Below are 56871 nucleotides of genomic sequence, written 5' to 3' on the forward strand. Positions count from 1 at the left end.
GCTGCACAACTCGCTGTTCCTGATCGCCCACTTCCACAACGTCATCATCGGCGGCGTCGTGTTCGGCCTGATGGCGGGTCTCGTCTACTGGTGGCCGAAAGCCTTCGGCTACAAGCTCGATCCGTTCTGGGGCAAAATGAGCTTCTGGTTCTGGCAGATCGGCTTCTTCTTCGCCTTCATGCCGCTCTACGTGCTCGGCCTGATGGGCGTTACCCGCCGCGTGTCGCAGTTCGAGGACCCGTCGCTGCAGATCTGGTTCGTCATCGCCGCCTTCGGCGCCGTGCTGATCGCGCTCGGCATCGCCTCCTTCGTCGTCCAGCTCGTCGTCAGCTATCTCAGGCGCGACCAGCTGCGCGACACGACGGGCGATCCGTGGAACGCCCGGACGATCGAGTGGTCGACCTCCTCGCCGCCGCCGGATTACAACTTCGCCTTCACGCCCGTCGTGCACGATCACGACAGCTGGTACGACATGAAGAACCGTGGCTACGAGCGTCCGCTCGGCGGCTTCAAGCCGATCCATATGCCACGGAACACCGGAACCGGCGTCATCCTCGCGGGTCTCAGCGTCGTGCTCGCCTTCGCGCTGATCTGGTACATCTGGTGGCTGGCGATCGTTGCGTTCGTTACCATGCTCGTCGTGTCGATCGGCCACACGTTCAACTACAAGCGGGATTTCTACATCCCTGCCGAGACCGTCACTGCAACCGAGGACGCCCGGTCCGAACTTCTGGCGGAGCGCACCTGAGATGGCGAACAAGACCCAAGTCGAAGCAACCGAAGCGCCGCAGTTCTATCTGGAGGAAGAGCACCATCCGGAAGGCAGCACCATGCTGGGCTTCTGGATCTACCTGATGAGCGACTGCCTCATCTTCGCCGTCCTCTTCGCCACCCATGGCGTGCTCGGGCGGAACTATGCGGCCGGTCCGTCGCCGGCCGATCTGTTCGATCTGCCGCTTGTTGCCATCAACACGGCAATGCTGCTGTTCTCCTCGATCACCTATGGTTTTGCCATGCTCCAGATGGAGCGCAACGCCAAGATGGAGACGATCTTCTGGCTTGGCGTGACCGCCGTGTTCGGCCTGGCGTTCCTCGGGCTGGAACTCTACGAGTTCTATCACCTGATCCTTGAGGGGGCAGGCCCGACACGCAGCGCGTTCCTGTCGTCGTTCTTCACGCTCGTCGGCACCCACGGCCTGCACGTCACCTTCGGCATCATCTGGATCGTGACGATGATGGTGCAGGTCAAGATGCATGGCCTGATCCCCGAGAACCGTCGCCGCCTGATGTGCCTGTCGATGTTCTGGCACTTCCTCGACGTCATCTGGATTGGCGTCTTCTCCTTCGTCTATCTGATCGGAGCCATCGGATGAGCTCACAGCCAAACAGCCTCACCCATGAAGATGCCGGCCAGGCCCATCACGGCCACAGCCACGGCCACCAAGCCGGCCACGGCTCGTTCAGAAGCTACATGATCGGCTTCGCGCTTTCCGTCGTCCTGACCGCCATTCCCTTCTGGTTGGTCATAGGCGGAGTGTTCGATAGCAAGCTGACGACGGCCGTCTTCGTCATGGGCCTCGGGGCCATCCAGATCGTCGTGCACATGATCTTTTTCCTGCACATGAACCCGCGTTCGGAAGGCGGCTGGACGATGATGGCGCTGATCTTCACGCTCATTATCGTCGGCATCGCGCTCGCCGGCTCGCTGTGGGTCATGCACCATCTGAACGTCAACATGATGCCGATGACGCACGAAATGATGAAGAACATGCCATGACGGCCCGTTGACGGCATGGCGATGAACGGGGGAGCGGCGAAGATCGAAGTGGGGGCAGAGCTTGTCCGCGCTCGCACCATTCTCACTGTCGCCCTGTCGGTGCTGATGGTGGCTTTCTTCGCCCTCGGCTCCTGGCAGGTGCAGAGGCTCTTCTGGAAGCTCGAGCTGATTGCCCGCGTCGATGCCCGGGTTCACGCCGAACCTGTTCCGGCTCCGCCCCCGGCCGAATGGCCCGGTATCAGTGCGGAAAAGGACGAATACCGTCGCGTGACCACGACCGGCGTCTTCGAGCACGAGAAGGAAGTGCTGGTCCAGGCGGTCACCGAGCGTGGCGCCGGCTTCTGGGTGATGACGCCGATCGTCCAGGACGACCGGTCGACCATCCTGATCAACCGTGGCTTTGTTCCGCTCGATCGGCGCGATGCTGCCGCCCGCTCCCAGAGCCGGACTTCCGGTGTTGTAGAGGTTATCGGCCTCTTGCGAATGCCGGAACCGGGTGGCGGCTTCCTGCGTTCCAACGACCCGACAGCCGATCGCTGGTATTCGCGTGACGTCGTTGCGATCGCCAAGGCCCAGGACCTGGCGAATATCGCGCCTTACTTCATCGATGCCGACGCCACGCCCCATCCGGGTGGTCTCCCTGTCGGCGGGCTGACGGTGGTCAGCTTCCGCAACAGTCATCTCGTTTATGCGGTAACTTGGTATGTGCTGGCACTGCTGAGTGCGGCGGGCATCTTTGTTGTTTATCGCTCGCGGGCGGGCTGAAGGCTTGGCGATTGTGCGTCGGCGCGGATAGGTTTCACGAAAGACGGACATCTCTCGGGTGCGATACCGCAGATGCATCCTCGCCCGAACAGCCGCGCCACCGATTAACGATAAGCACAAAGGCCTCCCATGCAGTCAGTCAGCATCGAACAGGGCATCGAGGCCGCCGGCGTCGGGCTGTTCCAGCGTCGCCTCTTCGTCATCTTCGGCCTTGTCTGGGCGGCAGATGCTATGCAGGTGCTGGCAATCGGTTTCAGCGCGCCGTCAATTGCTGCGACGTTCGGCGTCACCATCCCGCAGGCTCTGCAGTCGGGCACGTTCTTCTTTCTCGGCATGCTCGTCGGTGCCTTTGTTTTCGGGCGGCTCGCCGATCGCATCGGCAGGCGACCGGTGCTGTTCATCGCGATCATCATCGACGCAATTTTCGGCATCGCGTCGGCCTTTGCACCCGACCTTACCTGGCTATTCGTGGCCCGTTTCCTCACCGGGCTTGGGGTTGGCGGCACGCTGCCGGTCGATTACGCCATGATGGCTGAATTTCTGCCGGCCAACCGACGGGGGCGCTGGCTGGTGCTGTTGGAGGGGTTCTGGGCCATTGGGACCGTTGCACTGGCGATCCTGGCGCTTGTGGCTGGCAGTCATGGCAGCGAGGCTTGGCGGATCATCTTTTTCATCACCGGCATTCCGGCGTTGATCGGTGTCGTCCTGCGCTTCTACGTCCCGGAATCGCCCTTTTACCTGAACCGGCAGGGACATTCGACCGAGGCCCGCAGCGTCTTGCAGCGCATCGCTGATTTGAACGGACGGGATGTCGCCATCCCGCCGATCGTCCCTCAAGCTGCCGAGCGCAAATCGATCACAGCACTTCTATCGCCTGCGCTTCGCCGCCGGACGATCTTTCTGATGTCGGCGTGGCTGCTCATTTCCATATCCTACTACGGCATCTTCGTTTACTTGCCGGTCAAGCTTGCCGGCGAGGGCTTCGGTTTCATACGCGGCGAAGTCTTTCTCGTCGTTCTGGCACTGGCCCAGTTGCCCGGTTACGCGTTGGCTGCCTATGGCGTGGAACGCTGGGGGCGGAAGGCAACATTGATCGGCTTTCTCCTCCTCAGCGCGGCCGGCTCCCTGGCCTATGCTCTTGGGCAGAGCATAGGGCTTGTCGTTGCGGCCACGCTGTTGATGAATTTTGCCCTTTTGGGCACGTGGGGTGCGATCTATGCGTTGACGCCGGAAATCTATCCGACGAGCCTGCGCGCAAGCGGCATGGGCACGGCCGGCGCAATCGCCCGTGTCGGCGGGTTGCTTGCGCCGTCGATGGTTGCCCCGATCATGGCGACCAGTTTCACGACCGCGCTCGGCGTCATTTCGGGCCTGCTACTGCTTGCGGCGCTGAGCGTGTCGCTGATCGATGCCGAACCCCGCAACAAGGGTCTCGCGTGAGAGGTGAGATGCAGCACTGTTCCAGTGCTCGCCTTTGATGATTTCGACTACTTGAACTCAATCACGACGACGGTCGCGGCCCGCGCGATATTCTGCAAGGCATCCAACAGGGATACGCCACTACCGGTCTTGATGTGGCTGAGCGTTGCTGCATTTTTGAACGTCAGTTTGCATCGCCCGGGATAGCCCGGCCCGCCGCCCTCGACCGCGTCCCAGAACGCGTCGAGGTTGCAGCCAAAGTCTCGACCAGCCGCAGGATTCGTCACGGCAAGGTAGCGGCGCCAGAGATCCGCATCGGTCGCAATCCCCTGACAATCGATGACAAAGTGCTTCATTCATGCTGCTTTCGAGAAGCCGCCGTCGGCACCAATAGGGCACCGGCGTGCCCGGTTCAATCGGCCGTGGTGCACCCGATGGCAGATCATTCGCGATGAAGCGTACAACGCTCCTGCTTGCCGAAGTTGTGTCGAGGCAAGCCGTTCGAAAAGCCCGCCTGCGAGAAGCGGCAGGCACCTGTTAACCAATTGTTAACCATCCGTCGCCTAGATCACGGCAACGAAAAATTAACGAAGATGATCAAAGTGCTAACAGACGCTCGTTCGATCCGTATCAAGGGCCGCTCGTTCCTGAGCCTCGCGCTGTCGCCCGAGCTTCCACTCGATTCGTGGCTGACGCGGCTCGACGATCTGGCCGCTCGCTCGGCGGGTTTTTTTCTCGGCCGACCGGTAGTGCTTGATATCGTCGACCTCGAAATCGACCGGCCGCAGCTGAAGGGCCTGCTCGAAGAACTCGCCAGCAGGAACGTCCGCGTCCTGGGCATCGAGGGCGGACGTCCCTCGCTGTTCGAGCCGGGCATGCCACCCTCAATGAGAGGCGGGCGGCCGGCGCCGGAATTCGAGGCGGCAGCGGGCGAGTTGATCGCCGGTGAGCCGAAGGCACCTGAGGCTGTCTCCGTCATCGGCCAGGAAACGCCGGCGGCCAGAGCGAGCGCGTCGATCATCGTCAGGGAGCCGGTTCGTTCCGGACAATCGGTGATCTTTCCGGAAGGCGATGTCACCGTGATCGGGTCGGTCGCATCCGGCGCCGAAATCATCGCCGGCGGTTCGATCCATATTTACGGAGCGCTCCGGGGGCGGGCGCTGGCGGGTTCCGTAGGTAACACCTCGGCACGGATCTTCTGCCGCCGGCTGGAGGCAGAACTGCTGGCCATCGACGGTGTCTACAAGACCGCCGACGACATGGCGTCCGAGCTTCGTGGACAATCGGTGCAGCTTTGGCTCGAAGACGACTCGATCATGGCAGAGAGACTTAACTGAGCCGGTGCCGGCCAGGAAACAGGAGCGGAAGATGGCGAAAGTAGTTGTTGTTACATCGGGCAAAGGCGGCGTCGGCAAGACGACGTCGACCGCTGCTCTCGGCGCAGCGCTCGCGCAGCGCAACGAGAAGACCGTCGTCGTGGATTTCGATGTCGGCCTGCGCAATCTCGACCTCGTCATGGGTGCCGAGCGCCGTGTCGTCTATGACATGGTCAACGTCATTCAGGGTGACGCCAAGCTGCCGCAGGCGCTGATCCGCGACAAGCGCCTGGAGACGCTCTTCCTGCTGCCGGCATCGCAGACCCGTGACAAGGACAGCCTGACGCCGGAAGGCGTGGAACGTGTCATTAACGACCTGAAGAAGCATTTCGACTGGATCATCTGCGACAGCCCTGCCGGGATCGAGCGCGGTGCAACGCTTGCCATGCGCCATGCCGACATGGCCGTGATCGTGACCAATCCGGAAGTTTCCTCGGTTCGCGACTCCGACCGGATCATCGGCCTGCTCGACGCCAAGACAGAGAAGGCCGAGCGGGGAGAACGGGTCGAGAAGCACCTGCTCCTGACCCGCTACGATGCGCTGCGCGCCGAACGTGGCGACATGCTGAAGGTCGACGATGTCCTGGAGATCCTGTCGATTCCGCTGCTCGGCATCGTTCCCGAGAGCATGGACGTGCTCAGGGCATCCAACATCGGCGCCCCGGTGACGCTCGCCGACAGCAAGTCTGCGCCGGCGCTTGCCTATCTCGACGCCGCTCGCCGGCTTGCAGGCGAAACCGTGCCGATGACCATCCCGGGTGAAAAACGCGGTCTGTTTGGCAAGATCTTCGGACGGAGGGCAGCATGAGCATTTTCAGTTTCTTCAAAAAGCAGAGCTCGGCCCCGACGGCGCGTGAGCGCCTGCAGGTCCTGCTGGCACATGAGCGCGCCTCCGTCGGCCAATCGGATCTCGTTGCGCTGCTGCGGGAAGAGATTCTTGCGGTCATCTCCAAGCACGTTCAGATCGACGACGACAAGGTCACAGTCAAGATGGACCGCGGCGAACACGTGACGACGCTGGAAGTCGACATCGAGATCCCGCTCGCCGCCGGTGCACGGGCAGCCTGAAAGCGGGTCCGCAGCATATGACGTCAGGCAGCAGGGGATATCGATGGTTCAGATCATCCGTTCCTGTGCTGCCTGACGTATCCCGTCATGCTGTGCTACTGCATCGTCTTGCAGCGCCCTTGGCGTCCCATTTGACGCGCGACGCTGTTGAGGTCCGCTATGTCCCATGAGCAAGTGGAATGCATTGTCGCGGGAGCCGGCGTCATCGGGTTGGCCGTCGCTCGCGCGCTTGCTCAAGCCGGCCGTGAGGTGATCATCGTCGAAGCGGCCGATCGTATCGGCAGCGTAACGTCGTCGCGCAACAGCGAAGTGATCCACGCCGGGATCTACTATCCGGCGGGCAGCCTGATGGCGCGCTTGTGCGTCGAAGGCCGGGCCCTGCTCTATGCCTATTGCCGCGAACGCGGCATCCCCCATCGGCAATGCGGAAAGCTGATCGTGGCCACCTCGGCCTTGGAGCTTGAGCAGCTCCCCGATATCGCGGTGCGCGCGGCGCAAAATGGCGTGCCGGATCTCCGGCAAATCTCGGCCGCGGATGCGCGCGTCCTCGAACCGGCGCTTGCCACCACCGGCGCGCTGCTGTCGCCGGTAACCGGCATCATCGACAGCCACGCGTACATGATGTCGCTGCTTGGCGATGCCGAGAATGCCGGCGCGGTCTTGGCGCTCAACAGCCCCGTCGAGCGAGGCAAGGTGACCGATGGCGGTATCGTCATCGACGTCGGCGGCGCCGAACCCATGAGCCTTGCCTGCCGGCTGTTCGTCAACGCCGCCGGCCTCGGCGCACCGATGCTGGCGCGCCAGCTTGAGGGCATGCCTCTCGGGCTCGTGCCGAAAGAGTACTATGCCAAGGGCGACTATTTCTCCCATGTCGGCAGGGCGCCGTTCTCACGGTTAATCTATCCCGTGCCGGTCAAGGGTGGACTCGGCATCCATCTAACCATCGATATGGCCGGCCAGGCCCGTTTCGGCCCCGATATCGAGTGGGTCGATACATTGAGCTATGACGTCGATCCGGCGAAGGCCGCATCATTCTACGCCGGTGTTCGCCGCTATTTTCCTGGCCTGAAGGACGGCGCGCTCGTGTCGGCCTATTCCGGTATCCGGCCAAAGATCGTGCCGCCGGAGGTGGCAAGCCAGGACTTCGTCGTGCAAGGACCAAGCGTGCACGCCGTGCCCGGACTGATCAATCTGTTCGGCATCGAGTCGCCCGGCCTCACCGCATCCCTAGCGCTGGCGAAGCTGGTGGCAGAAATCTAGGCCTGTGGGCAACTCAACCGTCGTTTGGGCCGCAGGACAGCTCGCCTAATCCGTAAACGACGGATGCCAGCTTTTCCGTTCCCCGGCGCAATTCGTCCGGTGTCAGCGAGGCATAGCCGAGCACCATGCCGGCCCGGTCCGGTTTGCGTTCGAGATAGAGCGGCGACACGGGGTAGATGCCAATCCCGGCAGCCCCCGCGGTTTCGATCAGCCGCGTCTCATGCTGTGCGCTGATCTCACGGAACCAGACGACGACATGCAGCCCGGCCGATGTGCCGACGATCTCTAACTGTTCGCCAAAGCATGATGTCAGTGCCGAGATCAGGGCGGCGCGACGCTCGGCATTGGACCGGCGCATCCTACGGACATGCCGTTCGTATGAGCCTGCTTCCAGTAGGATTGCGAGCGCCTCCTGCTCAAGGCTCGGGCTATGCCGGTCGGCGATCTGCTTGCATCGCGTGAAGACCTCGATCAACGGCCGGGGAACCACGAGATAGCCCAGCCTGAGGGCCGGCGAGAGCGTCTTCGAGACTGTGCCGACATAAATGACCCGGTCACGATCCGCTTGAAACAGCGGCGGTATCGGCTTCACGTCATAGCGGTACTCGCCGTCGTAGTCGTCCTCGATGATATAGGCTCCGACCGCATAGGCCCATTGGAGCAACGCGTCCCGCCGGCTCTGCGGCAGGACGCCACCGAGCGGAAACTGGTGGCTCGGCGTCACGTAGGCGAGCGCTGATTTTCCACGGGACGGCAGGTGCTCCACGACAAGGCCGGCACGGTCGCAGGGAGCGGCAACGATTTCAGCGCCGGCGGCGACCATGACGTTGCGCGCCATGGCATAACACGGTTCCTCAACAATGACGCGGTCGCCGCGATCGACGAGAACGCGGGCGCAGAGATCCAGCGCCTGTTGCGAGCCGGAAACGACGACGATCTGATCGGCGTCGCAGCGGATGCCGCGCACACGCCAGAGATAGCCCTGAAGTTGTTGTTTCAGGGCGGCGGAGCCGGCCGGATGCTCGTAGGAAAGGCTATCACGGCGGCGCAGCAGCGCCGCATTCATCGCCCGCCGCCACAGCAGCGTCGGAAAGTCGGCGGCGGCAATATCGCCATAGCGAAAATCGAACTCCAGTGCCGGCCGCCTCTCAGCATAGTGGATCGGAAGCTCCATCAGCCGGGCAGCATAGTCCGACATCGGCCATTCCAGGCGATGCTCAGCCTGTCGGCTGTGTCGCGTTCCTGGCCCGGCCATATCCGAGACGATCGACGCCGAGCCCTGGTGGCTGATCACGTAGCCCTCGGAGACGAGCTGGTCGAAAGCGGCCGTGACCGTCGTGCGCGACACGCCCAGTTCCTCGGCGAGCGCACGGCTCGATGGCAGCCTGTCACCGGGCGCATAGACGCCAGCACCAATCTGCTCTTGCAGCTCAAGGTAAATGCGGCGGGCAGCGCCCGTGCGTTGTGATCTCCCACCGCTCAACTGGCCCAATGAAAAGCTCCGAAACTGGACGTTTATTTTGTGCCAGTTAACGCCGATGCTGCGCGAAGTTCAAGGAGAGTTCCATGTACACGCCGCCAGCTTTTGTGGTCGACGACACCAGCGAAATACACGCGATGATGCGGGCATGCCGCATCGCCAATTTTATCACCGCGACGGCGCAAGGTCCCTTGGCGACACCGCTGCCGATGTTGCTCGACGCTGAGGAGGGAGAAATGGGTACGCTTTATGCCCACCTCGCCCGCCCCAATCCGCAGTGGCAAACGCCCATGATTGGCGATGGCCTCGCTGTCTTCATGGGTCCCGACGCCTACATCACCCCGGCCTGGTATGCAGCGAAGGCCGAGCATGGAAAGGTGGTTCCGACATGGAACTACACTGCTGTTCAAGCAAAGGGCCCGGTCGAGTTCTTCGATGATCCGGCCCGGCTGCTCGATGTCGTCAAGCGGCTCACTGATCTCCACGAGGCGGCGGCCGCAAAGCCGTGGGCCGTCAGCGATGCGCCTGCGGCTTATATCGCAGCGCAATTGCGCGGCATCGTCGGTATTCGAATGCCGATCACGCATCTGACAGGCAAACGCAAGCTGAGCCAGAACCGTCCAGAGCCGGACAGGATGGGCGTCAGGAACGGCCTTTCGGAAAGTCATCGCGATTTCGACCGCGCAATTGCGGACATGATCCCCGTTCCATCATCATCATCATGAGACAAGAGCATGTTCAAGTCTGATTTCGATCCACAACCGGCATTGAGCGGCGAGGCCATCTTCCTCAGGCCGCTGCGGCCGGAAGACCTCGAGGGCCTTTACTCCGCAGCAAGCCATCCCGACGTCTGGGCAGGGCATCCAGCAACGGATCGCTACAAGCGGGAGAACTTCGAGCCCTACTTCGCGTTGTTGCTTGCAAGCGAAACGACGCTCGTGGCGATCGATCGGCAAAACGACAAGATCATCGGATGCTCCCGCTACTACGTCGCTCCTGACATGCCGGACAGCATTTCGATCGGTTTTACTTTCCTCAACAACGCCTATTGGGGCGGCGGCACCAACTTCGACCTGAAGCGGCTGATGCTCGGCCATGCCTTCGGTACCTATCCGGAAGTCTGGTTCCATATCGCGCCGACAAACATTCGTTCGCGAAAGGCGACTGCCAAGCTCGGTGCGGCGCATGTCTATGACGCGATATTGGACCTCTCGGGCACGCCGTCGCCGTGGATGTGCTTCCGGCTGCGGCAGGACGATTGGAACCGTGTCGTCGCCGGCAGGGCTGAGGTCGCTTGATCCGCTTCGTTGCCGCGGTCAGGCTTTTCCCGGCGTCGAAAGTCAGTGCAAACAAGCGCAAACCCCGAGGATTTCCACTCGTAGAAGGTTTTTCTGACGCTGGCCGGAAGGGCGTTTCGTCTGGAAGCGATCGGCGAGGTGACCATCTGCTGTGGCAACCGTCGCATCGCTGTTTGATCGTGCGCAGCTGGCGCTTCATAGCCTCGAACAAGTCGCAACGGCAGACGCAAGAAGAACGGGCTCTCCCTATCGGCGAGCCCGATTTTTAATTGTAAGGCATTGCTTACTATTATTCTTCCTTGAAATCCAATGACGTGCCGGGGAGATAAAGCGAAATCGGCCGGATCTCATAGGTGGCCGTCGGGTTGGCGCGGCGCAGATCACGGGCTGCCGCCACGGCTGCCTCAAGCGTTGGAAAATCCACGACGTAGAGACCGAGCAATTGTTCCTTGGTTTCGGCAAAGGGGCCGTCGATGACAATGCCCTCGCCTTTGCCTCGCAGCGTCACTGCATGCTGGGTGGGGCCAAGCCGTGCCGCCGGGCCCAAGGATTTTTCCCGCACGAGGCGGTCATTGACCTGGAGCAGGTCGGTCATCAGGGCCGCGTCCTCCTCCTCGGTCCAGGATTCGACCACTCCCTCTTCGTGATAGGCGAGGATGGCGTAATACATCAAAACATCTCCCTTGCGCGTTTTCGGTTTTCGCTCAGCCAGTAACCATCGGGACGTATTTGGGTGAGCGCCGCCGGGAATATATGGCCGGATCGGCGCGCAGACTATGGGCATGCACGTTTCAATTGAAGGAACGGTTCGAGGCGAAAGCGCTCACGCTTCAACAAACTGTCGCACAGGAGGGGTATCGGAGACCGCGAAGCAATCTTGACGTCCGCGCCCGCCCATGACGGCGCCGACGTTTGATGGGTATGACATGCGCACGTCTCGAATACTGGCCGGATTGATCGAACGACACGACGAGCTGGAGCTCAAGCTCGATTTTCTCGAGTGCACCAGCACCGCTCTCAGCGATGATGGCACTCTTGCCGAGTTGCGACACACGCTCAAGGAAATCAGGCGAGATATTGCCCGCAACCGAACCCGTTGTCGCTGACGTTCATCAGCGCGGACCTTGATGTTGGCGCAGGCGCCTCGCTGTCTCATCGCCAAACGGCGAGAGCACGCAGCACGTTGTCGGCGCTGCGTACTTTCGACCCATATTGTGCAGGCGGGATACTGCCTTCACCGAGAGCGCATCTGGTTTCGACGAGGTAGCAGAAACGCTCTATCTCTTTGTTTTTGCACATTTCCAGGAAAACCGCCTCGCACTTTTCCTGGCTTTAGTCCGTGTGTCTGACAATGGCCGGGATGATGATACCCCAATCGGCCCTGTGAAGTTCATGCCCGCCGCCGGCGATCGGAAGATATTCGGAGCCGGCCACAACTTCGGCAATGGCCATCCCATGCTCGACCGAGAAGATCGGGTCGGTGGTGCCATGGATTACCAGCAGCGGCGCTTCGAGCGATTTGAGCTTGCCTTTGACAGTGTCGCCGCCCTGAAGCATGAAGTGGTTCGTGGCGGAGAGTAGGCCGCCCGAGCGATCATGATCCCGCTCGATGAAGGCACGGATCCGGTTCGCGTCATGGGGGTGGGCTGTGCTCGCGACCATGCGGGCGTCCTTCGTCATGAAATCGATCACTTGTGTCCGATCCGACCAGTCAACGCTTTCGGCCGCAGCGACGTGTTCCATATAGTCAGCGTTTATCGGTGGAAGCTCAAGCTCGAGTCCCATTGGCGTAGTGCTGACAAGCGTCAGCGACGACACCCGTTCCGGAGCGGACAACGCCAGGATCTGAGCGATCATGCCGCCGAGCGACATGCCGACGAGGTGAGCCGATGCAATGCCATAGGCGTCGAGCACGGCAACTGCATCACCGGCCATGTCCTCCATCGAATAGGGAGGATTGCCGGGGGCATATTTGGTGGAAAGCCCCGTATCGCGGTTGTCGTAGCGGATGACATAGCGCCCGCTTGCCGCCAGCTTGCGGCAGAATTCGTCGGGCCACCACATCATCGAGGTCATCGCACCCATGATCAAAAGCACCGGCGGCGCTAAGGGATCGCCAAAGGTCCCCGTGGCGATGGTGACGCCGTTGCCGCCTACGACATTCTTGGACGTTTCCTCGGCCATGGCCCTGCTCCTCGCTGTTGCACCAGTGGCGGCCAGGGCTGCTGCCACGAGCAGAAACTGGCGTCGGCGATGTAGGTATCTACAGCGCCGCGCGGCATATTAGACGCGCAAAGGTCGCTGTAGCACTTTGAATTGCTGCATGCTTTCATCCTTAAATCGAATGGGATTTAAGGAAACAGCGTGCTTTTCATCGTCGGCTCCCTCGCGACATCTAACGTCGGCATGGGCAGACACTACGGCTCCCGACCTTCTCGCTCGAGAGAGGAACTGGCCAAAATAGGGGCGTTCGTGCCAGAGCGCTGTAAGTCGCGCAGCTTTTGTTAGGTCGCGTCTAGACCGGCGGGTCCACGAGGCTCTGATGGCGGAAGGCACGGGCGTCGCAGACGCCGCGTAACGGGGCGCTTGGCCGACAACCGGCTGGCGGCCACGTCGATCACTGCGTTGTTGAAACGGTCGGGCAGTTATCGTCGTAAAACGACCGGGTGGGGAACCCGGTCGTGTTTGGTCCGCGCCTTTTGATCGAGCAGGCTAGTCGACCAGGGCGCAGCCCAGCCGCTCGAGTTCCCGGTCCACCCAGGACCTGTCCATCGTTCCAGAAAGCGTCGCCGCCATCTGCTTGGCCTCGGCATCCTGTTTGGCCCGGGTTGCCTTGAGGACCGCTTCGGCATCCGCCTTCGGCACGCAGACGATACCATCGATGTCGCCGAGCATCAGGTCGCCCGGATTGATGACCATTCCGGCGATGGAAATCTGGAAGCCGATCTCGCCCGGTCCCGTACGATAAGGGCCGCGATGGGTGACGCCAAGCGCATAGAGCGGCAGCGGCTGGGCGCGGATGGCTTCGGCGTCGCGGATTGCGCCGTTGAGGACGAAGCCGGCAACGCCGCGCTTGACCGCATGCGCCAGCATCAGTTCGCCCATCAGCGCATTGGTCGTGTCGCCGCCGGCATCGACGACGACGATGTCGCCCGGTGCCGCCATGTCGATTGCCTTGTGCAGCATCAGGTTGTCGCCCGGGCAGGTCTTGACCGTCAGCGCCGGGCCGGCGAGCACGCCGCCGCTATGCATCGGGCGTAGCCGATCACCGCCGGCGACAAGCCGCGACATGCTGTCGGACACGTTGGCGACGGGCAGGACGCGGAAGGCCTCGACATAGGAAGCGTCGATACGCTTCATGCTGTTCTTTACTCTGAAACCGATGGGCATGTGGTCTTCCTTCTGGAACTCTCGAGCGTTTCCGGTTTAGGTGGGTCGTAGAAACGCTCTATCTCGTTGTTTTCATGCATTTCCCGGCGGAAATCCGCCTCGCGTTTCCCGGGAAAGCTTCAGGCGGTCGCCTTGCGCAGGCCGAGGCTCTGCGGAGCCGCAAGGCTGAAGGCATCTGGCGCTTGGCCGTTGAGGACGCTGATGATGTGGCGCGCGGCAATTTCGGCCATCGCTTTCGATGAGCCGTGGGTGACGCCACCGATGTGGGGCGTCGCCAGCACCAGCGGCGAGGCCCAGAGCGGGTTGTCGGCAGCCGGCGGTTCGGCTGCGAAGCTGTCGAGCGCGGCACCCGCTATACGCCTGTCGCGCAGGGCGACGGCGAGCGCCGCCTCGTCGATGATGCCGCCGCGGGCGGTGTTGACGATGAAGGACGTCGGCTTCATCAGCGCCAGGCGACGGGCATCGATCAGGTGGCGAGTCTCCGCCGTCAAAGGGCAATGCAGGCTGACGATGTCGGCGCGGGCGACAAGCTCGTCGACGTCGTCGATGGCGGTTATGTTCCCCTGAGCGAGTGCCGCTGCGGCATGCGGATCGTAGACGATGACGTCCATGCCGAGTGCGTGCGCCATGGCCGCTGTCTCGCGGCCGATCGAGCCATAGCCGATGAGGCCCATGAGGGTGCCGGCGATGTCGCGCCCCATGAAGGTCGGTTTCGGCCATTGGCCGCCTCTGACCGCCGCGGTCAGCGGTGCGATCTCCTTGATCAGCGCCAGCGAAAGCGCGATCGTGTGTTCGGCGACTGCGCGCGCGTTCGAGCCCATCGAGCGCAACACGGGTATGCCGCGATCGGCGGCGGCCTGGATATCGACATTGTCGACGCCGACGCCATGTTTGACGATGACCTTCAGCTTCGGCGACGCGGCAATGACAGCCTCGTTGATCTGGCCCTGCCGCACCATGATCGCGTCGACGCCGAGATCGGCGGCGCGTGCGGCGACGACATCCGAGGCGTCATAGGGTGGAGAAAAGAAGACATCGCAGTCATGGGCGTTGAGCAGCGCGACGGCGCTCTCGGCAATCCTGTTGTGGGTTACAAGGACGCGCCATTTGCGGTTTGTATGGTTCTCGGCAGCTGGAAAGTCGGACACTCTGTTCTCCAGGATAGATGCGGGGTCGCCGGGCGGTTGGATCAGCCCGTGGTGCGCGCCAGCAATCCGCGGGCGCGCGTGACGATCGGCAGGTCGACGAATTTGCCCTCGAAGGTGAAGGCACCGATCCCGGCCAGTGCGGCGGCATCGGCGGCGGCAATCAGCCGTCGGGCGCGGTCGAGCTCTTCCGCGGAAGGCGAGAAGCCGTCATTCAGCAGCGAGATCACGCTCGGGTGAATGCAGGTGGCGCCGTCGAAACCGAAGTCCTTGGCTTCCCTTATGGCTGCAGCCAATCCCTCCTTGTCGGCATAGTCGGCCGTGCTGCGCAGCAGCCCGAAGGAGAGGACGCCAGCGGCCTTCGCGGCGTAGTGGATCATCAGCTTCGGTATGCGCAAAACCTCAGGCGTCGGCTGGGCGCCCATGGATGTCGCAAGGTCCTCGCCACCAGCCGACAAGGCGAAGACCCGCGGGCCTGTGGCGATCGACGTGGCGTTGAGCAATCCCGCGGGATCTTCGATCAGCGGCGCAAACCGCATCGGCGGCCGGTTCGCGGCCGATTCCAGCGGCTCCAGGTGCCGATCGAGTTGATGCAGGACTTCAGGCGAAGACACCTTGGGAATGTAGAGCGCCAGTGCGCCGGCCTCGCAGGCCGCACTGGCGTCGGCCAGCATCGTCGTTTCGTCATGGGTGTTGATCCGCACGATCACCGCAGCGCCGCGCTGGCCAACCATCGGCACGGTTCGAGCAAGAGCGACCCTTGCCGCGTCCTTCTCGTTGGCGGCGACCGCGTCCTCGAGGTCGATGATAATGGCATCGGCGCCGCGTTCGTGGGCCTTTTCTAGAAAGCGGGGCGAACTGCCGGGAACATAAAGTAGCGAGCGCAGCATCATTCGGTTCTTCCCCCCATGATCAGGTCGATTTCGTCGGTCGACAGGCCGACTTCGTTGAGGACGTCGCGGGTGTTTTCGCCAAGCGCCGGTGCCGGGTTGCGCCAAACGCCGGGGGTCGCCGACATCCGCGGCAGGATGTTGTGCATGGGCAGCGACCCGTGCTCACGATCCTCCACTTCGGTAAAAACCTCGCGCTCGATGAAATGCGCGTCGCTAAAGGCATCGGCGATGTTGTAGACCGGCCCGACCGTTGCACCGGCCCGGCGCATGACGTCGAGTGCGTCGTCGCGCTCCCTCGTCGCAAACCAGGCACTGACGGCCTCGTCGACCAGCGGCCGGTTGCGGACCCGGTCGGTATTGGTGGCAAAGCGCGGATCGGTGATCATTTCGGGACGGCCGATGATCTCGAAGATACGTTTGGCAACCGCCTGGGTGGAGCCGGACAGCGCGACGTATTTGCCGTCGGCGCATCGATAGACGTTGCGTGGCGATGTCGTGTTGGAGCCACTGCCGACCCGTTCCTTGATCTTGCCGGTCGTCTTGTAGATCGCGGCCTCCGGTCCGAGCACCGAGAACATCGGCTCCAGCAGCGACAGGTCGATGACCTGCCCGCGCGCCGTGCCGCGCTGGCGCGCCAGCAGCGCCATGCTGACAGCCGAAGATCCGTAGATGCCGGCGATCATGTCGGCGAGTGCCAACGGCGGCAGTACCGGTTCCCGATCGGGAAAGCCGGTGCGGGCGGCAAATCCGCTCATCGCTTCCACCAGCGTGCCGAACCCCGGCAGGGTGGCGTAAGGACCGGTCTGACCGAAGCCGGAAATGCGCACGATGATCAGGTCGGGATTGCGGGCAAGCAGCGTCTCCGGCGCCATGCCCATCTCCTCGAGCGTGCCTGGGCGGAAGTTTTCGATGAAGACATCGGCCGTGTCGAGCAGCTTGAGCATGGCGTCCATCGCCGCCGGTTCGCGAAGGTTGAGCATGGCCGAGCGCTTGTTGCGGCCATAGGTCTTCCAGTAGAGCGAGCTGCCGCCGTCGCGCCAGTCGCGCAAGGGATCGCCGACCGGCGGCTCGACCTTGATGACGTCGGCGCCGAAATCGCCGAGTTGCAGCGACAGCATGTTGCCGGCGACCAGCCGCGACAGATCGACGACGCGAATGCCGTCAAGCGGGCCTTTGGCGGCGGCGTCGAAGCTTTTGGGTTCCTTGGTCATGAGGTGCTCCGCGTTTAAGGGCTCAGGCCTGCGGCCGGGATTGCGCGGCAAACAGCGTCGAGGCTTCCGGCGGCACATAGACGAAGACATGCTTGTCGGCGACCTCGCGCGCGGTCTGGACGCGGAAGGTGCTGCCGGCGCCTGTCAGCTCGTACTGATAGACGGAGCCGAGATAGGAGCCGCCCTGAACGGTTGCCTGTACGACGTTTTCACCGGCGCTGCCGACGATCTGCAGCCGCTCCGGACGCACGGCAATCACGACTTTTTCGTCAGCACCGTTCCGGCCGGTGTTCGCCTTGATCATCGTTCCGTCTTCGAGGCGAACATTGGCGATGCCGGCGGCGCGATCGACCACGGTACCTGTCAGGAAGTTCGAGGAGCCGATGAAGTCGGCGACGAAGGCATCGGCCGGCGTCTCGTAGATTTCCTTCGGGGTGCCAAGTTGGCGGATACGCCCCGTGTCCATCACCGCGATGCGGTCGGAAACCGCAAGCGCTTCCGCCTGATCGTGGGTCACGTAGACGGTCGTGACGCCGAGACGTTCCTGAAGCTCGCGCAACCAGACACGGGCGCGCTCGCGCAGCTTCGCATCGAGGTTGGACAGCGGTTCGTCAAGCAAAAGCAGGCCCGGTCGATAGACGAGTGCGCGCGCGAGCGCCACGCGCTGCTGCTGGCCGCCGGAAAGCTCGAAGGGGTAACGCTCGGCGAATTTGGCCATCTCGACCAGTTCAAGCGCTTCCTTTATGCGCTTGTCCTGCTCGGCGCGGCCGATCTTGCGCAGTTTCAGCGGGAAGGCGAGGTTTTCCGCCACCGACATATGCGGCCAAAGCGCGTAGCTTTGAAAGACGAGCCCGATGTTGCGCTGTTCCGGCGGCACCACCGTTTTGGTCTTGCCGTCGAAGAGCACGCGGTCGCCCATGCGGATTGCGCCCGATGTCGCGTGGTTCAGTCCGGAAATTGCAAAAAGCGTCGTCGACTTGCCGCAGCCGGAGGGGCCGAGCAGCGTCAGGAACTCGCCCTTCGGAATGGTCAGCGAGACTTCGCTGACGGCCTTGTAGGAGCCGTAGTTGATGGAGAGGTTGTCGAGGATGAGATCAGCCATAGATCTTGGCTCCCAGCAGACGGCGCGCCATGAAGACGAACAAGGCCGTGATGATGACTTGGATGGTGGCAAGGGCGGAGACGGGTCCGTTGTCGCCCTGGGCATAGAGCTGCAGCATGGTCGAGCCGATGATTTCGGACCCCGGCTGGTAGAGGAAGACTGCCGTCACATACTCCTTGAAGAAGTGGATGAAGAGCAGCGCGAAGCTTGAAAACAGCGCGGGCTTCAGCAGCGGCAGGACGATGCGTGTCACCGTCGTCCACCAGTCGGCGCCGGAAATGCGCGAGGCGCGGTCAAGCTCTTCGCCGATCTGCGACAGCGCCGGTGCGATCGCGCCGAAACCGATCGGAATGTAGCGTATGACAAAGGCGGCGATCAGGATCCAGATCGTGCCGCGGATCATGTCGAGGCCCGGGACCCAGACCACGGCATAGAAGAAGCCGAGGCCGGCGATGATGCCGGGCAGCGAGCGCGGGAACAGCGCGACATATTCGAGTGCGCGGCGGAAGCGGAACTCGGAACGCTTGGCGACAAGCGCGATGAGCACGACGCAGGCGGTGCCGATGATGCCGCCGAGGAAGGAGATGACGACGGAATTGAGGATCGCCCTGACATATCCCGGCTGATTGAAGATCAGCTCGAAGTTGGCAAGGGTCAGTAGCTTCCAGAACGGGACCAGCGGCGTCAGGAAGCTGACGCTGGCGCGCATGAAGATGCCCGCAAAGACGGTGACGATGGTGAAGAGCACATAGGCCGCGACGGCGGCGAATGCGACCCAGCGCCAGTTTCCGAGGTCGACGAGCGAGGGGCGGGAGGCCTTGCCGCGCACGGTGACGAAGCGGCCGCTGTCCTTCATCAACCGGCCCTGCAGCCAGACGAGCAGGCCGACGATCACAAGCAGCATGACCGCGCCGGCACCGACGATACCGTAGTCGGATTGCACGGCGGCATTGATGCCCTGGTCGTAGAGGAAGGTCGTGACCGTGTGGATGCCGCTCGGGCCGCCGAAAACCAACGGGATTGCCAGCATCTCGATGCCGATGACGAAATTGAGGACTGCGGAGTAGACCATTGCCGGCCGCATCATCGGTACGGTGATGCTGATCAGCGCCCGCATCGGGCTGGCGCCGGCCGAGCGGGCGGCATCTTCCAGCTGTGCGTCGGCCTTGGTGACGGCGCCGATGCACATGAGGTAAGCGAGCGGCGCCTGGCTCAAGCCCGCAACGATGCTCATGCCGGTCAGGCTGTAGAGGTTCCACGGGCTGAGTCCGGTGCTCGCCTTGAAGGCGAGAGTGATATAGCCCGACGGTCCGTACATGGTGAACCAGCCGAAGGCCATGACGAGGTTGCTGACGAAAAGCGGCCAGATCAGGATCTCGCCGATCCATTTGCGTCCGGGCAGATTGGTGCGGCCGACGATGACGGCCATAACCGAGCCGAACAGCTGGGCAACGACCATCGTGACGACGGCGAAGAACAGCGTGTTGAGCACGATCTTGCCCATGCCCGCCTCGGTGAACAGGCGAACGAAGTTGCCGGCGGTGACGACGGCGTCGGGCTTGTAGAGCGGCCGGTCGAGAAAGGCCTGGAGAATAATGGGCGCAATCGGCCCGATCACCAGGATCGTGGTCAAGATGCTTACGGCCCAGAAGGTGATGGTCGACCGGTCACGCGTGGCGCTCGGTGCCGACCCTGCTGTGAGCTCGGTCATGGCAATAGTCCTCGAAAGCCGTCCGCGAACGCGAAAGACGGTCGTCAGGCTTCGTAGAGTTGAAAATGAGGGCAGAGGAACCGCCGGCCGACCGTATCGCGGCCGACGGTTGCTGAGTCGAGGCCCGTTAGTTGCCGGCCATCGCGGCGGTCCACTTGGTGGCAAAGCCCGCAGCGTCATCGATGATCGCCTTGTCGAAGCCGACGGCGATCAGGTTTTCCATGCCTACCTTGGCAGCGATCGCCTGATAGGTGTAGCGAACCTCGGCTTCTTCGACGTCCTCGCGATAAGGCGTCAGTCCGCCCTTGCCGACCTGCGTCTGGCCCTTCTGGCTGAGCAGATAGTCGACGAACAGTTTTGCCGAGTTCGGGTTGGCCGCCTCGCTCGGGATGCCGAGGCCGCGAAGCATGACCGGCGTTCCGTCATCGGGGAAGGCAAAGCCGAGGATCTCGCCGCCGGGCTGCTCCAGGCGGGGGAAGATGGTGATGCCGGAGACGGCGATGCCGACGAGATATTCGCCGGTGGCGATCTTCTCGTTCATCGGGCCGCCTGAGACTTCACCGCGGATCATCGGGCCGATTTCGCGCAAGCCCTTCCAGCCGTCGTCGCCCTTGACCTGCAGCGTCTTCCACCAGGCAGCAAGCCCGAAGGAGTTGCGGGCGGCGTCATAGGTGGTGATCTTGCCGTCGAACGTCGCCTTGTCGGCGGCTGCCGCCTTGACGAGCGAGGCGAAACCGGTCGGGCGCTGGCCCTCCGGCAGCAGCGCGGCATTGTAGGTGATGACGAGCGGGTCCGCCGACATCACGTAGATGCCGGGATAGGGATTGGCGAAGCCCGGCAGGCGTTCGGTTTCCGGGCTGGCATAATCGAGCATGCGGCTCTCGCTGCCATAACGTGCCCAGCGGTCGTTTGCGCCGGAGACCAGGATGTCGGCGGTGCGCGCACCGCTGCCAGCTTCTGCTTCCCAGCGGGTGTGCACGGTGCCGGAGCCGAGGTCGAGCGTCTCGATCTTGATCCAGGGATAGAGTTCGTTGAAGCCCTTGATGACAGGCTGCCAGTTGTTGTCGGCCATGTTGGAGTAGACGACGAGGCCAGCTTCCTTGCGCGAGGCTTCGACGATCTGGCCGTAATCGGCCGGATAGTACTCAGGCAGCTTCGGCTCCTGGGCAAAGGCGCTGGTCGAGACCATCGCCGATGCGGCCAGCAGCCAACCGGCGAGCTCTCTCTTCAAATAGGACATCAATTCCTCCCGTGGGTTTTCCCATTTTTGAAAATGCGTCGCGAGAGCTCCTCACTTGCGCGACGCGCGGCTTCGACCGTCGCCTCGGTGACGCGATCGAGATTGTTGGCGATCCGCTCGCGCGGACCGGAAATGTTGACGACGGCGACGATGCGGCCGTCGGGATCGCGAATGGGCGCCGCGACGCCGGCGGCACCCTCGACCCGGCCGTAGAGATTGGCGACATAGCCTTCCCGACGCCCGGCGCTGACGCGCTCGGCGATGGCATCGGGGTCGTCTTCGGCTGGCACGGAGTGACCGAGATAGGTTTCGAGCTCCTGGTCCGTCAGGCCGGACAACAGCATCAGTCCGCTTGCGACGTAGTGGGCGACACGCTGTGTGGCGATATCGCGGTCATAGCGGATCTCGCGCATGGGCAGGATCTTGTTGAGATAGCGGACCTGCCGCTCGTCCGTCAGCACGGCGATGAAGCCGGTCTCCTCGATCGCCGCCACCGTTTCGCGAAGGATCGGCTCGGCCACCCGCAGGATCGTGCCCCAGCCGCTGTTTGCTTCCGACGGCTCACCCGGCAGCCGGATCAACAGGTAGCGTCCGTCGGTCTGGCGGGCGACGTACCGGGCTTCAACAAGGGTGCGCAGCAGAAGCAGCGTGCTGCTCTTCGGCAGGGAAAGGGCCTGGACGACCTCGGCGAGCGAGACTGCTTCGCTGCGCGACGCCAGCCACTCGATCAGGTCCAAAATTCTTTCCGCGCCCCGGCCGCTCATCGTGATTTTTTCCTTGTTCAATATATTGAACATGTGCTATATAATGAACTTACCGAGCGTGGCCGCCCTTGTCAAGGTGCGGCCAGTGCTGCCGTTTCCTGTGCGCCTTGTCGTTCGCCAACGAGTGTCAGCAGGCAAAGGATAAGTTCAGGCTCCTCGACGCGATTGGGGGGTTGGGAGGTTCCGGTTCATCCGATCGAACCCGAAACGTCATTTCAGACCGCAACAAATCTTGAATCGTCTGATCAAACGCTCGCCTCCATTGGCGGGCACGCTCCCATCGTGTCCGGTCTCAGATCGCGCCTCGTCAAGGTGCATGAACGACCTGGGCAGTGTTCGACTGAGGAGTGAACTATGCGTAAGCCAAAGCTTAATTCCACGGCCCATCCCGTAATCGAGCCCGGCTACAAGCCGGTGGCGCTGCCGGCGGTGCGTGCCGCCCATCTGATGCTGAAGAGCAAGCGCGATGCCGACGTGCGCCACGCACAGCGCAAGACCGCCATGCGCATCGTCAACCAGTTCGATCGTGACACCGACTGACGAACAGGCGCCCGCTTCGCACGGACGTTTCCCGAAGGGGGGGTGCGCATCGTCGCAGGAGCGGTAAGTTATCCGGCGATATCTGAGCGTGGGGGCCGACGGCCGTCGAGCGACGGCAGTCGCTCAGTTCGCGGATACGGGCGAAACCACCTGCCAGTTTCCAAACAGCGTCAAGCCAGCGGCCTTGGCAAGAGCCACGGAGGCTCATTGTCGAGCTGGCATCTGCGGGGGAATGGACACCTGGAAAGCGCTTTGCGCCGCGTAGGGCGGGCCGTCTTGCAGCGTCTTTGCTGCGACGGTGATCAAACCTGCCGGACGCACCGTCGCGCCCGGCAGGGCCTTGGGAGGCTATCTCGTAGCTGAACCGTCGTACGCTTGGCGTGCAACCGCTTCGACGATCCGGCGGCTGGCCGAAACGATGTCCGTGTCCTGAAGCAGCGCGCCGCCGATCAGATACATCACGTCTTGGCCGTAGGCTTCGCGCATCTCCGGCACACGGCTAAGATTCATGCCGCCACCTGGCGCCGGCACGATCGCCTTCGGGCCACCCATGTCGACGGCGCAGGCCTTGGCGATCGACTGGCACTCCTCGCGGGTGAAGCCGAACCGCCCGCCGAAATTCGGGTAGATGGCGGCATCGGCACCCATCAGGCGGTGCAAGGCGCCGTAGAAGCAGCGATGCGAAAAGCCTGTATCCGGCGAGACGACATTGGCACCGGAAAACGCCGGATGCGAAACGATCGGCAGGGTGAAGCCCGGGTCGGACGCCAGCGTGTGGATGACGTCATAGCCGGCGAGGGCCGGTGATATCATCACCGCGCCGGCGCCGGCTTCTTCCGCCATCATCGCCCGCTCGAACAGCTCTTTTGACGAGGCTGTGATGTTCGGCACGAAACTGGCTCGCCCGCCGCCCTTCGCATTGGCTTCACCGACAGCTTCGACACAGGCCGCCAGCCGTTCGGCAAACGGCGACGTCCTCTGATCCACCAGCCCATGGTCGTCCTTGACGAAATGCATGCCGCCGAGCGCGAAGTCGTGTGCGCGGCCCGCCAGTTCGGACGTGGACAATCCAACCGGCTTGATGGCGGACATCAACAGCGGTTGCGCGCCGATGCCGGCTCGTTGCCGGAGCCCGGCAATGCCGTGTCGTGGACCCGGGCAGAGAGCGAGGATAGCCGGGGAAAGGCCGATGTCCTCGACTTTCAACCCCGGTTTGATCGAGCTGTTGCCGAAAACGATATTGAGGAATTGCAGGAAGTCGCCGCCGATATCGTCTTCACTGTAGGAGATATCAGCGAGATAGCCGGGACGGCCGTCCGGGTCCTGCGCGAGGGCTTCGAGCTTGCCGAGGATTTCGTCCTCGACATAACCTTTGGGCACGACATCGCGCGGGATCTCGACCGTCTGTTCGAGGGCGATGTCGAGCGCCCGTGCGCGCGCCTCGGCTTCGTCGGCCGCCCTGACGTAATAGCTGACGGTAAACCGGGGCGCCATCAGAGCGCCTCCGCCTTCTGTGCCGAATGCACGTGATCGAGACGAACCTCGGTCAGTTCGTCCTCGCCGATTTCGAGCGATCTGCCGGTAAGCTCCTCGATTGCCGACACCAGCGCGCCGGCATCAAGGCCGTACTTCTTCATCAGGTAAGGCTTCGAGGCGCCATGGGCAAAAGTGTCCTTCAGGCCGAGGCGCTTCAGACGGACGCCAAGCCCCTCTTCGGCGAGGATCTCGGCCACCAACGATCCGAGCCCGCCGACGGTGGTGTGGTTCTCGAGCGTGACGATGCCCTTCTTGCCGCGCGCAGCCTTGATCAGCCCGTTGCGGTCGAACGGCTTGAGGGTCGAGGCGTGCAGGTGATGCAGCCCGATCCCGCGGGCTTCGATCGGCCGTGTCGCCCGCAGGACCTCCTCGGTGCAGACGCCCGAGCTGACGACGAGGATGTCGTCGCCTTCAGACAGGGTGCGCAGTTTGTTGAAGGCGAACGGCGTCGAGAACAGCCGGGGGACTTCGCCGCGAAGGACGCGGACATAAACAGGACCGTCGATCGCATCGGCGACCTCGAGCACGGTCTCGACCTCGGTCGCGTCGCCGGTCTCGAGGATCGTCATGTTCGGCACGGCGCGCAGGACGGCGATGTCCTCGATCGCCTGGTGGGTGATGCCGCCCGGCGTGGTGATCCCCGGCAGAAAGCCCATCAGCCGCACCTTGCGATTGGAATAGGCGATCGAATTGATCAGCTGATCGTAGGGACGCCGATAGAGGAAGACCGAGAAGGTGTGGATGAACGGCCGATAACCCTGCATGGCAAGCCCGCCGGCGAAGGAGAGCATGTTCTGCTCAGCCATCCCCAGCGACAGAAACTGCTCCGGATGCCGATCGCGAAAACCATCGACCTCGCAGGAAGAGGTGAGGTCAGCCGAAAGGCACATAACCTCAGGACGGGCTGTGGCGAAAGCCTCGAAAGCCCTCGCGTAAGGGCGGTTGACGATTTCGACCATGGTCAGGCCCCTTCCATTTCGTTCGGGCTCACGCCCAGTTCGACAGCCAATGCCGCCTGCATCTCAAGCCTCTCCTCGGCGCTCTTGAAGCGCACGTAATGAAGGCGCGGGAAGCGCTTCTGCAAGAAGTTCATTCCCTGGAACGGCGACGTATTGGCGAGGATGATGAGCGGTTTGCCGGGTTCTGCGCTGTTGGCAGCAATGCGCATGGCCTGCAGATCGTGACCGTCGATCGAGCGGCAGGTCGCCCCGAAGGCTTCGACCCGACGGGCGAGGTCGCCCAGATCGAGAACCGAGGACATGGCGCCGTCGCATTGCTGGCGGTTGACGTCGACGATGACGCGGATGTTGTCGATCCCGTGATGCGCCATGGCGGCAAGGCATTCCCAGGTTTGTCCCTCCTGGAACTCCCCGTCGGACATGTAGACCCAGACCTTGCCCGGTTCGTTACGTTTCTTTCGGGCAAAGGCGACGCCTGCGGCCATGGAAAGACCTTGCGCCAGCGAGCCCGTCGTCACCTCCATGCCCGGGCTGTGCTCGGCGCCGATCATCTCGACGGAGCCGCCGTCCTTGTTGAAATGGTCGAGAGCACTGTCGTCCATCCGGCCGACCTCGATCAGCGCGCTATAGATCACCAGCGCATAATGCGCCGGCGAGATGAAGAAGCGGTCGTATTCGGGTGCCGCAGGGCCGTGGTAGCCCGCGCCGGTAAAGGCTTCGGGATTATCGGCAGAGGGCACGCCGCGAAACGGCAGCGGCACCTTTGGCAAGGTCGGCTCGCCGAGCGTCAGGATCTCGTTGTAGAGCAAGGCAAGGCTTTCGGCCGCCGAACATGCCTGGCTCAGATAGCCGCCATTATTCTTCATCGTATGGAAGAAGACGCGGCGGCGGATGCCGAGCGCGATCTCTTCGGTCGTCTTCTGGTTCGTGAGGCTCATCGGTCAGCTCCTTTCCGGAAACAGCGCTTTGAGGCCTCCGGGCGAGGGCACGGCGACGCCGCGCTCGGTGATGAGGCCGGTGATGAGGCGTGCCGGCGTCACGTCGAAGGCCGGGTTTGCCGAAGGGCTGCCTTCCGGCGAAACGCGAACCGAGATGATCGAGCCGTCGGGACCGCGGCCCTGGACAAAGCTCACCTCGTCGCCGGTGCGCTCCTCGATCGGAATCTCCTTCACGCCGTCCTTGACCGTCCAGTCGATGGTCGGCGAGGGCAGCGCGACATAGAAGGGGACGTCGTTGTCGCTGGCGGCAAGCGCCTTCAGATAGGTGCCGATCTTGTTGCAGACATCGCCATTGGCGGTGGTGCGGTCGGTGCCGACGATCACCATGTCGACTTCGCCGTGCTGCATCAGGTGCCCACCGGCGTTGTCGACGATCAGCGTGTGCGGCACGCCATGGCCGTTGAGTTCCCAGGCGGTGAGCTGCGCACCCTGGTTGCGCGGCCGGGTCTCGTCGACATAGACGTGGACGGGGATGCCCGCCTCCGTCGCCATGTAGATCGGCGCTGTCGCCGTTCCGTAGTCGACCGTTGCGAGCCAGCCGGCATTGCAGTGGGTGAGGATGTTGACCGGCTCGCCGGGCTTCTTGGTCGCCGCAATCTCGCGGATGATTTTCAGGCCGTTGGCGCCGATCGCCCGATTGAGTTCGACATCCTCCTCGGCGATCTCGCCAGCGCGGCGATAAGCGGCTTCGGCGCGCTCTTCGGCCGGCAGAGGGCGCAGGAACTGCCGCATGGCGTCGAGCGCCCAGCGCAGGTTGATCGCCGTCGGCCGGGTCTCGTTGAGCTCCTCCCAGACTGAATCGAGATGGCGGTCTGACGGATCGTCGGCCATGGCAATGGCGATGCCGTAGGCGGCGGTGACGCCGATCAGCGGCGCACCGCGCACCCACATGTCGCGAATGGCGACGGCGACGTCGGCGACCGTCTTCAGCGTGACGATCCGGAATTCGTGCGGCAGCCAGCGCTGGTCGATAATGTCGACCGAGCGGCCGTCGGCGTTGAGCCAGATCGTATGGTAGTGCTTTTCTCCGACTTTCACGAAAGTGTCTCCTGCTGAAGCCGCTGCGCGGTTGCGCGAATATCCCTGAGGCTCGCAATGCGATCCCGGTTGACGGCAAGATGGCGCCCGAGCTTGAGCGCCTTGCTTTCGCATTTGGCGCGGCGGCTGAGGTCGTCGATGGTTTCGAAATCGGCGTTGTGGGCAAGGCCGAGGATGCGCCTGAGGATCTCGACCCCGGCAAAGCCGAGCATCTCGCGGTAGATCTCATCGAGGACGATAGTCAGCGCCTGTTCCGAGCCGAACGGGTCGTCGCGCTCTTCGAAAACGCTTGCCTGGTAGAGAATGCCCTTGCGCTCGCTGCGCCAGAGCGCGGAAAACTCGTCGCAGAAGGTTTCCCAGATCGTCTCTGTCGTATCCAGCAGGTAGGTGCGCATCTGGTCGCGTTCGCCGGCCGCGCTCTCGTGGCCACCTTGAGAGAAGTAGCTCATCCAGAAGTTCGCCAAGAGCATGCCGACATCGAAGCTGATCGGTCCGTAGAAGGCGAATTCCGGATCGATGACGCGCGTCTCGTCGTCGGTGACCATGACCGAACCCGTATGCAGGTCGCCGTGGCAAAGCGTTTCGGCCTTGGCGGAAAAGATATGTTTCAGCCGCTGCGCTTCGACCTTCAAGTCACGGTCGCGGCGGAGTTCCTCGACCAGGCTGTCGAGGTGTGGTGTCGTATGCCGGTTCATCTCCGCCTCGAAGTAGGGATCGGAGAAAACCAGGTTTTCGGTGATATCGCAAAGTTCGACATTGTCGGCGAAAAGCGCGAGATCGGCCTTTTTGTCGCGCGTCGGCATCGAAAGATCCGAGCCGCGAAAGAGCGTGCGGGCGGCGAAAAGCCCGAGATCGCGACCGATCTTCGGCAGCCTGCGCCCCGCGATCAGCGCGCGCCGCAGGATCACGTGCGGCGTCAGGTACTCCATGATGATCATCGCCTGCTCGGCGTCGAAGTACAGGATTTCCGGCACCATGCCCGGGTCGCGCGCCGCCTGGCGGGTGAGGGCGTGGTATTCGAAGAACGAGCGCTTCAACGGCAGGGGCCAGCGCTCGCCGACGAGCCTGACATAGGGGAGCGCCTGCTTGACGATCGCCGCGCCCTTATCGCCCGTGACGATGAAGACGAGATTGAGGTTGCCGTCGCCGACCTCCTTGACCTGCCAACGGCCATGATCGCCGCCGATCCTGTCACATAGCGCAGCATTGCCGCTCAGCCTTAATGGCAGCGTTTCGGCGCTGAGCGCCTCGAAAACGTGCTTGTCCATATGGTCCTCCCTATGGGCATGGCCGGCCTCGGCCGCTCCTCGCCATGCTGTCATGGACCATAGGTAAGTCGGCATTCTGTCAAATGTCAATCGCCTTGACATTTGATGGATAGCCATCCTAACCTGACTTCATTGGGAGGAGAGCATGAGCGAACAAGCAGTGTTTCGCGTCGAGGGCGTGCGCAAATCCTTCGGGCCGATACCGGTTCTGAAGGGCGTCGATCTCGAATTGCGCAAGGGTGCCGTGACGGTGCTGATGGGCGCCAACGGCGCTGGAAAGTCGACACTGGTGCGCATCCTCAGCGGCGTCTACGTCGGAGACGCCGGAGCCATGCAGCTGGATGATCTCCCTTTTTCGCCGACAACACCGGCGGAGGCGATCCGTGCTGGTGTGGTGACGGTTCACCAGAACATCAATGATGGCGTCGTTGCCGACCTCGACGTCGCGACCAACCTCACGCTCGACCGGTTGAACGGCCGCGGTGCGCGCCTGTTCTTCAACCCGCGCCGGGTAAGGCGCGAGGCTGCCGTCGTCGCCGCCCGCATGGGCCTCGCCATAGATCTTTCCGCTGATATCAACGATCTGACGCTCGCCGACCGGCAGATGGTGGCGATCGCCCGCGCCATGGCGCACGAGCCGCAGGTGCTGATCCTCGACGAGCCGACCTCGTCGCTGTCGAGCGCCGAGGCTGATCGGCTGTTCGAGCTTCTCGATCGGCTGAAAGCCCGTGGCGTCGCGATCCTTTATATCTCGCACCGGATGTCCGATATCCGCAGGCTCGCCGACAGCATCGTCACCCTGCGCGACGGGCGCATAACCGGCCGCTTCGAAGGTGCGGATCTGGACTATGAAGGCGCCGTCAACGCCATGCTCGGGCAAAAGGTTTCGGCAGGGGACGTCACCGTGCGCGAAGGGCTCGGTTCAGTCTTTTTCGCCCAGGGACTGAAACTTACCGAGACGTCGCGTCCGTTCGATCTCAAACTGGGCGATGGCGAAATCGTCGCCGTCACCGGTCTTGTCGGCGTCGGCAAGACGGCGCTGGCCGAGACGCTCTTTGGGGCGCGCGGGCCAGCGGCTGGCCGGATGACGCTCGACGGCGCCTCGTATCGTCCGCAGAGCACCCGCCAGGCGATCACCAAGGGCGTGTTTCTAGTTGCCAAGGATCGAGCCGACAGTGGCATCGTTCCTGACTTCAACATTTACGAGAATATCAGCCTGCCGTTTCTCAAGCGGCTGTCGCGCTTCGGCATATCGAACCGCCGGTCCGAACGGGCGAAATCGCGGGCGCAGATCGCAGCGCTCGGCGTCGTCTGCCGCAGCGAGCGCGACGAGATGCAGACCCTTTCCGGCGGCAATCAGCAGAAGGTCATGGTCGGGCGTTGGCTTTCCGAGCCCTCGCGCCTGCTGATCCTGGATGAGCCCTTCCAGGGCGTCGACATCGCCGCGCGCCGCGATATCGGCGCCAAGCTGCGCGCCTCGGCCTTTGGGCGTGCGACCATCGTTTTCCTGACCGAACTCGACGAAGCCTTCGAGATCGCCGACCGCATTCTCGTGATGTCGGAACACACTGTGGTCGGCGAGCATCGCAACGCCGCGGTCGACGTCGAGCGCCTCCTCCAGGAGATCGCCGGCCAACATCATCAGCAGGGACAGCCCCATGAGCAGTGAACAGATGAAACCCGCGTCCCCCGCCGCTTCGGTGCTGCCGGCGCCACCGCCCAGTCCCGCCGTCAGTCTGCGCGATATCGCGATCAAATACGGTTTCCTCGCCCTTCTGGCCGGACTGGTTCTCTACTTCTCGCTGGTAACGAACGGATTTTCCTCGCCGCAGAGCGCCGTCTTCATCCTGCAATCCGTGTCGATCACCGGCATCCTGGCGCTCGGCGTCACGGCGACGCTGGTCGTCGGCGGCTTCGACCTGTCGATCGGCTCGGTCGCGACCACGGCGATGATGGCGTCATCCTATGTCATGGTGGTGATGGGCGGAGACGCCCTGACGGCAACGCTCGTCTGCCTGGCGATCGGCGTTCTCGTCGGGCTGATCAACGGTATCATCATCGTCTACATGCGTGTGCCGGACCTGCTGGCGACGCTCGGCATGATGTTCCTGCTGCTCGGCTTGCAGCGCATACCGACCGAGGGCCGTTCGATCGCCGCCGGCATGACGCTTCCCGACGGCTCGGTCGCGTCAGGCACTTTCAGCCCCGCTTTCCTGGCGCTTGGCCGCCATCGCTTCGATCTCGTCCTGCCGAACCTTGTGCCCGTTGCCGTCGTGGTGCTGATCGTGCTGGCAGTGCTGATCTGGTTCTTCCTCGAATACACCCGCTTCGGACGGATGATGTATGCGGTCGGCTCCAACGAGCGCGCCGCCGGCCTGGCTGGCGCCCCTGTCAATGCCTACAAGATCTCGGCCTATGTCATATCAGGCGTCTTCGCGTCGATCGGCGGCATGCTGCTCGCAGCGCGTCTCGGCCGCGGTGACATCGCCTCGGGCAACAATCTGCTGCTCGATGCCGTTGCCGCCGCGCTGATCGGCTTTGCCGTCTTGGGGGCGGCCAAGCCGAATGCGTTCGGCACGGCGGTCGGCGCGCTCTTCGTCGGCATCCTGCTCCAGGGCCTGACGATGATGAATGCGCCCTATTACACGCAGGATTTCATCAAGGGCGCGGTTCTCGTCATCGCCCTGATCTTCACCTTTGCGCTCTCGAAAAGAGGCAAACGCTGACGGGAAAGCCCCGCCCGCGGACAACAAACGTTCACCAGTGGAGGAGACTGAAATGAACATGACACGCAGAGCAATGGGCAAGCTGGCGCTTGGCCTTGCCGGAACCGTGGCTTTCGCCACCGCTTCCTTTGCCGCCGATATGCCGAAGCCCTTCGACAAGCCGGCTGACGTCAAGATCGCGCTGGTGCGCTATCTCTCGACCGGCGATTTCTTCCAATCCTACCTTGCCGGCGTGGAGGCGCAGGCAAAGGCTCTCGGCGTTCAGTTGCAGGTTCTCGACAGCCGCCAGGATGCAGCGCTGCAGGCCGACATGGTCGACCAAGCGATCGCGCTCGGCGTGCAGGGGATCATCATCCAGCACGGTCTGACGGAATCGATGAAGGAAGCAGCACAGCGCGCCGTCGACGCCGGCATCAAGGTCGTTGCCTTCGACGTGAACGTCGAAAACGAGAAAATCCCGCAGGTCGAACAGTCCGACCGCGATCTTGCCCGCCTTGCCCTGGAGCAGGCGATCAAGGACAATGGCGAGAGCTTCAAGGCGGGCTACGTCTATGTCGCCGGCATCGCGCCGCTCGACCGTCGCGACGAGACCTGGAAGGAATTCAAGGGCAAGTATTCCGGGATCAACGAGGTCTCGCAGTTCGGCACCATGGACAACCCGATCGCCAACTCGGTTGCCAACCAGGCGCGTTCCGTCATCTCCGCCAATCCCGATATCACCGTGATGTTCGCGCCCTATGACGAGTTCGCCAAGGGCGTCAAGATTGCGGTCGACGAAGCCGGTCTTTCGTCCAACGTGAAGATCTATTCCGCCGATATCTCGACCTCCGATATCGCGGCAATGCGCGAGCCGGATTCCGCCTGGGCTGCGACTGCCGCCACCAACCCGGCCGTGGTCGGGCAAGTCTCGGTTCGCACACTCGCCATGCTGCTTGCCGGCGAGGATCCGGGCCGCAGCGTCATCGTGCCCCCGACGTTGATTACCCAGAAGGACCTGAACGATCAGGACATCAAGAACATGGAAGAACTCGGCACCAAGCTGCCGCAGTTCGCCCATGCGGATGTCGCCATGCCGGCTTGGATGCCGAAGCCCTGATCACGCGGTTTGTTGATGAAAGTGGGGCGGTCGAAAGACCGCCCCGTTTGCGTACTGCCAGCCCTACGCATCACAACGCGCTTTAAGTCGTCGTTGCGTCTACCTTGCCGAGACCGTCCCGGCTCCAGCGCTCCATCACCCGGCGCGCCATTGATGTCGTGACCACGAGATGCGAGGCAAAGCCGCCCTTCAAGGCCGCCATCAGTGGTTCGAACTTGCTCTCTTCCTGGACGACCAGCATGCGCTTTTTGATGGCGCGGATCGATGAGAGGTCCGCCGAGATGCAGCGGCGATTGTGGGCGCAATTCACCCATTGGCCGTCACGGTCGATCAATTGTCCCGCAATGACGCCGACAGCGCCTTCCTCGCCCATGCGGTGCATTTCGCTGGCGCTGAGTGCGCCGCACTTGACGAGGTGGCTGTCGTCCTCGATGCCGCCGACGGAATAGAGCGCCAGATGACAGTCGGCGATCGTCGACAGCTGCTCGCGGATCACCGGCTCGCCGCGAAGCTCCTCGGCCAGCCGCTCGGACGACAGCACGAGCGGCGCGTAGAAATTGATGCCTTCGGCATTGAGCCGGCGGGCGATCTCCGTCGTGCACTGGTCCGGCCGATAGGAATAGGGCGCGCCGAGATTGCCGCAGAGCTGGACCACAGTGACGCCACGCAGGTCGGCGAAGGGCATCACGTCGGCGATATGATAGACCGTTCGCCCCCAGGCGACGCCGACGCGATCGCCCTTGTTGATCAGTTCGAGAAAGACGGATGCAGCCAGCACCGGCATCTCAGCCGTCGGGTCCATGGCCTGCCGGTCCTCCGGCACGATCCAGGCCGCCGTGACCCCGGTTGCATCCTCGAGCTCGCGCGCCAGCACGTCGTCGGTGAAAAGCTCGGTCGAAGTGGTGATGTTGACGATCCCGGTCTCGCGTGCTCGCCTGAGATAGGTCGCGACAGAGGCGCGGGAGATCCCCAGTTTCTGCGCAACTTCGTCCTGCCGTAACCCATGGCTATAGTAGAGCCACGCGGCTTTGTGCATGATCTGATCGGTGTTGCGGATAGGCATGGGGATCCTTCAGTTGTCGATTGCTGACATTATTCATCGGCCGTGACATAAGTCAAATTGCCATTCAGGCAAAGTTGGAGGCGGGCGTTGCCTCAGGCGTTGGAGCCGCGAAAGTGTCGCGCTTGCGCCTCTTCCATCAGCCAGTCGACGAAATGCGCAATTGCCGGCCGTTCGATCGCCGCAGGCAACGTCACGATATAATAGGCGAATTCGCTCGGCCATGGTCGATCGAGAGCGACGGCTAGGCGGCCGTCGGCGATTTCTTCCCGCGCATAGATACCGCGGACAAGTGCAACGCCCTGACCAATGACAGCAGTTCGGTCCAGACGGAACGGAAGACCGTCTGCCGTTGGAAACGAACGTTTCACCGGCCGGGGTCGCTTGAGAGCGGGGCTGATCCTTAGGGGTAAAGGTGGCGTGCCGGCGGGCAGGTTTTGCCGGCTGAAGGCGAAGGCCCGCCTTCAGTTCTACAGCGCCACGCGTCTTAATAGACGCGCAAAGGTCGCCGTAGCACTTTGAATTGCTGCATGTTTTTATCCTTAGATCGGATAGGACCTAAGGAAACATGCAGTGGGCTCCGGTTGGGCCACACGGCCATCGCGTAGCACGGGCGGCGATGTCGTTGTGACGCATCCGTGCGTCACACGCCCGATCAGGTCTGGCAGCAGCGGGCATCGACCGGCAGTGTCGTCGCCCCGCCATCGGCGTGATGCAGCGTGAAATGATCGAAGTTGGCGATCGATGCGCAGGAGTGGTTGGGGAAGACCCGCACACGGCTTCCGAGGGTCAAGGGGCGTCCTGAGAAGGGAACGAAGCCATGTTCTTCAGACAGCCGCGCGAGCGTCCAGACACCTGTTTCGCCATCGCCTTCGGCGCTGACGACGGTGCCGAAGCCGGCGCCGCCCATGCCGTGGGCGCCGCGATCGGAGCTCATCGACTTGGAGCCGGCGTCGATGATGAAGTGCGTGTCATTGGAGGCAACGACGCGCGCAACCACCGAGAGCGCCAGGTCGTCGGCCGTGCAGATGCCGAGCCTGAGCGCGGTTCCGTCGAGGAACACGTAATTGCCGGGCCGGACGCAGTCGACCTCCTGGGACAGAGGTGCGCCGACACAGGTCGGCGTTGCGCCGACGGAAATGCAGTCGACGGCGATGCCGCGGTCCCGAAGCCGGCCGGCGAGACCGGCAAGGTCTGCGGCCTCATCGCGGGCGACCTTGGCCAGGCCCTGCGGGCCAGTGGCCGCGTAGGAATGGCCGGCGTGCGAAAGCAGGCCGGCAAAGTGCAGGCCGTCGGAAGCGGCGATCTGGGCGCACAATTCGAGCGCAACCGGATCGTTCGGCTTGAGGCCGACGCGGCCGAGGCCGACATCGACCTTGAGGAAGACGCCGATTTCGACGCCGTGACTTGTGGCGGCCGCCGACAACGCTTCGACGCCCGTCGCGCTTGCCGCAATCGTGCGCAGCTGCGTGCCGCGCGCCTTGACCACGGGCAGCAGACGGTCGAGCGACTGCGGCTTGACGATGGGATAGGCAAGGATGATCGACGGTATCCCGGCTTCCGCAAAGACCAGCGCCTCGCTTGGCTTGGACGCGGTGATGCCGCGGGCGCCAAGTGCCAGCTGCCGTCGCGCGACATAAAGGCTCTTGTGCGTTTTCACGTGCGGAAACATCGAGACGCCGGCTTGATCGGCACGCTGCTGCATGGCCTCAATGTTGCGGGCAAGGCGCAATTCGTCGACTTCGATATAGGGCGTCGGTCGCTCTGCGGCCGCAGGGCGCAGGAAGCCGTTGGCTTTCGGTTGCGCCGGGGCGCTGTCGATGTCTGCGGTCACGTTGCCGGTAGCGTTCGCAGCCGCCAGCGTCACTTCGGAAGTGTTCATCTCGGAATGCTCTGATCTGAAGAGGGGATTGGTTGTCGTCGTCAGCCCGTTGCGACCTGTCGCACGAAATGGCTGGATGAGACCTGTTGCATCGGCAGTTCGCGCGGCACGAAGTCCGGCGGGCGCACGGCGCTTGGGATCTCGTCGGACATCGGCTGGCGGCCTTCCGGGCGGCGTGTCGGGTCGGCGATCGGAACGGTCGACAGGAGCTTGCGGGTATAGGGATGCTGCGGATTGCCGAAGACCGAACGGCGGTCGCCGATCTCGACGATTTCGCCGAGATACATCACCGCGACACGGTGGGCGATGCGCTCGACCACGGCCATGTCGTGGCTGATGAACAGGAGGGCGATCTGCATCTCGCGCTGCAAGTCCATCAGGAGGTTGATGACCTGCGCCTGGATCGTCACGTCGAGCGAGGCGACGGCCTCGTCGGCGACGATCAGGCGCGGGTTGAGCGCAAGCGCGCGGGCGATGCAGATGCGCTGGCGCTGGCCGCCGGAAAACGCGTGCGGATAGCGCTCGAGATGCTCAGGCGACAGCTCTACTTTGGAGAGAAGCTCGGCGGCGCGGGCGCGCATGACCGCGGTCGAGCCCAGCTTGTGAACGCGCATAGGGTCCATCAGCGACTGCTCGATCGTCATGCGCGGGTTGAGCGACGAGAACGGATCCTGGAAGACCATCTGGGCGTCGCGTCGAAACCGCGCGAGCATAGCGCGCGGCGCGCCGATCAACTCGGTTCCGTCGAACCGGATCGAGCCCGAACGCGGTCGGTCGAGCTGCATGATCGAACGGGCAACCGTCGACTTGCCACAGCCGGATTCACCGACCAGCGCCAGGGTCTCTCCCGGAAAGATGTCGAAGGAGACGTTCTCCACCGCGTGCACCCGACCCGAGACATGGCCGAACAATCCGGCTTTGAGATCGAAGCGCGTCACCAGGTTGCGCACCTCGACGAGCGGCTTTCGGGTTTCCTTCATCGGCGCGGACGCGTTCATTCTGTCACCTCGGCAAGCAGGCGCTCGGGTTCGAACACAAGCAACGGAAATTTCTCCGGCGCGTCCTTGTCGGCCATGCTGCCGAGGCGCGGCACGGCGGAAATCAGCGCGCGTGTGTAGGCATGTTTCGGCTTGGCGAAGATGTCGTAGACCGTGCCTTCCTCGACGATCTCGCCCTTGAGCATGACGCAGACCCGGTCGGCGACTTCGGCAACCACGCCCATGTCGTGGGTGATGAACAGCACCGACATGCCGATCTCGCGCTGCAAGGCGCGAACCAGATCGAGGATCTGCGCCTGGATGGTCACGTCGAGCGCGGTTGTCGGCTCGTCGAGGATCATCAGCGAGGGGCGGCAGGCAAGGGCTATGGCGATCATGACGCGCTGGCGCATACCGCCGGAAAGCTGGTGGGGATACTGGTCGAGCCGGCGCTCGGCATCGGGCACACGGACCAGCTTCAGGGTATTGAGCGCGATCTGGCGCGCCTCTTCCGGCGTCTTGTCCTGATGATGGATCACCGCCTCGGCGATCTGATCGCCAACAGTGAAGACGGGGTTCAGGCTCGACATCGGATCCTGGAAGACGATCGAGATTTCCGCGCCGCGCAGCGCCTCGACCCGCTTTTCCGAGAGCTTGGCGAGGTCGGCGACCTTGCCGTCCTTCAAACGCATCAGCACCCGTCCGCCGGTGATGGCTGCGCCGTCATATTCGGTCAGCCGCATGATTGTCATCGCCGTGACCGATTTGCCCGATCCGGATTCTCCGACCAGCGCGACGGTCTCGCCGCGCGCGATGCTGAAGGAGACGCCACGCACCGCGCGCAGCTGCGCCCGGGTGCCGGCAGCGAAGGAAACTTCGAGGTCTTCCACGGAAAGGATGACATCCTCGGGCAGCTCAGGCTTTGCGGATTTGGACAGGATCATCAGCACATGCACCCGATTTCGAAGGGACGTTGCGCTTTCAGGTCTCGCAACGAGGTCGCATCCTGTCAATACGGAAGGGAGGTGCGATCAGCCCTGTCCGCCGGGTCGCTGGAGCAGACATCGGCCTCGCTCCCGATCCGCTGCCGCCGCAAAATCCAGTGAAATCAATGTGTCACGATTGTGGCAGGCAAAACTATGCGCTTTGCGCATTGTATCGCCTGTCTTCGCATATCGCGCCGGTCGTGCGATTTCGGGCGGATTGACGCCTCAGGCCGCGTCGGTCGTTGCCTCGAAGCCGCTCTTGTACTGGGGCAGTGCGGCACATTGCTTGAGATGCTGCCATAGCGCATCGCTGTCATGGCTACCGGGGCCGGCGCGCCTGAAGATCCGGATCTCCATTTCCAGCGACATCTGCTGGCCGCCGATCTGGGCCAGGCGTCCCTGCCGCATGGCCTCGGCGACGCAAATCTGCGGCAGCCAGGCGACGCCCCGCCCGGCAACGGCCATGTGCTTCAAGCCATCGGCAAGGCCGGACTGGTAGACGGTGCTGAGGTTGAGCGGGCGGCGCCAGCGCGATTGGATCAGCGTTGCCAGCTTGCCGATATAACCGTCGCTCCAGGAATAGGCGAGATAGGGGATCTCGGTGGTTTCGGGCACGTCGATGTCGAACAGCGGCCGGCCGTTGTCGTCGGTTCCCGATACGAGAATGAGCCGGTCCTTGCCGATTTGCAGGGATTCGAACGGGCCGCCCTCCAGCACCGGAGGGCCGTCGGGATGGACATAGGTGATGGCGAAATCGCACTGGCCGGAGCACAGGTGATCGATGCTTTCGAGGAAGTCGGCCGCATGCATGCTGGTGCGAAGCGGCATGCGCGAGATCAGCGGCGAGCCGATCCACTTTGGAAAGAAATACATCGCAAGCGTATGCAGCGAGGTGAAGGTGAGCATGGCCGAGCTTTCGCCGGCGACATTGCGGCAGTCGGTGCGCAGGCGGTACGCTTCGCGGACGAGCCGTTGGCAGCCGGGCAGGAACATCGTGCCGGCCCGGGTCAGCTGCACGGGGTAAGTGCTGCGGTCGATCAGGTCGGCGCCAATCCAGTTCTCCAGCGATTTGATGCGTCGGCTGAAGGCCGGTTGGGAAATATTGCGCGCGGTCGCCGCCGTCGAGAAATTCCGCGTCGCGGCGATTTCCAGAAAATCTTCAAGCCATTGCAGTTCCATGCCGGCCCTCATGCGTGTTTTGCATAGTCTATCCTAACTACACATTGGACAGACCTGCAAGCGCTCTTCTAGCCTCCCTTATAACGAGAAGAAAACTTCCGCCTCCACCAAATGGGAACAACGATGAAACGCACCTTAGCCCTAGCCCTCAGCCTGGGGCTCGGCATCGCGGCTGCGCCCGCTATGGCCGAGACCAAGAACCCCGGCACTTTCGTCTTCATGTGGACCGACGACATCCAGTCGTTCGATCCGGCCTATATCGCCAACACGCCAAGCTCCTACGGCGCGCTCAACATCTACAGCCGGCTGTTGAACTTCAACGGCTCGAAGATCTCCGAGTTCGTGCCGTCGCTTTCGACCGAGGTGCCGTCGCTTGAAAACGGCCTCATCAAGCAGGGCGACGACGGCTCGGTGAGCTATACCTTCCCGATCCGCAAGGGCGTTTTCGCCCACAAGGTCGGCGTCAAGGGCGCCGACGGCAAGGTCACCTGGGAATATTACGACAAGCTGACCGACGCCCAGAAGGCGACGATCGAGCCGGGCTACGGCCAGATCACGCCCGAGGACGTGCGCTATTCGCTGCTGCGCGCCATTCTTCAGGGTCAGTCGTGGATGTCGAACGCGATCACCGAGGTGATCACCGCCGGCAAATATACCGACATCGCCAAGTGGGTAGAGACCGAAGGCGAGGTCAAGTCCATCAACGACGCCAGCCCCGAGATCCTGCGCAAGGTCTATGACCAGCTCGCCTCGCAGATTATCGTCGATGGCGACAATCTCACGCTGAAGCTGCCGAAGTCGTTTCCGGCCACCCTTGGCGTGATCGCGCTGCCGTTCGGTACCTCGGTTCTCGACAAGGAATGGGTTGCCTCGGTCGGCGGCTGGGATGGCTCGGGCGATACCTGGAAGGCCCACTATCGTCCGGAACTCGGCGCCAATCCGCTGTTTGCCGAGGAGAACGGCACAGGGCCATTCATGCTCGAGGAATGGGACCGCACCGACCGGCGCATCACTCTGAAGCGCTTCGACAATTATTTCATGGGGCCGGCCAAGCTCGAGCGGGTGGTCATGCGCACCGTTCCGGAATGGACGACGCGACGCCTGCAGCTTCTGTCCGGCGACGCCGATTTTGTCACCGCGCCGGTCGAGTTCATCGACGAACTCAGCAAGACCGAGGGCGTCAAGGTCATCGACGGCCTGCAGAAGGTGTTTTCGCGCGGCGTCTTCTTCGCCTGGCCGCTCGACGACAACGACAACCCGGCCATCGGCAGCGGCAAGCTCGACGGTGCCGGCATTCCGCCGGACTTCTTCGCCGACATCGATGTGCGCAAGGGCTTCAACTACGCCCAGAACTACGATGCGCTCCTGAACCAGGTGCTGCTCGGAAAGACCGTGCAGTCGCGCGGGCCGACCGTGCGCGGCATCATGGGCTATCGCCCGGATTCGCCTGTTTACAGCTACGATCCCGCCAAGGCCGAGGAACACTTCAAGAAGGCGTTCGGCGGCAAGCTCTGGGAGACCGGCTTTGCGTTTACGGCCTATGTCACCGAAGGCAACCCGCAGCTGACCGCCGCACTTTCGGCGCTGCAGCAGGGCCTGTCGCGCATCAACCCGAAGTTCAAGATGCAGATCCAGGCGCTGCCATGGGCATCCGTTTCGGACAAGCTCAACAACCGCGAAAAGCCGGCCGCACCCTTGACGGTGATGGGCTGGGGGCCCGACTATTCCGACCCGGGCGGTCCGCTCGGTGCCGCCAGCTACTATCTCTCGCCCACGGGTCTCGTCGGCGGCATGGTTGGCCAGGGTTATCGCGACCTGATGGCGGAGAAGTTCAAGCCGTTGCTCGATGAGGCCTGGGCCTCGGTCGATCCCGCCGTGCGCGAGCCGATCTACGCCAAGCTGCAGGAAATGTCGTACGAATACGCCACCACCCAGTTCCTGTGGGAGGACTTCGGCTACGTCGTCACCCGCAGCAACATCGATGGTTATGTCGACAACATGATCCTCTACGGTGCCTGGGACTTCTATCCGGTCACCAAGGCCAACGACTGATTGGCTACTGCGCCGCGCGTCTTATTAGACGCGCAAAGGTCGCTGTAGCACTTTGAATTGCTGCATGTCGGGCGGCATCCCCGCCCGACATGCCTTTGTTTCATTTTCCCTGAAATCGGAACGTGTGAACCGTGCTGAACTATGCACTCAGACGACTGATGATGTTGCCCATCGTTCTCTTCGCTCTGTCGTTGATGATCTTTGCGCTGCAGATGTCGCTTTCGCCGACGCAGAGACTGGCGGCCTATGCGCCGTCGCCTGATTATCTCAAGGGTGGTCAGGAAAGCATCCGCAGGATGATCGAACAGTACGGGCTCAACGACCCCTTCTACATCCAGTACGGCCGCTGGATCGGCGGCATCCTGACCGGCAATCTCGGCTGGTCGGAGACGGCCCGCCAGCCGGTTTCGACCGCGCTGATGTCACTGTTTCCGGCGACCCTGGAACTGGTGGTGCTGGCCTTCGTTCCATGCCTGCTGCTCGCGGTCTTCCTTGGCTCGCGCGCGGGCATCTATCTCAATCGTTGGCCGGATCACCTCATCCGCATCTTCACCATTCTCGGCTGGTCTTTCCCGGTCTACGTCTTCGGCCTCTTGATGCTGTTGATCTTCTACTCGGCGCTCGACTGGTTTCCGCCCGGCCGGCTCAGCCAATGGGCCCAGACGGTGGTCAGTTCCGGCGACTTCGTGCGTTATACCGGCGCCAACACTGTTGATGCGCTGCTGAACGGCAATTTGGCGATCTTCGGCGATGCGCTTCGCCACCTGGCAGCGCCGGTGATCACGCTGACCTATGTCAACGTTGCCAGCATGACCCGGGTGATGCGCACCTCGATGCTGGAGACGCTGCGCCAGGACTATGTGCGCACCGCCCGCGCCAAGGGTCTGCCGCGCCGTGTCGTCGAACTGCGTCATGCCCGGCGCAACGCACTTCTGCCGGTTGCGACCATCGCCGGCATGGAGCTCGCCGTGATGATGGGCGGTGTCGTCATCACCGAGACGATCTTCGACTATGCCGGCCTCGGCCAGTTCGCAGCCAAGACCGCCGCCAATCTGGATTTCCCGGCGGTTCTCGGTTTCGGCCTCTATTTCGCGGTCGTTCTGGTGCTGATGAACCTGATCGTCGACCTTATCTATCCGCTGCTCGATCCGAGGGTGAAGACGCAATGAAGGTTCTTCGTTACCTCGCAAGAAATCCGGTGTCCCTCTTTGGCGTCGTGGTGCTTCTGGCCTTCGTGCTGATCGCCGTCTTCGCGCCGGTTCTGGCGCCGCCGCAGAGCTTCCAGCTTTCACCCTACGACACGCCGCGTGCCGGCTTCCTGGCGACGCCGCAACCGCCTTCGCCGGAAGCCGTTTTCGGCACCACGCAAGGCCAGTACGACATCTTCTACGGTGTCGTCTGGGGGACGCGCACGGCGTTCAAGATCGGTCTCGGGGTCGTGGCGATCTCCGTGCTGATCGGCACGGTGGTCGGCGCGGTCGCCGCCTATTATGGCGGGCTTGCCGAAGAAATCCTGATGCGCATCGTCGACGTGTTCATGGCGGTGCCGTTCCTGATCGCGGCCATGGTGCTGACGGCGCTGCTTGGCAAGGGCATCGTGCCGATCACCATTGCCCTGACGACGTTCGGGTGGATGAGCTATGCCCGTATCGTGCGAAGCGAGATCCTGAGGATCCGCGAGATGGACTATATCCATGCGGCACGCAGCTACGGCGCCAGCGATCTCAGGCTGATCGTGCTGCATATCCTGCCCAACGCCATGTTCCCGGTGCTGGTGCTGGCGACGATGGCGACTGGTTCGATGGTGCTGTCCGCCTCGGCGCTCAGCTTCCTCGGCGTCGGCACCGAAGAAGGCTATGCCGACTGGGGACAGTTCATCGCCTACTCGCGCAACTGGATCGTCGGCCAGCCCGGCAACCCTTTCCAGTTCTGGTACACGCTGGCCTTCCCCGGCGCTGCCGTCTTCCTTTTCGTGCTGTCGTGGAACCTTGTCGGCGATGCGTTGCGCGACATGCTGGACCCTCGCCATTCCCATTGAGACCCATTCCTATCGAGACCCAAGGAGCGTACCGATGCCCTCTCTGTCTGCCGCCTCGATCGAGCTTTTCGAGGATCTGATCCGTTACGAGGTCGAGGACAAGGCGATCCCGTCGATCTCCTATGCCCTTGTCGACCGTGACGGCGTGCTCGCCGAAGGCCATGTCCAGCGTCATGACCGGCATTTCGACATGGGCAAGGACACCTGCTTCCGCATCGGCTCCATCACCAAGACCTTCACCTCACTGGCGATGATGCAATTGGTCGAGAAGGGGCTGGTGGATATCGATGTCGACGTGTCGACCTATCTGCCCGGCTTCAAGCCGATAAACCCGTTCGCCGGCGCCGAGGGCGGGCCCTACGGCTCGGTCATCAGCCTGCGCAAGCTGATGACCCATACGGCCGGCCTTGTACGCGAGCCGAAGAGCGGGCATTATCTCGATGCCACCCGTCCGCCGCTCGAAGACACGGTCAACGAGCTGGCAAGCTCGACCTTGAAGCAGGACCCGAGCCTCGGGGTGATGCATTACTCCAACGCCGGCATCGCCGTCGTCGGCCGGGTGATCGAGACGGTCAGCGGCCAGAGCTACTCCGATTATGTCGCCGCTAACATCCTAAAGCCGCTCGGCATGGACAGCTCCTCGTGCGGCATGGCACCCGGCATTCGTGAAAGGCTTGCACCAGCTGACATGTGGACGCTCGACGGCGACACGCCGGCGCCGGTGTTCAGCCTCGGCGGTTCGCCGGCCGGCAATATCTTCTCCACCACCGGTGACATGGCGCGTTACGCCCAGTGCCTTCTGCGCGGCGGCTTCGATGCTGAGGGCAACTCCATCATCTCGCCGGCGGCGCTGCGCGAAATGTGGACGCCGTTCGGCAAGCGCCCGGCCGGTCACGACAAGACGCTTGCCGGCTACGGTCTTTGCTTCGGGTCCGGTGATGTCGACGGCTGGACCTCTGTCGGCCATGGCGGCGCCGTCTATGGTTATGCTTCGCAAATGATGCTGCTGCCGGCCGCCGGCGTCGGTGTGCTGATCTTCGCGACGCTTGACTTCTCCAACCAGATCGCCTCGCGGCTGGGCGTCGACGGCGTGCGCATCGTCCTTGCCGAACGCAGGATGGGCAAGATGCCGGAGCGCGTGCAGCGCCCGCCTGCAATCTCCGAGGCGCAGTTCAAGACGCTGCCGGGCTATTACCGCGACGACGCCACGCAGGAGATCGTCGAGGTCAAGTCCAAGGACGGCAAGATCTACCTGATGGGCGAGGGCGTGCCACACCAGATTCGTCCGGTCGCCGGCAACGACTTCGTCATAGACGGCCGCATCTACGGGCGCGGCGCTGATTATGCCCATATGAACCTCTCCTTCCCGGAAGCCGGCAAGCTCCTCTGGAAGGATGCGAACTGGACGCGCATCGAGGCACCTCTCGACGAGACCGTGCCCGACGCGATCAAGCCGCATCTCGGCGAATACGGGCCGGATTTCAACATCACATACCTGACCTACAGCCATGGTGGGCTGAAGTGCCTGATCGAGTATTTCTGCACGCACACGTGCGAGCCGGTCGAGGAAGGGCGCTTCCGCATGCACGGCCGGCTCTACGAGGACGAGATCCTCGAACTCGACGCCGTCGATGACAACGGCAAGCGCGGCATCCGCGTCGGCCCGATGTTCCTGGAACGCCGCAGCCCGTCCCGGGCGGAAGCGGCGTGATCCGGACCATGGTTGCTCCGATCAAGATGGAATCGCCGCTCGGCGCCCGTATGTTCATCGGCGGGCGCGAGGTCGACTATTACTGCGGCACGTCCTACTTCTGCCTGCACGGCCACCCCGAAGTGATCGAGGCGGCCTGCGACGCCACCCGGCAGTACGGCATGGGGCCGGGAACGCTCGCCCACATGCAGGTCTATGCCGACCTGCAGGAGCGGCTGCGCGACTGGTTCGGCACCGAGGAGGTCGTCTACATGATCTCCGGCTACACCAGCCCGATGGTGCTGCTGCAGGGGCTACGCAACGATTTCGACGTCATCCTCATCGACTCGGCCACCCATTACAGCACCCGTGACGCGATCCCGACGCTCGGCAAGCCGATCCACGAGTTTCGCCATGCCGACCCGGAAGATCTCGCAGCGCAACTGTCGCTGCATGTGAAGGCAGGCGAGCGGCCGGCTGTTCTGACGGACGGCGTTTTCCCGTCGTCAGGCAAGCTTGCACCGCTTGCCGACTATCGCCATGTGATGGCTCCCTACGAGGGTGCGCTGCTCTGCATCGACGATTCCCACGGCGTCGGCGTTCTCGGCGAAACCGGGCGTGGCTCGCTGCAGCATGCCGGGCTCGAGGGCGAGGGCAATTTTCTGGCCGGCACTATGAGCAAGGCATTCGGCGCACTCGGCGGCGTCGTTCCGGGCGACGCAGCGCTTGCCGAAAAGATTGCCCGCAACGCAATGATCATGCGCGGCGCCTCGCCGGCGCCGCCCGGTCTTGCGGCGGCGGCGGCCGCATCGCTCCGGGTCCTGCAAACGACGCCGGAAAAGCGCGCGAACCTCACCCGCAACATCAAGCATGTGCGCAGCGGCCTGCGAGCGCTGGGCTTCGAGGTCGCCGACACGCCGGTGCCGATCGTCACCGTCAAGGGCGTGACCGATCTCGAGCAGCTTCGCGACCGTCTCGCCGAACGCGACATCATCGTCCGGGTCCAGCAGGCGGGCGGCTATTCCGACGCACCCGACGTGCCGACCCTGCGGCTCGCGGTGTTTTCCGAACATTCCCCAGCTCAGATCGATCGGCTGCTGCAGTCGATGGCCGAGCTTCTTTGAAACATGAGGGAGCGATCATGAAGGTTTTCATCAGCGCAGATATCGAGGGCACGGCGGGGATCACCGCCTGGGACGAGGCCAAGAAGGGGCATCCGGAATACGAGGAATTCCGCGAATACATGACCGACGAGCTGGTGGCGGCCTGCGAAGGGGCGAAGGCGGCCGGTGCCAAGGAGGTGGTAGTCAAGGATGCGCATTCGACCGCGCGCAATCTGATCCTGTCGAAGCTGCCGGCCTATGTCAGCATCGTCAGGGGTTGGAGCGGTCATCCAGATCTGATGATGTTCGGCATCGACAAGAGTTTTTCGGCAGCCCTCTACACTGGCTATCACAACAAGGCCGGCACCGACACCAATCCGCTCGCCCATACGCTGACCGGCACGGTGTCGCGGCTTTTGATCAATGGCGACGTGGCGTCAGAATTCACGCTGAACGCATTTTGCGCCGCACGCTACGGCGTTCCGTCGGCGTTTCTCTCCGGCGACGCCGGCATGTGCGCTGAGGCCAGGGCGATTGTTTCCGGCATCGGCACCGTTGCCACCAGCGAAGGTTTCGGCCCGGCGACCAGATCGCTGACGCCAAAGGCCTCGGTTGCCGCCATTCGCGAGGGCGTGGAGAAAGCGCTGTCGGGTGATCTCAAGGGCTGCCTGCCGAAGCTCGCCGACCGCTTCGAGCTTGTTGTCGAATACACGACCCCGATCGAGGCCTATCGCGGCAGCTGGTATCCCGGTGTTGAACATGTCGCCGCCCGCACGCTGCGCTTCGAGGCCAAGGACTTCTTCGAAATCCAGCGCGCCATCCGCTTTATCGTGTGAGCGAGGCGATTTGCAGTGGGCCAGACGTTGCGTCGCGGCTCGCCGAGCCTCCGCCGGCAAGGGCGTCGGGACCTCGTTCACGATTATCGTCGGCTGCCAGCCAACTGAAGCACTCGCGGGCTCGTCAGCTCGTCAATGTCGTGGGCAAGATCGTCGCGCGTCGGTGATAGGTCAATGCTGCCCGCAGGCACAGCGCCAGCGGTCCTTTCGGCAAATCCCCTGTGGTGGGGATGAGGAGGGCGCGATTGCCCTCGAAGGTGAAATCATCGGCAAAGTGAATGCGGAAGGTTTCGACGAGCGTCGTCCTGCAGTTGAAGAATACGGCACATCGTTCCGGCGCCGATTCGGCGACGCCGAGACGGATGGTCGTTCCGTTTTTGCTTGCCTGCGTAAGATAGGCCGGCTCTCCCCATTTCAGCGTTTCCGTCAGCGGCCCCACGCCTTCGGTCTCGGCTGCAACCATATAGATGAGGTCGCGAACCTGCAGAAGGCGCGCTCGTATCGCTGCGGCGTGTTGCGCAAGCACCTCGGCGACGGCGGATGGAACGGGTGGGGTCGTCATGGCGTGCTTTTCAGCGGCAGATGAATGTCGGTTCGCAATTCGCTCTGGGGCACCAGGCGCGGATCGTTGAGATAGTCTTCGAAGACCGGCGCATCGTCGGGCTCATGCCCGGATCCGGGCAGCCACACGCCGAGGAACCAGCGATAGGCACCGCGCATTGCCGCATAGGGACCGGTGTAACTCAGTCTAGCGTAGGGGCCCCCACGCAGGACCGTTTCGGTCAACGGCAGGTCGAAGGTGATTGGACCGGCAATCGGCATGCTGGCGCGAGAGCGCAAGTCCTGCTCAGACCCGAGGTCGGGGTCGTCGAAGAATACCCCGATCATCTCCGGTCGGTCCGGCAATGCCCCACGGGCCGCGAGTTCGGTAAAGAGCCGCGCCATCGCACGGTCGATTTCCATGTAGGAGCCCCGGTGGGCGATCGACGCACACCGTCGCTCGGGCAGGGTGACGACGCTCACCGGGAATCCGTTCGTGTCGCCTGCGGCATTGGCCGCCCTGAAGGCGTCGTGCGGACCATTTTCCCGATAGGCGGCGGGCGTCATGCTAAAAGCATCCTTGAAAGCCCGCCCAAATGTGTCGACCGAGGCATACCCAGCGCGATCGGCGACGATCCTGACCTCAAGATCGGAATTGGCCAGCCGGTCGGCAGCGCGCTGCAGCCGGAGTCTGCGAATGGTCGACGCTATGGTCTCGCCGCGCATGGCCGAGTAGATCCGGCTCCAGTGATAGGAGGAGAGGCAGGCGACGTCGGCCAGTTCGTCGAAGGAAATGTCCTCTTCCAGATGAGCATAGACATGGTCGATGACCCTGTTCATCCGTGCGTTGTAGCTCGCCTGTGTCAGTGCCTTGCGCATCGCTGTCCTCACGGCTCTCCAAACAACGAGAAGATTTGCACGAAGTGGACCGGCAAATCTTGCGGATTTGAAGATCTTGCCGACGCAACCGCCACTATTTGTCGCCCAAATGCGTCCCGCCAGCTTCGCGGCCCGTCCACGACATCCATTGCCGCCGTGACGATGATCGTCAGTAGCTGAGCTTCGGATACCAGTCCGTGCCGCGGCCCTCCGGCGTCAGATCCAGGATCGACCAGAGCGAGGCGATGTCCGGCGCCTCTCTCGGATCTTGGCCGGGGTCGGCCATCTCCGTCGTCATCTCGCTTGCCCAGAAGAGCCTGACGGCGTTGCCTTTACGTTTGAAGACGCCAAGCGCCGGATTTTCGCTTCCGTCCGCATTGATGAGGCCGAGATCCCGAGCATAGTCGTCGCCGACCGTCTGGACGAAATCGAGGTCTCGCCAGCCACGCTCCTGGGCAAACGCCAGCTGGCGCTCGACGGAGCTGCGGCCGAAGATCTTCAGCGCCACCCGCTGCTTGATATCGGCGGCGTTGCCGTTCACCGCGCCGAGCCAGTTCGTGCACATCGGGCAGGGGCGCGCGCGCTGCGGCCCGTACATCCAGAAATAGGCGACGAGCGTCTGTTTGTCGCCGAAGAGGTCGAGCAGGCCGATGTCGTTGCCGTTGGCATCCTTGAAGCGATAATTCTTTTCAATCACCGGCCCATCCGGCAGCAACCGCCGCTGCTCGACCAGCCGCGTCATCTGCCGCCGGAACTCGATTTCTTCGCGCAGCAAAGCCTGCCGCGCCTTTCTGTACTCAGCCGTTTCGCCGGGAAAGGGCGATTTGCCCTTGGCTGCGAGATCCGGCGCCGGAACGAGTTGATCGAAGCTCATGTCCTTGCCCTCGTTTTATCGATCCCAACTAACGGCTTCGAGCCGTCCAGGTTCCCGAACGAGTGAAGGAATGCTCGGCCGGGCGCTGCAACGCCCGGACCAGCTGCGATAAACGCGGCAGTCAGATGTTTGCACGTCAGTTGCCGTGCATCGACTTACTGGCCGAGCTGTTTGGCTGCCTTTTCGATGACATCAGCAACCATCTCCGGCTGAGAGGCAAAGACGGCATGGCTCGCCTTGATCTCCGTCACCTCGCTGTTTGCCCGCTTGGCCATGTCGCGCTCGAGATCGGGATTGATCGCGCGATCCTGCGTCGCCACGATCGACCAGCTCTTCTTGGTTCGCCAGGCCGGATCGCCGACCTTGGACGAAAACGCCGCCTTGGCGGCAAAGACCTGAGATTTTGCAAGGAATGCCGCTTCGTCCTTCGGAAGGTCAGCAGCGAAATCGGCGGCGAAGGCGCTCGGGTCGAGATAGAGGTATTTTCCGTCCTTGGTCTCCCTGATGTTCATGCCGCCCGCCGGTTTGGAGCTGGCAAGGGCGAGCAGACTTTCGCCCTTGTCGGGCTGGAAGGCGGCGACATAGACGAGGCCTGCGACGTCGGCACGGTTGCCGGCTTCGGTGATGACGATGCCGCCATAGCTGTGCCCGACGAGCAAGGTCGGACCATCCTGCAGATCGAGCACGCGGTCGGTGGCGGCAACGTCATCCGCCAGCGACGTGATGGGCTGTTGAACGATCGTCACGCCATAGCCCCGCTTCTCGAGAATTTCCGTTGCCTGGCGCCAGCCGGAGCCATCGGCCAGTGCGCCGTGAACGATGACGATATTCTTGACCTCGGCTGCCTGGGCCGCAAAGGCAATCGCGCTGGTGAAGAGGGCGAGCGCGAGGGTGGAAAGATGACGGTTCATGGATTTCACTCCTTGTCGGGTTGATGGCGATTGGCAGGTTTGAACATGTCTCGAGGTCTCAGCCGAAGGTGAAGGCGTAGGCCTGAACGCCTGGGTCAAAGAACCGGATGCTGAAGTTGCGCGCCGAGACGTCGCCTGCCTGGCGCACCAGCTGATAAAGCCTTGTTGCCGTGACCGTGCCGTTTCCATTGGCGTCGATATCGGCGCCGTGGTCCTTGCCCGGCGCCTTGCCGTCGATGGTCACCTGAAAGCGGACCGGCTTTCCGGCCGCTCCCGGCCCAAGAACGAGATGCAGGTCGCGGGCGCTGAAACGCGAGGCGATGCCGCCTCCCGGCTCGTCGAGCGTTGCCTGTTCCGGGCCGACGGTCCAGGTGCCGGTGAGGCCCCATTCGTTGAGACCCGGTTCGGCGACCGTGTATTTGCGCGCCGCATCGGCGCTCAGGCTCTCGTTGGAGGCGAAGTTCGAAGCGCGCTGGTATCCGAGATAGGTTTCGCTCGAGCGGATATTGTTGAGGTCGGCGCCGAGTTCAGCGCCCTTGGTCTCGGGCACTACCGGCCTGCTCGCCGCCATGTCGCTACCGGCTTCTCTGAGCAGGTCCTGGATGGCCTTCTCCGTCTGCGGGTAATTGCCCTCGCCGAAATGATGGTAGCGGATCTGCCCCTTGGCATCGATCAGGTAATGGGCCGGCCAGTAGCTGTTCTCGAAGGCGCGCCAGATGCGGTAGTCGTTGTCGATGGCGACGGGATAGCCGATGTTGAAATCGCTGACCGCCTTGCGGACATTGTCGATCTTCTTCTCGAAGGCGAATTCAGGCGCATGCACGCCGATGACGACGAGGCCTTGATCCCGGTATTTTTCCGCCCACGCGCGGACATAGGGGACGGTGCGAATGCAGTTGATACAGGAATAGGTCCAGAAATCGACGAGCACCACCTTCCCCCGCAAGGCTTCCGCGGTGAGCGGCGGCGAGTTCAGCCACTCCACCGCTCCATCAAGCGATGGTGCAGCGCCTTCGACGGGCAGGTCGCTTTGAAAGGGGCGGGTCGTATCGGCCGATGCGACGTCCACGCCCTTGTCGGCAGCCGCGGAGAATGGTCCGCCAGCGGCTTTGGTATCGAGCTTTTCGAGCACGGTCTGTTCCAGGGATGCCGTGCTGGCGTAGGAAAGCTGGGCCAGCAAGCCGGTATCGAGGCCGAGCGCGATTGCCGCAACGCCGGCGAGCACCGCGGCACCCAGGACCTGGCGAATGCGCTCGCTGATCCCCAGCGACCGCTTCATGGCGGCGAAAACCTTTCCGCCGACAAACATGGCTGTGGCAAGCGAGGTGGCCGCACCGGCAGCATAGGCAAGCAGCAGGAATGTCGTCGCAAGATTGGCACCCTGCAGTGCCGCGCCGGTCAGGACCAGACCAAGGATGGGCCCGGCGCAAGGGGCCCAGAGCAGGCCGGTCGCGATGCCGAGAACAAACGAACCGGCCACATCGGGCGTCGCGCGCCCATGGCCGGTGGCCCTCATCAGGCGGTTGCCGAAATCGACGACGGGCTGTGAAAGCGCGCTGGCGATCCGCGGTGACAGCAGGCTTGCGCCAAACGCCGCAAGCAAGGCAATCGCGGCAATGCGGCCATATTCGTTGGCATGGATGGCCCAGCTGCCGCCGATGGCTGCCAGGGTGGCGACAAGCGCAAAGGTGATGGCCATGCCGGCAAGCATCGGCAGCGTGCTTCGGAGGAAGGACTGTTCGGCGCGTGCGAAAACGAAAGGCAGGATAGGCAGGATGCACGGACTGAAGATCGTCAGCGCGCCTCCGAGATAGGCTATGATGAGAAGCGTCATCATCGTTTCCTTTGAACCGATTGATCGGGCTCTGGACGGCGATGTGCCTTGACCAGCAACGGATACGCATCTGGTCTTTGCGACGTATCCCGCATGTGTCCGCTCAGGTATGAAAATGTACCGGGATGTAGGCGTAGCCCGGCCTGCTACAGAGCGATACAAATCGGCTGCCGATGATCAGCCATCAGACACGCGCCGGCGGATCGAGTTGGCTGGTCGCAAGGCGTCTTTGTATCAGACTGTATCCGGGCGGGTCGGCGCTACATTGGTATTCAAGATCGGGCGGGCGCGACACACGCAGGATACAAGCGGCCCGTCTTTCTCCCATTGTGCTTGGGTTCAAAAAGGAGAGGCCGATGTCTGACGAAATCAACCATGAACGCCGCAAGTTTTTCGGGGTGGCTGCCATGACCATTGCTGCGGTCGAGCTTGGCATGGCGGGTGCCGCGATGGCGCAGTCGGGGCAAGCGTCCGCCGCACGGCTGCCTGACATCAAGCCCGGCACACACACCTCCTTTGCCGCACTCAAGCAGATCCGGGCCGGCGTGCTCGAAGTCGGCTACGCGGAGGCAGGTCCCGCCGATGGGCCGGCTGTTCTGCTGCTGCACGGCTGGCCCTATGACATTCATACCTATGTCGACGTCGCGCCCTTGCTTGCTCAAGCCGGCTACCGCGTGATCGTGCCTTACCTGCGCGGTTACGGAACGACGCACTTCCTTTCGCCGGATACGCCGCGCAACGGCCAGCAATCGGCGATCGCTGCGGATATGATCGCCTTGATGGATGCGCTGGGCATCGAAAAGGCGGTGCTTGGCGGTTGCGACTGGGGCGCACGCACGGTCAATATCATGGCAGCACTTTGGCCGGAGCGCTGCAAGGCGATGGTCTCTGTGAGCGGCTATCTCATCGGAAGCCAGGAAATCAACAGGAAGCCATTGTCGCCCAGCGCCGAGCTTGCCTGGTGGTACCAGTTCTATTTCGCCACCGAGCGCGGGCGGCTGGGCTATGAGGAGAATCGGCGCGCCTTTGCCAAGCTGATCTGGCAGACCGCCTCGCCCACCTGGAAATTCGATGATGCGACCTTCGAGCGTTCGGCTGAAGCCTTCGACAATCCCGACCATGTCGCCGTCGTCGTCGACAATTATCGCTGGCGATTGAGCCTGGCGGAAGGCGAACGCAAATACGACGCTTACGAAAAGCGGCTTGCCGCGGGACCGAAGATCTCGGTTCCCACCATCACGCTGGAAGGTGATGCCAACGGCGCGCCGCATCCGCAGCCTGCCGCCTATGCCGGCAAATTTTCGGGAAAGTACGAACATCGCACCGTCAGCGGCGGCATCGGGCATAACCTGCCGCAGGAAGCGCCGCAGGCGTTCGCACAGGCGGTTATGGACGTGGATCGTTTTTAGACCGACGATAGTCGGCAACAGGGCGCGCGACCTTGTGGATGCCTGCCTCGCGCAAGCCGCCTTGGGTCTAAAGGCATCAGGCGCTGTGGCCGAGTGCATAGGGGAGTGGGAAGTCGGATATGGAACACGTCGATCACATCCTGATCGTCGACGACGATCGCGAAATTCGCGAGCTGGTGTCGAGCTATCTAAGGAAGAACGGGCTGCGCACGGCCGTTGCCGCGGATGGCCGCCAGATGCGCGCCTTTCTGGAAGCCAACACCGTCGATCTGATCGTGCTCGATGTGATGATGCCCGGCGACGACGGACTGGTCCTCTGCCGGGAGCTGCGCGCCGGCAAGCACAAGGCGACGCCGATCCTGATGCTGACGGCTCGCAGCGATGAGATGGACAGGATCATCGGCCTGGAAATGGGAGCGGACGACTATCTGCCCAAGCCATTTGCTGCGCGCGAGCTCTTGGCACGCATCAAGGCGGTGCTGCGCCGAACCCGAATGCTGCCTCCGAACCTGCAGATCACTGAGGCGGGTCAATTGCTGACCTTCGGCGACTGGCAGCTCGACACGGTCGGCCGCCGCCTTCTCGACAGGCAGGGCACGGAGATCGCCTTGAGTGGTGCCGAATACCGGCTGCTGCGTGTCTTCATCGATCATCCGCAGCGCGTGCTCAACCGTGATCAGCTTCTCAATCTGACCCAGGGGCGCGACGCCGAGCTGTTCGATCGCTCGATCGATCTTCTCGTCAGCCGTCTGCGCCAGCGGCTCGGTGACGATGCGCGTGAGCCGACCTACATCAAGACGCTGCGCAGCGAAGGTTACGTCTTTTCCGTTCCGGTCGAGATCTCGGAGCCCAGGCAATGAGCTTGGGCGTCACATCGGCTGCAAGTTGGTATTGGCCGAGCACCTTACGCGCTCGGCTTTTTCTCGTTCTCCTCCTGGGTCTCGCGATCGCCTATGGCCTTTCTTTCAGCGTCCTGTTTCTCGAACGCTACATGTCGGCGAAGGCAGTCATGCTCGGCACGCTCGAAACCGATGTTGCCACATCGATTGCCATTCTCGATCGGCTGCCGGCGAGCGAGCGAGCGGCTTGGCTCGGTCGTCTCAGCCGCGGCAGCTATCGTTTCGTGCTGGGGCCCGGCCTTCCCGGCGTGCCGGATCTCACCACCCGTGGTGCGGAGATCGCTACCAAGATCGAGGAGGCGGCCGGGCATCGCTTTCCGCTGCACGTGGAGGCGATCCCAGGTGACGACAAGAGATTGCAGGCCCACCTGACGCTCAGCGACGGCGCGCCCCTGACGATAGACGTGACGCCACGGGGCGTCATGCCGATCGCCGAATGGCTGCCTTACGTGCTGGCGACCCAGATGGCGCTTCTGCTCCTTTGCGTCTGGTTTGCCGTGCATCAGGTCATCCGCCCTTTGAGCGACCTTGCCGCTGCCGCCGATGCGCTGGACCCGAACAGGAAGGCCGCGCCGTTGAGCGAGACCGGCCCACGCGAAGTCGCGCATGCCGCCCGGGCCTTCAATGCCATGCGCGACAGGATCGCCCACTATCTCGAAGAGCGCGTGCAGATCCTTGCCGCCATTTCCCACGATCTCCAGACGCCGATCACGCGCATGCGGCTTCGCGCCGACATGGCGGATGAAACGCCTGAAAGGGACAAGTTGGTGCAGGATCTCCGCGAGATCGAACGACTGGTTCAGGACGGTATTGCTTACGCCCGAAGTGCGCACGGCAATGTCGAGAAGACTTCCCGCATCGACCTCGCATCCTTTATCGACAGCCTGGCCTATGATTATCAGGACACCGGAAAGTCCGTGGCCGTCGTCAGTGCCGTTGACGGGACAATACCCGTCAAGCCGCTTGCGTTGCGCCGGATCCTCTCCAACTTCATCGACAACGCGCTGAAATTTGCCGGCGCTGCCGAGATCAGTGTCGAGCGACGGGAAAATGGCGAGGTCGCCATCACGGTGTTGGATCGGGGGCCGGGCATTCCGGACGACATGCTCGAGGCTGCCATGCAGCCGTTCTTCAGGCTCGAGCAATCCCGCAATCGGGAGACGGGCGGCACCGGGCTCGGACTTGCGATCGCCCAGCAACTGGCAGGGGCCATTGGCGGCTCGGTGCGGCTCTACAATCGCGCCGGCGGCGGTTTGGCGGCGGAGGTCGTCATCCGCTGATATCGCGGTCAAAGTTCGCCGAAGCGGTTTGTAGCTCTACAGCGCCGCGCGTCTTATCAGACGCGCAAAGGTCGCTGTAGCACTTTGAATTACTGCATGTTTTATCCTCAAATCGAATAGGATTTAAGGAGCCATGCAGTAGGTGTCCGGAGCGACCACCGCTACGCTTTGGTACATTTCCGGCTGTTTCGGAAACATGCCGGATACCTCCGCCGGTCAAATTTCTCTCCGTCAACGCAGTCGCCAGGGGCGACACAATAACGGAGTGTTCCATGACACAGGTCGACAAGGTTCTCTACACCGGCAGGACGCATACCAGCGGCGGTCGCGACGGCGCCGCACGCAGTGATGATGGGCGGCTGGATGTCAAGCTCTCGCCACCGGGAAGCGCCCATGCCGGGACCAATCCCGAGCAACTCTTTGCGGCCGCATGGTCGGCCTGTTTCATCGGCGCCATCGGTAAAGCGGCGGGAAAGCGCGACGTCAAGCTTCCTGGAGATCTCTCCGTGGCTGCCGAGGTTGATCTCGGATCGACCAACGGCGCCTATCTGCTCCAGGCGCGGCTGAAGGTGAACATGCCCGGCATCGAGCGGGAACTGGCGACAGCCCTAGTTGAAGAGGCGCATCAGACCTGCCCCTATTCGAAGGCGACCCGCGGCAACATCAACGTCGAGTTGACGGTCGCCTAAAACGATGAAAGCTCGCCGCGTCGCGGCGAGCTTTCATGGAAATGGAATGGGCGATGCTTGCGCATCGCCATCGGAGGATCCAATGAAGCTGATGATCATCATCGCACTTGGAGCGGCGGTTTTTGCAGCACCGTGTATCTATGATGTGAGCTCGCAAGAACCTTCGCCCTTGATAGGCCTGTTTGCTGCGGCTTCCACGATTGAGGGTGCCACCGTCAATTTCGCGCCGAGCAGGCACTGACCTCTCGAAGGTGACCCCAACCGGCCCCGCTCGTGCGAGCGGGGCCGGTTGGGGTGGCGATCCCCTTGTTGTCAGTCGATGACTTCTTCCTGGCGCTCGGGCAGAAGCCAGTTGAGGAAGACCGCGCAGATGCCGCCGGTTGCCACGCCCGATTCCAGTACGTCCGCGAGCGCCCGGGGCATATGCGTGACGAACTCGGGAACCTGAGAGACGCCGAGCCCGAGGGCAAGCGAGATGGCGATGATCAGAAGCGTGCGGCGGTCCAGATGAACGCCGGCGAGGATGTTGATGCCGGAGGCGGCAACCGCGCCGAACATGACGATGACGGCACCGCCGAGGACCGGTTCCGGCACGGCCTGGATGACGCCGGCAACCGTCGGGAACAGCCCGAGCAGGACCAGCGCGGCGGCGATGTAGATGCCGACGTGACGGCTGGCGACGCCGGTCAATTGAATGATGCCGTTGTTCTGCGCAAACACCGAGCTTGGGAAGGTGTTGAAGATGCCCGCCAGCAGCGAGTTCACGCCGTTGACGAGAACGCCGCCCTTGATCCTCTCCATCCAAAGCGGACCTTCGATCGGCTGGCGCGAGATCTTGCTGGTGGCGGTGATGTCGCCGATCGCCTCAAGCGACGTGACGAGATAGATGACCACCATCGGCGCAAACAGCGACCACGAGAAGTCGACGCCGAAATGAAACGGCACCGGCGCCTGGAACCAGGCTGCCTGATGCACGCCGGCAAAGTCGAGGCGACCCATCCATGCCGCCAGCAGATAACCGGCGGCGAGCGCCAGCATGATGGCGCTACTGCGGACCCAGACGACCGGAATGCGGTTGAGCGCAATGGTAAGCCCAAGCACGACGCCTGACAGCAGCAGGTTTTCGCCGTTGGCAAAGGTGCCCTGCGACATTGCGGCAAAACCTCCGCCCATGCTGATCAGGCCGACCTTGATCAAGGTAAGGCCGATCATCAGGACGACGATGCCGGTGACGAGAGGGGTAATCAGGCGCTTGACGAAGGGCAGCACGCGCGAAATGCCCATTTCGATGAAGGAGCCGGCGATGACGACGCCGAATATGCACGCCATCACGGTTTCGACCGGCGTCCCCTGCTTCACCATCAACACACCACCGGCAATCAACGGGCCGACGAAGTTGAAGCTTGTTCCCTGAACGATCAGCAGGCCCGCGCCGAGCGGGCCGAAACGGCGACATTGAACGAAGGTTGCGATCCCCGAGATGACCAAGGACATCGACACGATCATGTTCGTGTCGCGAAGAGAGACACCGAGTGCCTGGCAGATCAGCAGGCCTGGCGTGACGATCGGCACGATGATTGCCAGCAAATGCTGCAGCGCTGCAAGAAAGGCGATCGGCGGCGAGGGGCGATCGTCGAGGCCGAGCACGAGTTCGGTCGGCCGCGTCGGCGCGGCGGTGGGATTGTGTATGTTC

Annotated in this window: 54 protein-coding genes and 1 pseudogene (2 of these 55 running past the window's edge); 27 read left to right on the forward strand and 28 right to left on the reverse strand. The window is 62.9% G+C overall.

The window, feature by feature from the left end; all coding sequences use genetic code 11:
* The 5 genes from cyoB to IB264_RS07375 all read left to right on the forward strand — a co-directional run.
* Positions 1-748, forward strand: partial view of a cytochrome o ubiquinol oxidase subunit I gene (gene cyoB, locus IB264_RS07355; RefSeq protein WP_025429526.1) — the 3' portion only. Its footprint begins 1256 nt before the window's first position; 748 of the gene's 2004 nt are visible here — the last part of the coding sequence; its start codon lies beyond the left edge, outside the window; its stop codon occupies positions 746-748.
* A 1-nt stretch (position 749) separates the two neighbouring features.
* The gene (gene cyoC, locus IB264_RS07360; RefSeq protein ID WP_025429525.1) at positions 750-1373 is read left to right on the forward strand and encodes a cytochrome o ubiquinol oxidase subunit III; all 624 of its coding nucleotides are present in this window, start codon (positions 750-752) and stop codon (positions 1371-1373) included.
* On the forward strand, positions 1370-1777 hold the full coding sequence (gene cyoD / locus IB264_RS07365) for a cytochrome o ubiquinol oxidase subunit IV (RefSeq protein ID WP_025429524.1): 408 nt from the start codon (positions 1370-1372) through the stop codon (positions 1775-1777). Before cyoC ends, cyoD begins: the two co-directional genes overlap by 4 nt.
* Before the next feature lie 15 nt (positions 1778-1792).
* Entirely contained in the window at positions 1793-2542 is a 750-nt protein-coding gene (locus tag IB264_RS07370) for an SURF1 family protein (protein WP_082571798.1), read from the forward strand.
* A gap of 129 nt (positions 2543-2671) precedes the next feature.
* Positions 2672-3982, forward strand: coding sequence for an MFS transporter (locus tag IB264_RS07375; protein ID WP_057224366.1), 1311 nt, complete (start codon positions 2672-2674; stop codon positions 3980-3982).
* Between the two features lie 47 nt (positions 3983-4029).
* Here the strand turns inward: IB264_RS07375 and IB264_RS07380 are convergent, their stop codons facing one another.
* Positions 4030-4317 (reverse strand): barstar family protein, encoded by a 288-nt coding sequence (locus tag IB264_RS07380; protein WP_057213134.1) that lies wholly within the window; start codon positions 4315-4317, stop codon positions 4030-4032.
* A gap of 237 nt (positions 4318-4554) precedes the next feature.
* Between IB264_RS07380 and minC the strand changes: the two genes are divergently transcribed.
* From minC to IB264_RS07400, 4 genes are all read left to right on the forward strand, one after another.
* A complete protein-coding gene (minC, locus tag IB264_RS07385) occupies positions 4555-5298 on the forward strand; it encodes a septum site-determining protein MinC (protein ID WP_057207625.1) in 744 nt (247 codons plus the stop codon).
* 31 nt (positions 5299-5329) lie between these two features.
* The gene (gene minD / locus IB264_RS07390; protein WP_025429519.1) at positions 5330-6145 is read left to right on the forward strand and encodes a septum site-determining protein MinD; all 816 of its coding nucleotides are present in this window, start codon (positions 5330-5332) and stop codon (positions 6143-6145) included.
* Positions 6142-6405 (forward strand): cell division topological specificity factor MinE, encoded by a 264-nt coding sequence (gene minE, locus IB264_RS07395; protein ID WP_025429518.1) that lies wholly within the window; start codon positions 6142-6144, stop codon positions 6403-6405. Before minD ends, minE begins: the two co-directional genes overlap by 4 nt.
* Positions 6406-6564: 159 nt before the next feature.
* Positions 6565-7665 carry an NAD(P)/FAD-dependent oxidoreductase gene (locus tag IB264_RS07400; RefSeq protein WP_057224368.1) on the forward strand — a complete coding sequence of 367 codons (1101 nt, stop codon included), beginning with the start codon at positions 6565-6567 and terminating at the stop codon, positions 7663-7665.
* A gap of 13 nt (positions 7666-7678) precedes the next feature.
* Here the strand turns inward: IB264_RS07400 and IB264_RS07405 are convergent, their stop codons facing one another.
* Positions 7679-9157, reverse strand: coding sequence for a PLP-dependent aminotransferase family protein (locus IB264_RS07405; RefSeq protein ID WP_084814965.1), 1479 nt, complete (start codon positions 9155-9157; stop codon positions 7679-7681).
* A gap of 74 nt (positions 9158-9231) precedes the next feature.
* Between IB264_RS07405 and IB264_RS07410 the strand changes: the two genes are divergently transcribed.
* Both IB264_RS07410 and IB264_RS07415 read left to right on the forward strand, forming a co-directional pair.
* Positions 9232-9870: an FMN-binding negative transcriptional regulator gene (locus IB264_RS07410; protein WP_057213140.1), complete on the forward strand. Its 639-nt coding sequence runs from the start codon at positions 9232-9234 to the stop codon at positions 9868-9870.
* A 9-nt stretch (positions 9871-9879) separates the two neighbouring features.
* Positions 9880-10443, forward strand: a complete 564-nt coding sequence (locus tag IB264_RS07415) for a GNAT family N-acetyltransferase (protein WP_063991832.1) — start codon at positions 9880-9882, stop codon at positions 10441-10443.
* Positions 10444-10732: 289 nt separating this feature from the next.
* On the opposite strand, the gene IB264_RS07420 is transcribed toward IB264_RS07415, so the two are convergent.
* Positions 10733-11113: a YciI family protein gene (locus IB264_RS07420; RefSeq protein ID WP_057224371.1), complete on the reverse strand. Its 381-nt coding sequence runs from the start codon at positions 11111-11113 to the stop codon at positions 10733-10735.
* A 226-nt stretch (positions 11114-11339) separates the two neighbouring features.
* Here IB264_RS07420 and IB264_RS07425 point away from each other — a divergent pair, with 226 nt between their 5' ends.
* On the forward strand, positions 11340-11549 hold the full coding sequence (locus IB264_RS07425) for a hypothetical protein (RefSeq protein WP_025429512.1): 210 nt from the start codon (positions 11340-11342) through the stop codon (positions 11547-11549).
* Between the two features lie 226 nt (positions 11550-11775).
* On the opposite strand, the gene IB264_RS07430 is transcribed toward IB264_RS07425, so the two are convergent.
* The 9 genes from IB264_RS07430 to IB264_RS07470 form a co-directional block, all read right to left on the reverse strand.
* Positions 11776-12627, reverse strand: coding sequence for an alpha/beta fold hydrolase (locus tag IB264_RS07430; protein ID WP_057224373.1), 852 nt, complete (start codon positions 12625-12627; stop codon positions 11776-11778).
* A 528-nt stretch (positions 12628-13155) separates the two neighbouring features.
* The gene (locus IB264_RS07435) at positions 13156-13833 is read right to left on the reverse strand and encodes an RraA family protein (RefSeq protein ID WP_057224375.1); all 678 of its coding nucleotides are present in this window, start codon (positions 13831-13833) and stop codon (positions 13156-13158) included.
* 119 nt (positions 13834-13952) lie between these two features.
* Positions 13953-14981, reverse strand: a complete 1029-nt coding sequence (locus tag IB264_RS07440; RefSeq protein ID WP_057224377.1) for a hydroxyacid dehydrogenase — start codon at positions 14979-14981, stop codon at positions 13953-13955.
* A gap of 41 nt (positions 14982-15022) precedes the next feature.
* The gene (locus IB264_RS07445) at positions 15023-15871 is read right to left on the reverse strand and encodes a CoA ester lyase (protein ID WP_025429508.1); all 849 of its coding nucleotides are present in this window, start codon (positions 15869-15871) and stop codon (positions 15023-15025) included.
* On the reverse strand, positions 15868-17082 hold the full coding sequence (locus IB264_RS07450) for a CaiB/BaiF CoA-transferase family protein (protein WP_057224379.1): 1215 nt from the start codon (positions 17080-17082) through the stop codon (positions 15868-15870). Before IB264_RS07450 ends, IB264_RS07445 begins: the two co-directional genes overlap by 4 nt.
* A gap of 22 nt (positions 17083-17104) precedes the next feature.
* Positions 17105-18184 (reverse strand): ABC transporter ATP-binding protein, encoded by a 1080-nt coding sequence (locus IB264_RS07455; protein WP_057207613.1) that lies wholly within the window; start codon positions 18182-18184, stop codon positions 17105-17107.
* Complete coding sequence (locus IB264_RS07460; RefSeq protein WP_057224381.1) at positions 18177-19895, reverse strand: iron ABC transporter permease; 1719 nt, start codon at positions 19893-19895, stop codon at positions 18177-18179. Before IB264_RS07460 ends, IB264_RS07455 begins: the two co-directional genes overlap by 8 nt.
* Before the next feature lie 127 nt (positions 19896-20022).
* Positions 20023-21135 (reverse strand): ABC transporter substrate-binding protein, encoded by a 1113-nt coding sequence (locus IB264_RS07465; protein ID WP_057207611.1) that lies wholly within the window; start codon positions 21133-21135, stop codon positions 20023-20025.
* Positions 21135-21899: an IclR family transcriptional regulator gene (locus IB264_RS07470; RefSeq protein WP_057224383.1), complete on the reverse strand. Its 765-nt coding sequence runs from the start codon at positions 21897-21899 to the stop codon at positions 21135-21137. Before IB264_RS07470 ends, IB264_RS07465 begins: the two co-directional genes overlap by 1 nt.
* Before the next feature lie 354 nt (positions 21900-22253).
* Here IB264_RS07470 and IB264_RS07475 point away from each other — a divergent pair, with 354 nt between their 5' ends.
* Positions 22254-22439: a hypothetical protein gene (locus IB264_RS07475; RefSeq protein ID WP_057207609.1), complete on the forward strand. Its 186-nt coding sequence runs from the start codon at positions 22254-22256 to the stop codon at positions 22437-22439.
* A gap of 348 nt (positions 22440-22787) precedes the next feature.
* On the opposite strand, the gene IB264_RS07480 is transcribed toward IB264_RS07475, so the two are convergent.
* From IB264_RS07480 to mtnK, 5 genes are read right to left on the reverse strand one after another with little or no spacing between them, the layout of a single operon-like run.
* On the reverse strand, positions 22788-23933 hold the full coding sequence (locus IB264_RS07480) for a RuBisCO large subunit C-terminal-like domain-containing protein (protein WP_192433243.1): 1146 nt from the start codon (positions 23931-23933) through the stop codon (positions 22788-22790).
* The gene (locus IB264_RS07485) at positions 23933-24934 is read right to left on the reverse strand and encodes a transketolase family protein (RefSeq protein WP_057224387.1); all 1002 of its coding nucleotides are present in this window, start codon (positions 24932-24934) and stop codon (positions 23933-23935) included. The genes IB264_RS07480 and IB264_RS07485 overlap by 1 nt, the downstream gene beginning before the upstream one ends.
* A 2-nt stretch (positions 24935-24936) precedes the next feature.
* Positions 24937-25872, reverse strand: a complete 936-nt coding sequence (locus tag IB264_RS07490; protein ID WP_057224389.1) for a transketolase — start codon at positions 25870-25872, stop codon at positions 24937-24939.
* Between the two features lie 3 nt (positions 25873-25875).
* Complete coding sequence (gene mtnA, locus IB264_RS07495) at positions 25876-26970, reverse strand: S-methyl-5-thioribose-1-phosphate isomerase (protein ID WP_057224391.1); 1095 nt, start codon at positions 26968-26970, stop codon at positions 25876-25878.
* Entirely contained in the window at positions 26967-28238 is a 1272-nt protein-coding gene (mtnK, locus tag IB264_RS07500) for an S-methyl-5-thioribose kinase (protein WP_057224393.1), read from the reverse strand. The genes mtnA and mtnK overlap by 4 nt, the downstream gene beginning before the upstream one ends.
* Positions 28239-28383: 145 nt before the next feature.
* Here mtnK and IB264_RS07505 point away from each other — a divergent pair, with 145 nt between their 5' ends.
* Genes IB264_RS07505 through IB264_RS07515 form a run of 3 tightly spaced genes read left to right on the forward strand, consistent with a single transcriptional unit; the run spans position 28384 to position 32060 of the window.
* Positions 28384-29907 carry a sugar ABC transporter ATP-binding protein gene (locus IB264_RS07505; RefSeq protein WP_057224395.1) on the forward strand — a complete coding sequence of 508 codons (1524 nt, stop codon included), beginning with the start codon at positions 28384-28386 and terminating at the stop codon, positions 29905-29907.
* Complete coding sequence (locus tag IB264_RS07510) at positions 29897-30964, forward strand: ABC transporter permease (protein ID WP_156612960.1); 1068 nt, start codon at positions 29897-29899, stop codon at positions 30962-30964. Before IB264_RS07505 ends, IB264_RS07510 begins: the two co-directional genes overlap by 11 nt.
* A 52-nt stretch (positions 30965-31016) precedes the next feature.
* Positions 31017-32060: a substrate-binding domain-containing protein gene (locus IB264_RS07515; protein ID WP_057224397.1), complete on the forward strand. Its 1044-nt coding sequence runs from the start codon at positions 31017-31019 to the stop codon at positions 32058-32060.
* 82 nt (positions 32061-32142) lie between these two features.
* On the opposite strand, the gene IB264_RS07520 is transcribed toward IB264_RS07515, so the two are convergent.
* The 5 genes and pseudogenes from IB264_RS07520 to IB264_RS07545 form a co-directional block, all read right to left on the reverse strand.
* Positions 32143-33123, reverse strand: a complete 981-nt coding sequence (locus tag IB264_RS07520; RefSeq protein ID WP_057224400.1) for a sugar-binding transcriptional regulator — start codon at positions 33121-33123, stop codon at positions 32143-32145.
* A gap of 92 nt (positions 33124-33215) precedes the next feature.
* Positions 33216-33491 (reverse strand): LysR substrate-binding domain-containing protein, encoded by a 276-nt coding sequence (locus tag IB264_RS07525; protein WP_057224403.1) that lies wholly within the window; start codon positions 33489-33491, stop codon positions 33216-33218.
* Positions 33492-33775: 284 nt separating this feature from the next.
* A complete protein-coding gene (locus IB264_RS07530) occupies positions 33776-35002 on the reverse strand; it encodes an alanine racemase (protein WP_057224405.1) in 1227 nt (408 codons plus the stop codon).
* A 41-nt stretch (positions 35003-35043) separates the two neighbouring features.
* Positions 35044-36923 (reverse strand): annotated as a pseudogene (locus IB264_RS35570) (ABC transporter ATP-binding protein).
* A 267-nt stretch (positions 36924-37190) separates the two neighbouring features.
* Positions 37191-38144 (reverse strand): LysR family transcriptional regulator, encoded by a 954-nt coding sequence (locus IB264_RS07545; RefSeq protein ID WP_025429490.1) that lies wholly within the window; start codon positions 38142-38144, stop codon positions 37191-37193.
* Positions 38145-38267: 123 nt separating this feature from the next.
* Here IB264_RS07545 and IB264_RS07550 point away from each other — a divergent pair, with 123 nt between their 5' ends.
* The 6 genes from IB264_RS07550 to IB264_RS07575 all read left to right on the forward strand — a co-directional run bounded on the left by IB264_RS07550 (position 38268) and on the right by IB264_RS07575 (position 45863).
* Complete coding sequence (locus tag IB264_RS07550) at positions 38268-40196, forward strand: ABC transporter substrate-binding protein (protein ID WP_057207598.1); 1929 nt, start codon at positions 38268-38270, stop codon at positions 40194-40196.
* A 131-nt stretch (positions 40197-40327) separates the two neighbouring features.
* On the forward strand, positions 40328-41365 hold the full coding sequence (locus IB264_RS07555; RefSeq protein ID WP_025429488.1) for an ABC transporter permease: 1038 nt from the start codon (positions 40328-40330) through the stop codon (positions 41363-41365).
* Positions 41362-42234 carry an ABC transporter permease gene (locus IB264_RS07560; protein ID WP_025429487.1) on the forward strand — a complete coding sequence of 291 codons (873 nt, stop codon included), beginning with the start codon at positions 41362-41364 and terminating at the stop codon, positions 42232-42234. The genes IB264_RS07555 and IB264_RS07560 overlap by 4 nt, the downstream gene beginning before the upstream one ends.
* Positions 42235-42268: 34 nt before the next feature.
* On the forward strand, positions 42269-43945 hold the full coding sequence (locus tag IB264_RS07565; RefSeq protein WP_057224407.1) for a serine hydrolase: 1677 nt from the start codon (positions 42269-42271) through the stop codon (positions 43943-43945).
* Complete coding sequence (locus tag IB264_RS07570) at positions 43942-45048, forward strand: pyridoxal phosphate-dependent aminotransferase family protein (protein WP_244497458.1); 1107 nt, start codon at positions 43942-43944, stop codon at positions 45046-45048. The genes IB264_RS07565 and IB264_RS07570 overlap by 4 nt, the downstream gene beginning before the upstream one ends.
* Before the next feature lie 17 nt (positions 45049-45065).
* Positions 45066-45863 carry a M55 family metallopeptidase gene (locus IB264_RS07575; protein WP_057224409.1) on the forward strand — a complete coding sequence of 266 codons (798 nt, stop codon included), beginning with the start codon at positions 45066-45068 and terminating at the stop codon, positions 45861-45863.
* A gap of 124 nt (positions 45864-45987) precedes the next feature.
* On the opposite strand, the gene IB264_RS07580 is transcribed toward IB264_RS07575, so the two are convergent.
* The 5 genes from IB264_RS07580 to IB264_RS07600 form a co-directional block, all read right to left on the reverse strand.
* The gene (locus IB264_RS07580; protein WP_057224411.1) at positions 45988-46425 is read right to left on the reverse strand and encodes a DUF1801 domain-containing protein; all 438 of its coding nucleotides are present in this window, start codon (positions 46423-46425) and stop codon (positions 45988-45990) included.
* A complete protein-coding gene (locus IB264_RS07585) occupies positions 46422-47282 on the reverse strand; it encodes a GyrI-like domain-containing protein (RefSeq protein ID WP_057224413.1) in 861 nt (286 codons plus the stop codon). Before IB264_RS07585 ends, IB264_RS07580 begins: the two co-directional genes overlap by 4 nt.
* A gap of 169 nt (positions 47283-47451) precedes the next feature.
* Entirely contained in the window at positions 47452-48156 is a 705-nt protein-coding gene (locus tag IB264_RS07590; protein WP_057224415.1) for a DUF899 family protein, read from the reverse strand.
* A 155-nt stretch (positions 48157-48311) separates the two neighbouring features.
* Complete coding sequence (locus IB264_RS07595; RefSeq protein WP_057224417.1) at positions 48312-49067, reverse strand: alpha/beta fold hydrolase; 756 nt, start codon at positions 49065-49067, stop codon at positions 48312-48314.
* A 58-nt stretch (positions 49068-49125) separates the two neighbouring features.
* Complete coding sequence (locus tag IB264_RS07600) at positions 49126-50901, reverse strand: cytochrome c biogenesis protein DipZ (RefSeq protein ID WP_057224419.1); 1776 nt, start codon at positions 50899-50901, stop codon at positions 49126-49128.
* A gap of 356 nt (positions 50902-51257) precedes the next feature.
* On the opposite strand from IB264_RS07600, the gene IB264_RS07605 reads away from it, so the two are divergent.
* The 5 genes from IB264_RS07605 to IB264_RS07625 all read left to right on the forward strand — a co-directional run bounded on the left by IB264_RS07605 (position 51258) and on the right by IB264_RS07625 (position 55419).
* Positions 51258-52310 carry an alpha/beta fold hydrolase gene (locus IB264_RS07605; RefSeq protein WP_057207590.1) on the forward strand — a complete coding sequence of 351 codons (1053 nt, stop codon included), beginning with the start codon at positions 51258-51260 and terminating at the stop codon, positions 52308-52310.
* A gap of 119 nt (positions 52311-52429) precedes the next feature.
* On the forward strand, positions 52430-53170 hold the full coding sequence (locus tag IB264_RS07610) for a response regulator (protein ID WP_057207589.1): 741 nt from the start codon (positions 52430-52432) through the stop codon (positions 53168-53170).
* Positions 53167-54489, forward strand: a complete 1323-nt coding sequence (locus IB264_RS07615) for a HAMP domain-containing sensor histidine kinase (RefSeq protein ID WP_057224421.1) — start codon at positions 53167-53169, stop codon at positions 54487-54489. The genes IB264_RS07610 and IB264_RS07615 overlap by 4 nt, the downstream gene beginning before the upstream one ends.
* Positions 54490-54761: 272 nt before the next feature.
* Entirely contained in the window at positions 54762-55178 is a 417-nt protein-coding gene (locus tag IB264_RS07620; protein WP_057224423.1) for an organic hydroperoxide resistance protein, read from the forward strand.
* A gap of 82 nt (positions 55179-55260) precedes the next feature.
* Positions 55261-55419 carry a hypothetical protein gene (locus IB264_RS07625; RefSeq protein WP_164474920.1) on the forward strand — a complete coding sequence of 53 codons (159 nt, stop codon included), beginning with the start codon at positions 55261-55263 and terminating at the stop codon, positions 55417-55419.
* A gap of 71 nt (positions 55420-55490) precedes the next feature.
* Here the strand turns inward: IB264_RS07625 and IB264_RS07630 are convergent, their stop codons facing one another.
* Positions 55491-56871 carry the 3' portion of a nucleobase:cation symporter-2 family protein gene (locus IB264_RS07630; protein WP_192433245.1) on the reverse strand. It continues 2 nt past the right edge of the window, so the window shows 1381 of its 1383 coding nt (coding positions 3-1383); the start codon is cut by the window's right edge — 1 of its three bases falls inside, at position 56871; it ends in the stop codon at positions 55491-55493.

The sequence above is a fragment of the Ensifer sp. ENS11 genome (assembly GCF_014851895.1).
In the GTDB taxonomy this organism is placed as follows: domain Bacteria; phylum Pseudomonadota; class Alphaproteobacteria; order Rhizobiales; family Rhizobiaceae; genus Ensifer; species Ensifer canadensis.

Coding starts and splice junctions, on each gene's coding strand:
- cyoC (WP_025429525.1), top strand. CDS start 750: ATGGCGAACAAGACCCAAGTCGAAGCAACCGAAGCGCCGCAGTTCTAT.
- cyoD (WP_025429524.1), top strand. CDS start 1,370: ATGAGCTCACAGCCAAACAGCCTCACCCATGAAGATGCCGGCCAGGCC.
- IB264_RS07370 (WP_082571798.1), top strand. CDS start 1,793: ATGGCGATGAACGGGGGAGCGGCGAAGATCGAAGTGGGGGCAGAGCTT.
- IB264_RS07375 (WP_057224366.1), top strand. CDS start 2,672: ATGCAGTCAGTCAGCATCGAACAGGGCATCGAGGCCGCCGGCGTCGGG.
- IB264_RS07380 (WP_057213134.1), bottom strand. CDS start 4,317: ATGAAGCACTTTGTCATCGATTGTCAGGGGATTGCGACCGATGCGGAT.
- minC (WP_057207625.1), top strand. CDS start 4,555: ATGATCAAAGTGCTAACAGACGCTCGTTCGATCCGTATCAAGGGCCGC.
- minD (WP_025429519.1), top strand. CDS start 5,330: ATGGCGAAAGTAGTTGTTGTTACATCGGGCAAAGGCGGCGTCGGCAAG.
- minE (WP_025429518.1), top strand. CDS start 6,142: ATGAGCATTTTCAGTTTCTTCAAAAAGCAGAGCTCGGCCCCGACGGCG.
- IB264_RS07400 (WP_057224368.1), top strand. CDS start 6,565: ATGTCCCATGAGCAAGTGGAATGCATTGTCGCGGGAGCCGGCGTCATC.
- IB264_RS07410 (WP_057213140.1), top strand. CDS start 9,232: ATGTACACGCCGCCAGCTTTTGTGGTCGACGACACCAGCGAAATACAC.
- IB264_RS07415 (WP_063991832.1), top strand. CDS start 9,880: ATGTTCAAGTCTGATTTCGATCCACAACCGGCATTGAGCGGCGAGGCC.
- IB264_RS07420 (WP_057224371.1), bottom strand. CDS start 11,113: ATGTATTACGCCATCCTCGCCTATCACGAAGAGGGAGTGGTCGAATCC.
- IB264_RS07425 (WP_025429512.1), top strand. CDS start 11,340: ATGACGGCGCCGACGTTTGATGGGTATGACATGCGCACGTCTCGAATA.
- IB264_RS07430 (WP_057224373.1), bottom strand. CDS start 12,627: ATGGCCGAGGAAACGTCCAAGAATGTCGTAGGCGGCAACGGCGTCACC.
- IB264_RS07435 (WP_057224375.1), bottom strand. CDS start 13,833: ATGCCCATCGGTTTCAGAGTAAAGAACAGCATGAAGCGTATCGACGCT.
- IB264_RS07445 (WP_025429508.1), bottom strand. CDS start 15,871: ATGATGCTGCGCTCGCTACTTTATGTTCCCGGCAGTTCGCCCCGCTTT.
- IB264_RS07450 (WP_057224379.1), bottom strand. CDS start 17,082: ATGACCAAGGAACCCAAAAGCTTCGACGCCGCCGCCAAAGGCCCGCTT.
- IB264_RS07455 (WP_057207613.1), bottom strand. CDS start 18,184: ATGGCTGATCTCATCCTCGACAACCTCTCCATCAACTACGGCTCCTAC.
- IB264_RS07460 (WP_057224381.1), bottom strand. CDS start 19,895: ATGACCGAGCTCACAGCAGGGTCGGCACCGAGCGCCACGCGTGACCGG.
- IB264_RS07465 (WP_057207611.1), bottom strand. CDS start 21,135: ATGTCCTATTTGAAGAGAGAGCTCGCCGGTTGGCTGCTGGCCGCATCG.
- IB264_RS07470 (WP_057224383.1), bottom strand. CDS start 21,899: ATGAGCGGCCGGGGCGCGGAAAGAATTTTGGACCTGATCGAGTGGCTG.
- IB264_RS07475 (WP_057207609.1), top strand. CDS start 22,254: ATGCGTAAGCCAAAGCTTAATTCCACGGCCCATCCCGTAATCGAGCCC.
- IB264_RS07480 (WP_192433243.1), bottom strand. CDS start 23,933: ATGGCGCCCCGGTTTACCGTCAGCTATTACGTCAGGGCGGCCGACGAA.
- IB264_RS07485 (WP_057224387.1), bottom strand. CDS start 24,934: ATGGTCGAAATCGTCAACCGCCCTTACGCGAGGGCTTTCGAGGCTTTC.
- IB264_RS07490 (WP_057224389.1), bottom strand. CDS start 25,872: ATGAGCCTCACGAACCAGAAGACGACCGAAGAGATCGCGCTCGGCATC.
- mtnK (WP_057224393.1), bottom strand. CDS start 28,238: ATGGACAAGCACGTTTTCGAGGCGCTCAGCGCCGAAACGCTGCCATTA.
- IB264_RS07505 (WP_057224395.1), top strand. CDS start 28,384: ATGAGCGAACAAGCAGTGTTTCGCGTCGAGGGCGTGCGCAAATCCTTC.
- IB264_RS07510 (WP_156612960.1), top strand. CDS start 29,897: ATGAGCAGTGAACAGATGAAACCCGCGTCCCCCGCCGCTTCGGTGCTG.
- IB264_RS07515 (WP_057224397.1), top strand. CDS start 31,017: ATGAACATGACACGCAGAGCAATGGGCAAGCTGGCGCTTGGCCTTGCC.
- IB264_RS07520 (WP_057224400.1), bottom strand. CDS start 33,123: ATGCCTATCCGCAACACCGATCAGATCATGCACAAAGCCGCGTGGCTC.
- IB264_RS07530 (WP_057224405.1), bottom strand. CDS start 35,002: ATGAACACTTCCGAAGTGACGCTGGCGGCTGCGAACGCTACCGGCAAC.
- IB264_RS07545 (WP_025429490.1), bottom strand. CDS start 38,144: ATGGAACTGCAATGGCTTGAAGATTTTCTGGAAATCGCCGCGACGCGG.
- IB264_RS07550 (WP_057207598.1), top strand. CDS start 38,268: ATGAAACGCACCTTAGCCCTAGCCCTCAGCCTGGGGCTCGGCATCGCG.
- IB264_RS07560 (WP_025429487.1), top strand. CDS start 41,362: ATGAAGGTTCTTCGTTACCTCGCAAGAAATCCGGTGTCCCTCTTTGGC.
- IB264_RS07565 (WP_057224407.1), top strand. CDS start 42,269: ATGCCCTCTCTGTCTGCCGCCTCGATCGAGCTTTTCGAGGATCTGATC.
- IB264_RS07575 (WP_057224409.1), top strand. CDS start 45,066: ATGAAGGTTTTCATCAGCGCAGATATCGAGGGCACGGCGGGGATCACC.
- IB264_RS07580 (WP_057224411.1), bottom strand. CDS start 46,425: ATGACGACCCCACCCGTTCCATCCGCCGTCGCCGAGGTGCTTGCGCAA.
- IB264_RS07585 (WP_057224413.1), bottom strand. CDS start 47,282: ATGCGCAAGGCACTGACACAGGCGAGCTACAACGCACGGATGAACAGG.
- IB264_RS07590 (WP_057224415.1), bottom strand. CDS start 48,156: ATGAGCTTCGATCAACTCGTTCCGGCGCCGGATCTCGCAGCCAAGGGC.
- IB264_RS07595 (WP_057224417.1), bottom strand. CDS start 49,067: ATGAACCGTCATCTTTCCACCCTCGCGCTCGCCCTCTTCACCAGCGCG.
- IB264_RS07600 (WP_057224419.1), bottom strand. CDS start 50,901: ATGACGCTTCTCATCATAGCCTATCTCGGAGGCGCGCTGACGATCTTC.
- IB264_RS07605 (WP_057207590.1), top strand. CDS start 51,258: ATGTCTGACGAAATCAACCATGAACGCCGCAAGTTTTTCGGGGTGGCT.
- IB264_RS07610 (WP_057207589.1), top strand. CDS start 52,430: ATGGAACACGTCGATCACATCCTGATCGTCGACGACGATCGCGAAATT.
- IB264_RS07615 (WP_057224421.1), top strand. CDS start 53,167: ATGAGCTTGGGCGTCACATCGGCTGCAAGTTGGTATTGGCCGAGCACC.
- IB264_RS07620 (WP_057224423.1), top strand. CDS start 54,762: ATGACACAGGTCGACAAGGTTCTCTACACCGGCAGGACGCATACCAGC.
- IB264_RS07625 (WP_164474920.1), top strand. CDS start 55,261: ATGAAGCTGATGATCATCATCGCACTTGGAGCGGCGGTTTTTGCAGCA.